The 49,892-nt window shown below is 56.5% G+C and carries 43 protein-coding genes and 1 tRNA gene; 20 read left to right on the forward strand and 24 right to left on the reverse strand.

Going from position 1 to position 49,892, the window contains the following annotated elements:
• Positions 1 to 133 precede the first annotated feature (133 nt).
• The 8 genes from L1249_RS12945 to L1249_RS12980 form a co-directional block, all read right to left on the reverse strand.
• Positions 134 to 1,021, reverse strand: coding sequence for a sensor histidine kinase (locus L1249_RS12945; RefSeq protein WP_228168273.1), 888 nt, complete (start codon positions 1,019 to 1,021; stop codon positions 134 to 136).
• Positions 1,018 to 2,859 carry an AAA family ATPase gene (locus tag L1249_RS12950; RefSeq protein WP_228168274.1) on the reverse strand — a complete coding sequence of 614 codons (1,842 nt, stop codon included), beginning with the start codon at positions 2,857 to 2,859 and terminating at the stop codon, positions 1,018 to 1,020. Before L1249_RS12950 ends, L1249_RS12945 begins: the two co-directional genes overlap by 4 nt.
• A 159-nt stretch (positions 2,860 to 3,018) precedes the next feature.
• Positions 3,019 to 6,210: a type I restriction endonuclease subunit R gene (locus L1249_RS12955; RefSeq protein WP_228168275.1), complete on the reverse strand. Its 3,192-nt coding sequence runs from the start codon at positions 6,208 to 6,210 to the stop codon at positions 3,019 to 3,021.
• A gap of 233 nt (positions 6,211 to 6,443) precedes the next feature.
• A complete protein-coding gene (locus tag L1249_RS12960) occupies positions 6,444 to 7,184 on the reverse strand; it encodes a DUF3800 domain-containing protein (protein WP_228168368.1) in 741 nt (246 codons plus the stop codon).
• Positions 7,185 to 7,204: 20 nt separating this feature from the next.
• Positions 7,205 to 8,134: a GIY-YIG nuclease family protein gene (locus L1249_RS12965; RefSeq protein WP_228168276.1), complete on the reverse strand. Its 930-nt coding sequence runs from the start codon at positions 8,132 to 8,134 to the stop codon at positions 7,205 to 7,207.
• A gap of 15 nt (positions 8,135 to 8,149) precedes the next feature.
• Positions 8,150 to 9,565, reverse strand: coding sequence for a restriction endonuclease subunit S (locus L1249_RS12970; RefSeq protein WP_228168277.1), 1,416 nt, complete (start codon positions 9,563 to 9,565; stop codon positions 8,150 to 8,152).
• Entirely contained in the window at positions 9,562 to 11,541 is a 1,980-nt protein-coding gene (locus L1249_RS12975; RefSeq protein WP_228168278.1) for a type I restriction-modification system subunit M, read from the reverse strand. The genes L1249_RS12970 and L1249_RS12975 overlap by 4 nt, the downstream gene beginning before the upstream one ends.
• Positions 11,542 to 11,669: 128 nt before the next feature.
• The gene (locus L1249_RS12980) at positions 11,670 to 12,014 is read right to left on the reverse strand and encodes a plasmid mobilization protein (protein WP_228168279.1); all 345 of its coding nucleotides are present in this window, start codon (positions 12,012 to 12,014) and stop codon (positions 11,670 to 11,672) included.
• A 458-nt stretch (positions 12,015 to 12,472) separates the two neighbouring features.
• Between L1249_RS12980 and L1249_RS12985 the strand changes: the two genes are divergently transcribed.
• Genes L1249_RS12985 through trbL form a run of 4 tightly spaced genes read left to right on the forward strand, consistent with a single transcriptional unit; the run spans position 12,473 to position 15,168 of the window.
• Positions 12,473 to 12,694 (forward strand): TraK family protein, encoded by a 222-nt coding sequence (locus L1249_RS12985; RefSeq protein ID WP_228168280.1) that lies wholly within the window; start codon positions 12,473 to 12,475, stop codon positions 12,692 to 12,694.
• Complete coding sequence (gene trbJ / locus L1249_RS12990) at positions 12,691 to 13,440, forward strand: P-type conjugative transfer protein TrbJ (RefSeq protein ID WP_228168281.1); 750 nt, start codon at positions 12,691 to 12,693, stop codon at positions 13,438 to 13,440. The genes L1249_RS12985 and trbJ overlap by 4 nt, the downstream gene beginning before the upstream one ends.
• A 10-nt stretch (positions 13,441 to 13,450) precedes the next feature.
• On the forward strand, positions 13,451 to 13,657 hold the full coding sequence (locus tag L1249_RS12995) for a hypothetical protein (protein WP_228168282.1): 207 nt from the start codon (positions 13,451 to 13,453) through the stop codon (positions 13,655 to 13,657).
• Positions 13,654 to 15,168, forward strand: a complete 1,515-nt coding sequence (trbL, locus tag L1249_RS13000) for a P-type conjugative transfer protein TrbL (protein ID WP_228168283.1) — start codon at positions 13,654 to 13,656, stop codon at positions 15,166 to 15,168. The genes L1249_RS12995 and trbL overlap by 4 nt, the downstream gene beginning before the upstream one ends.
• A gap of 708 nt (positions 15,169 to 15,876) precedes the next feature.
• On the opposite strand, the gene L1249_RS13005 is transcribed toward trbL, so the two are convergent.
• From L1249_RS13005 to L1249_RS13015, 3 genes are read right to left on the reverse strand one after another with little or no spacing between them, the layout of a single operon-like run.
• Positions 15,877 to 16,641, reverse strand: coding sequence for an ABC transporter ATPase (locus L1249_RS13005; RefSeq protein ID WP_228168284.1), 765 nt, complete (start codon positions 16,639 to 16,641; stop codon positions 15,877 to 15,879).
• A complete protein-coding gene (locus L1249_RS13010; RefSeq protein ID WP_228168285.1) occupies positions 16,628 to 17,479 on the reverse strand; it encodes a helicase RepA family protein in 852 nt (283 codons plus the stop codon). Before L1249_RS13010 ends, L1249_RS13005 begins: the two co-directional genes overlap by 14 nt.
• Positions 17,480 to 17,482: 3 nt before the next feature.
• Positions 17,483 to 17,731 carry a DNA-binding protein gene (locus tag L1249_RS13015; protein WP_146802649.1) on the reverse strand — a complete coding sequence of 83 codons (249 nt, stop codon included), beginning with the start codon at positions 17,729 to 17,731 and terminating at the stop codon, positions 17,483 to 17,485.
• 54 nt (positions 17,732 to 17,785) lie between these two features.
• Between L1249_RS13015 and L1249_RS13020 the strand changes: the two genes are divergently transcribed.
• The gene (locus L1249_RS13020) at positions 17,786 to 18,688 is read left to right on the forward strand and encodes a sigma factor-like helix-turn-helix DNA-binding protein (protein WP_228168286.1); all 903 of its coding nucleotides are present in this window, start codon (positions 17,786 to 17,788) and stop codon (positions 18,686 to 18,688) included.
• Between the two features lie 105 nt (positions 18,689 to 18,793).
• On the opposite strand, the gene L1249_RS13025 is transcribed toward L1249_RS13020, so the two are convergent.
• A complete protein-coding gene (locus L1249_RS13025; RefSeq protein ID WP_228168287.1) occupies positions 18,794 to 19,858 on the reverse strand; it encodes a site-specific integrase in 1,065 nt (354 codons plus the stop codon).
• A 97-nt stretch (positions 19,859 to 19,955) separates the two neighbouring features.
• A tRNA-Ile gene (locus tag L1249_RS13030) sits at positions 19,956 to 20,032 on the reverse strand.
• 140 nt (positions 20,033 to 20,172) lie between these two features.
• Between L1249_RS13030 and L1249_RS13035 the strand changes: the two genes are divergently transcribed.
• A complete protein-coding gene (locus tag L1249_RS13035) occupies positions 20,173 to 20,748 on the forward strand; it encodes a hypothetical protein (RefSeq protein ID WP_137094793.1) in 576 nt (191 codons plus the stop codon).
• Between the two features lie 25 nt (positions 20,749 to 20,773).
• Here the strand turns inward: L1249_RS13035 and L1249_RS13040 are convergent, their stop codons facing one another.
• From L1249_RS13040 to L1249_RS13060, 5 genes are all read right to left on the reverse strand, one after another.
• Complete coding sequence (locus L1249_RS13040; protein WP_172416755.1) at positions 20,774 to 22,549, reverse strand: ABC transporter ATP-binding protein; 1,776 nt, start codon at positions 22,547 to 22,549, stop codon at positions 20,774 to 20,776.
• 107 nt (positions 22,550 to 22,656) lie between these two features.
• Entirely contained in the window at positions 22,657 to 23,457 is an 801-nt protein-coding gene (locus L1249_RS13045; RefSeq protein ID WP_172416431.1) for an ABC transporter ATP-binding protein, read from the reverse strand.
• Positions 23,454 to 24,584, reverse strand: coding sequence for a FecCD family ABC transporter permease (locus L1249_RS13050; protein WP_172416432.1), 1,131 nt, complete (start codon positions 24,582 to 24,584; stop codon positions 23,454 to 23,456). The genes L1249_RS13045 and L1249_RS13050 overlap by 4 nt, the downstream gene beginning before the upstream one ends.
• A 26-nt stretch (positions 24,585 to 24,610) precedes the next feature.
• Entirely contained in the window at positions 24,611 to 25,579 is a 969-nt protein-coding gene (locus tag L1249_RS13055) for a FecCD family ABC transporter permease (protein ID WP_172416433.1), read from the reverse strand.
• Positions 25,580 to 25,635: 56 nt separating this feature from the next.
• Complete coding sequence (locus L1249_RS13060; protein ID WP_172416434.1) at positions 25,636 to 26,571, reverse strand: ABC transporter substrate-binding protein; 936 nt, start codon at positions 26,569 to 26,571, stop codon at positions 25,636 to 25,638.
• A 290-nt stretch (positions 26,572 to 26,861) separates the two neighbouring features.
• Between L1249_RS13060 and L1249_RS13065 the strand changes: the two genes are divergently transcribed.
• On the forward strand, positions 26,862 to 28,994 hold the full coding sequence (locus L1249_RS13065; RefSeq protein ID WP_172416435.1) for a TonB-dependent receptor domain-containing protein: 2,133 nt from the start codon (positions 26,862 to 26,864) through the stop codon (positions 28,992 to 28,994).
• 200 nt (positions 28,995 to 29,194) lie between these two features.
• Positions 29,195 to 29,542, forward strand: coding sequence for a hypothetical protein (locus L1249_RS13070; RefSeq protein WP_197931356.1), 348 nt, complete (start codon positions 29,195 to 29,197; stop codon positions 29,540 to 29,542).
• Here L1249_RS13070 and L1249_RS13075 read toward each other — a convergent pair.
• Positions 29,539 to 31,497 (reverse strand): ligand-gated channel protein, encoded by a 1,959-nt coding sequence (locus L1249_RS13075; RefSeq protein WP_172416436.1) that lies wholly within the window; start codon positions 31,495 to 31,497, stop codon positions 29,539 to 29,541. The genes L1249_RS13070 and L1249_RS13075 overlap by 4 nt on opposite strands.
• A gap of 190 nt (positions 31,498 to 31,687) precedes the next feature.
• Between L1249_RS13075 and L1249_RS13080 the strand changes: the two genes are divergently transcribed.
• The 5 genes from L1249_RS13080 to L1249_RS13100 all read left to right on the forward strand — a co-directional run bounded on the left by L1249_RS13080 (position 31,688) and on the right by L1249_RS13100 (position 37,717).
• Positions 31,688 to 32,611, forward strand: a complete 924-nt coding sequence (locus L1249_RS13080) for a LysR family transcriptional regulator (RefSeq protein ID WP_172416437.1) — start codon at positions 31,688 to 31,690, stop codon at positions 32,609 to 32,611.
• 68 nt (positions 32,612 to 32,679) lie between these two features.
• Positions 32,680 to 33,555 carry an AEC family transporter gene (locus tag L1249_RS13085; RefSeq protein WP_089675981.1) on the forward strand — a complete coding sequence of 292 codons (876 nt, stop codon included), beginning with the start codon at positions 32,680 to 32,682 and terminating at the stop codon, positions 33,553 to 33,555.
• A gap of 104 nt (positions 33,556 to 33,659) precedes the next feature.
• Positions 33,660 to 34,820, forward strand: a complete 1,161-nt coding sequence (locus tag L1249_RS13090) for a PQQ-dependent sugar dehydrogenase (protein WP_228168369.1) — start codon at positions 33,660 to 33,662, stop codon at positions 34,818 to 34,820.
• A gap of 36 nt (positions 34,821 to 34,856) precedes the next feature.
• Positions 34,857 to 36,302, forward strand: coding sequence for a sensor histidine kinase (locus L1249_RS13095; protein WP_058577514.1), 1,446 nt, complete (start codon positions 34,857 to 34,859; stop codon positions 36,300 to 36,302).
• Positions 36,303 to 36,313: 11 nt separating this feature from the next.
• Complete coding sequence (locus L1249_RS13100) at positions 36,314 to 37,717, forward strand: sigma-54-dependent transcriptional regulator (protein ID WP_228168288.1); 1,404 nt, start codon at positions 36,314 to 36,316, stop codon at positions 37,715 to 37,717.
• 39 nt (positions 37,718 to 37,756) lie between these two features.
• Here the strand turns inward: L1249_RS13100 and L1249_RS13105 are convergent, their stop codons facing one another.
• Together L1249_RS13105 and L1249_RS13110 are read right to left on the reverse strand one after the other, a co-directional pair.
• The gene (locus L1249_RS13105; RefSeq protein WP_137093533.1) at positions 37,757 to 37,975 is read right to left on the reverse strand and encodes a hypothetical protein; all 219 of its coding nucleotides are present in this window, start codon (positions 37,973 to 37,975) and stop codon (positions 37,757 to 37,759) included.
• Positions 37,976 to 38,203: 228 nt separating this feature from the next.
• Positions 38,204 to 38,620 carry a hypothetical protein gene (locus L1249_RS13110; RefSeq protein ID WP_137093535.1) on the reverse strand — a complete coding sequence of 139 codons (417 nt, stop codon included), beginning with the start codon at positions 38,618 to 38,620 and terminating at the stop codon, positions 38,204 to 38,206.
• Positions 38,621 to 39,017: 397 nt separating this feature from the next.
• Between L1249_RS13110 and L1249_RS13115 the strand changes: the two genes are divergently transcribed.
• The 4 genes from L1249_RS13115 (at position 39,018) to L1249_RS13130 (ending at position 43,948) form a co-directional block, all read left to right on the forward strand.
• Positions 39,018 to 40,220, forward strand: coding sequence for a quaternary amine ABC transporter ATP-binding protein (locus L1249_RS13115; RefSeq protein ID WP_213262113.1), 1,203 nt, complete (start codon positions 39,018 to 39,020; stop codon positions 40,218 to 40,220).
• On the forward strand, positions 40,220 to 41,053 hold the full coding sequence (locus tag L1249_RS13120; RefSeq protein ID WP_062362947.1) for an ABC transporter permease: 834 nt from the start codon (positions 40,220 to 40,222) through the stop codon (positions 41,051 to 41,053). The genes L1249_RS13115 and L1249_RS13120 overlap by 1 nt, the downstream gene beginning before the upstream one ends.
• 150 nt (positions 41,054 to 41,203) lie before the next feature.
• Positions 41,204 to 42,076 carry a glycine betaine ABC transporter substrate-binding protein gene (locus L1249_RS13125; RefSeq protein ID WP_044630701.1) on the forward strand — a complete coding sequence of 291 codons (873 nt, stop codon included), beginning with the start codon at positions 41,204 to 41,206 and terminating at the stop codon, positions 42,074 to 42,076.
• Positions 42,077 to 42,307: 231 nt separating this feature from the next.
• A complete protein-coding gene (locus L1249_RS13130; protein ID WP_089675984.1) occupies positions 42,308 to 43,948 on the forward strand; it encodes a BCCT family transporter in 1,641 nt (546 codons plus the stop codon).
• A 78-nt stretch (positions 43,949 to 44,026) separates the two neighbouring features.
• Here L1249_RS13130 and L1249_RS13135 read toward each other — a convergent pair whose 3' ends face one another.
• From L1249_RS13135 to L1249_RS13145, 3 genes are all read right to left on the reverse strand, one after another.
• The gene (locus tag L1249_RS13135; RefSeq protein WP_058577508.1) at positions 44,027 to 44,752 is read right to left on the reverse strand and encodes a 3'-5' exonuclease; all 726 of its coding nucleotides are present in this window, start codon (positions 44,750 to 44,752) and stop codon (positions 44,027 to 44,029) included.
• Position 44,753: 1 nt separating this feature from the next.
• Positions 44,754 to 46,664: a DUF294 nucleotidyltransferase-like domain-containing protein gene (locus tag L1249_RS13140; protein ID WP_228168292.1), complete on the reverse strand. Its 1,911-nt coding sequence runs from the start codon at positions 46,662 to 46,664 to the stop codon at positions 44,754 to 44,756.
• A gap of 255 nt (positions 46,665 to 46,919) precedes the next feature.
• A complete protein-coding gene (locus tag L1249_RS13145) occupies positions 46,920 to 47,309 on the reverse strand; it encodes a DUF4168 domain-containing protein (protein WP_044630697.1) in 390 nt (129 codons plus the stop codon).
• A 146-nt stretch (positions 47,310 to 47,455) separates the two neighbouring features.
• Between L1249_RS13145 and L1249_RS13150 the strand changes: the two genes are divergently transcribed.
• From L1249_RS13150 to iscB, 3 genes are all read left to right on the forward strand, one after another.
• Positions 47,456 to 48,379 (forward strand): DMT family transporter, encoded by a 924-nt coding sequence (locus L1249_RS13150; protein WP_235253626.1) that lies wholly within the window; start codon positions 47,456 to 47,458, stop codon positions 48,377 to 48,379.
• A gap of 40 nt (positions 48,380 to 48,419) precedes the next feature.
• Entirely contained in the window at positions 48,420 to 49,187 is a 768-nt protein-coding gene (locus L1249_RS13155) for an EAL domain-containing protein (RefSeq protein ID WP_442908438.1), read from the forward strand.
• 310 nt (positions 49,188 to 49,497) lie between these two features.
• Positions 49,498 to 49,892, forward strand: a 395-nt coding sequence (gene iscB, locus L1249_RS13160; protein ID WP_235253627.1) for an RNA-guided endonuclease IscB, incomplete at its 3' end; no start/stop codon positions are given.

The following is a 49,892-nucleotide window of genomic DNA, read 5'->3' on the forward strand; positions in this document are numbered from 1 at the left end:
CACCGATCAGCACGGTGGGTTTTGGCAATAACGGGCTTGCGAAAGCCAACTTGCACGGGGCGAATGATCAAAAAGTGCTCGCTGGCGGTGATAGGGAAAGTGTCGGCGCCGGCTTCACGGATTCAGGGCATAGTCATTTTTCCCACCTTGCTTCATAACGAGCCCCACCATTCGCACCTGGCTCTAGTGACACTTCCCCATTGAGGCTTTCCATAGCTTGCCTAGCTATAGCCAGACCAAACCCGCTATGGTTTTTCTTGTTTGTTCTACCAATCTCAAAGGCTGCTTGCATTGGGCCAGAAAGCCCAGGGCCCTCATCAATGACTGAAACCCAGTAGTCGACATCTGTTTCGCCCCAATTGATAGTAACTGGGTGTGCTCTTTCATCACCTAGAGAATTAACAGCCTCAATAGCATTTCTTATCCCATTTGAGACAGCTAACCTAACTAATGTAGGGTCACTCAAAATCATCATAGGCCTAGGTCCGACAAGTGACGGAGCCCCTCCCCCCTTTTTCTCAACCTCTTCTTCAACGACTCCGTTTAGAACTTCGAAAAAATCGAAATTTTGTATTTTTGGCGTGGCACTTGCACTCTTCAGCTGCTCAATAGCCTCAAATATATTTGAAACATTATCGAGATGAGCTTTCGTTGAAGATTCTTTATAGTTATCGATTTCTCTAGCAGCTGATCTTTTTACCAGCCCTATTGGTGATGCTATTTCATGCAACAGCAAACCAGCTATCCATTCTATAGCTTGACTTTTTATCTGTTTTTTAACTTCCTGTGAAACACTAGTCTCGTCACCTTCATTAACCGCCTGCTCGGCTGGCATATTATCCAACTTATCAATCGCAAGGTTAATACCTTTCTTCACATAAGACACAGTCTCTTTTCTTCTTGCTTTTCTTAAAGCTATGATATTCTCTATTTCTGGATTGTCCGCCAAAAATCGAGCTGCCTTGAGTCTTTCATGAGAAGACCCTGTATCTAACAACTTTATCGCTTCTTCTTTAGTCATAAATATTTATGCTTGTTGTAGAACTCAGCACGCTGGCTAAAGGCCTTTTCACCACCTTCCATCACCGTCGTAATAGCATTAACAACTTTGGGATCTTGCAATCCAGAGGATGCAATTAAGAACCCCCGCTTACCATCAGATCCCATCTGCACAACCTGATCAGCATCCCCTAGCACCGGTATGTTTGCATTATGAGTTGAGAATACGATCTGGCTTGCCTTATCTCTGGACAGCACTGACTTTATAAGGGTCTCTGCTATAAAAGCGTTATCAATATGATCTTCTGGTTGATCTACTATTAAAAGCCTATCTGTGTGTTGTAGAACAAGCGGTAGAATCACAGTACAACGCTGACCAGTCGAAAGTTCTAGTATATCTTTGTAATCAGCACCATCTAAAAGCTTAAACTCCACAAAATCCTCAACAGGTGTAACTGAAAGTGCTCCTAGATCAACCTGTCCTAATTGGTTTATAACCCTTCCTGCTCTATCTTTGCTTATCCCTGTCCACTTAGCTAAAGCGTCATAATCATACGCTTCAACCACTTCTAGAAGCTCGCGAGGACTAATACTTTCAGCTAACAGAGGGGCCAAATCATTGTAACGCAAGCCGCTGCCCCTTAAAGCTTCTGAAATCTCGGAATTAAAATCATCATACTGTCCAGCTCTTGTGACATCGATCTTTATCCTTGGGCCAAGCACTTGGTTCAGCTTATGGGCTGCCTCAAGTCTAGCATTGAATCGTTCTTCTCTTGCTTCATCTAACTCATCAAGCTTCTTATTTCTAACTTCCAACAATTTTTTAAGCTGCTGCTTCCGCATCACTGACAGCTCTTTTAAGGACTCTAGTTGAGCTTTTTTCTCCCTCAACTGTTGCCCTTTTCTTGCAACTGCTCCAGCCCCTTCCTGAAGCCTCTCGATCTCTTTCCTAAGCTCTCTTGACTGTCCTTCCAGCTCAATCTTTTCCTGTTCGTGAACCTCAATAAGTTTCTCTACTTCTTTTGTTGCGCTCGCTATTTCTTTGAGAGAGGATTCAATGCCTGCATGAGCTTTCTGTACATGTCTCTTGGCTTTAGCGAGAGGGTCAAATTCCTTATCATCACTCCAATCTTTTTCTTCAGCACTATCCTGATGAGCTTTAACTAAGCTTGACTCCCAAACTTTCAATGCCTTTCTAAATCGCTGAAGACGATCTACTTCTACAGACGCGGCGGCAATCTTTTCTGACAAATTATTGAGTGAACTTTTTTTAACACCCGCTTGCTCTGAAAGAGCTGAAACTTGTTTTTCTTGGGGCGACAGCTCTTCAATTTCTTTTTCTATTATAGGCAAGCTGCTCAGCTTATCGTCAAAACCCTCAATTTCTTTTCTAAGACTATTGGCCTCGAATGTAAGAGACTTAACATACGCGACAATTTCTTTTTCTTTCGAGCTCGTGTTCTTTCTCTGCTGGGCAAAGCTATCTAAAAGCTGCAACCTTCCATTAGGCTTCAATCCCACACTCTCGATTTCAGTCTGTGAAAAAATTATTGGCTTAACATAGGCGGATGAAAATCTTGGCAGCTCATCATCACCCCCCCGAGTCACCTTTATTTCTTCATTTTCATCGCTGAGCGTAACAGTAACTTGCCCCCCACCCAAGACTGAGAGGGCATGCTCCCGGCTTTTCTTACCTGTCTCGTTTGTATAACTTTCTACATCTAAGCAATATCGAATAAGCTCGATAAGAGACGTTTTCCCAGTACCCCTTGCCCCAATAATAACATTGAGACCAGATGAGAAATAAGCGTCAACCCCATCCAAAAAACCCTCATCTATCTGCACTCTTTTTATATACAAATCACTAACTCCTTTTTTAAACAAGAACCTAATTAGAGCAGAAAGCTAAAAAACACGAACCTTCCGAATTATTACAAACACGCCCCAATAACGGAAGCTTCACCAATTTGACGATTAAAGGATCCAGAGAACTCATAGCCACACAGTAAGGCCGATCGATTACCTGCTTGGCTGAACATCCCGCCCCGATCTCCCTGCCAACAGCTTGAGGATCAACAACGCAAACTGCCTTCCCGTTTCCTCGTCCTCCAGCAGCGGCATGCTAAGTTTTTCATGGTCGCTCATGGCGTCGAGCACGGCCTCGGTGACTCGCTTGGGAAAGAGGCCGTGCATCACCTGGCCTTCGCTGTGGTTGCGGACCTGAGCCATCACCGCTTCGTCGCGTTCGATGCGGTCGGCGATGCCGTTGGCGAAGTGTAGCTTGTCGTCGTCGCTGACCTCTGCACCGTATAGGTCGTTGAGCCGATCGATGATCTCGGCCAGGCGCTGCTTCTCGGGATCGTGGGGTTTCCCTGAGCCCACCTCGCTGACCGGGGTGAGGCCGTAGTCGCCCTCGGCCTCTTCCAGGCGCAGGCGTTTCTCCTCGCGCTTGGTGAGGCGATAGTGGGTCAGCTCCAGCTCGCTGACGTCGATGCTCTCCTCTTCCAGCAGGCGATCAGTGCGCAGCAGCGGGTGGAGATGGCGGGCGAAGACGCACAGCTGCTCCAGCTCGGGATCGTCGAAAGTGACAATCTGGCTGAGGAACTCGTAGGTGCGCACGAAACTCTGCAGGTTCTTGCGAAACAGATCGAGCTCGTCGCGGGTGGTGCCAGCCTCCTTGAGCTCCTGCTCGGCACGCTTCAGGCCCTTGTCGTCACCGTTCTGTTCGGCGATCTGGCGGGCCTCTTTCCAGGTCTGCAGCTGCTCCAGAGTCAGCCGGTAGCGCTGCTTGAAGCGATCCTGGGCGGGTCGGCAGTAGTAACTGAGGCTCGATGCCGGCGCCTTGGGGTCGAAAAAGGCCTTGGCGAAGGCTTCTACCTCGGACCAGTGATAGATACCGCTGGCGTCCAGGGTGCGTTGCAGGTCGTAGACCACGTTGGGATCGGAAACATCGGACAGCTCGGCCTTTCGGTAGTAGGGCGCGAAGGCATCGAGGATCTCCTGCTCGTCGTTGTAGAAGTCGAGGATAAAGGTCTGCTTGCCGGGGAACAGCCGGTTGAGCCGTGAGAGGGTCTGCACGCAGTCCACGTCACGCAGCTTCTTGTCCACGTACATGGCGCAGAGCTTGGGCTGGTCGAAGCCGGTCTGGAACTTGTTGGCGGCGATCATCACGTTGTAGTCGTCGGTATCGAACGCCTCGGCAAGGTCCCGGCCCTTGAGCCCAGGGTTTAGCAACTGGCTGGTCTCGGTGACCTCCTCGGGTATCTCCTCATCGGGCGGCACGCTGCCGGAGAAGGCCACCATGGGGTGAACGTCGGCGTAGCCCCGCTCCTCGATGTACCGCCGCATGGCCAGCTGGTAGCGCACCGCCTCCTGGCGGCTGGCCGTGACCACCATGGCCTTGGCCTGGCCATCGAGCAAATGGCGGACATTGTCACGGTAATGCTCGACGATCACTTCCACGCGCTGGGCGATGTTGTAGGGATGCAGGCGCACCCACTTGGCCAGAGTCCGAGAGGCCTTCTTGGAATCGACCTCCTGCTCCTCGCCATCCGAATGCGCGAGCTTCCAGGCGGTGCTATAGGTGACGTAGTTGCGCAGCACGTCGAGGATAAAGCCCTCCTCGATGGCCTGACGCATGGAGTAGAGGTGGAACGGCTCGGGCTTGTTGTCGGCACTGGGGGGCAGGTCGGGATCCGGCGCACGGCCGAACAGCTCCAGGGTCTTGGCCTTGGGGGTGGCAGTGAAGGCGTAGTAGCTGATGCGCTCGCTGGGGCGCCGTGAAGCCACGGCGGCATCTAGCATCATCTCCGCACTGATTTCGTCTTCGTCGCCCTCAGCGGTCTCTCCGGCGGCCGCCAGCAGTGCCTTGAGCTTGCTGGCCGAGCTGCCGGTCTGCGAGGAGTGCGCCTCGTCGGCGATCACCGCGTAGTTGCCCTCGGCCAGCTGGGGGCGCTTGTCCAGGGCGTCGAACAGCGCCGGAAAGGTCTGGATGGTGACGATGATGATGCGAGTGTTGCTAGCGAGTGCCTCGGCGAGCTGCTCCGACTTGCTCTGGTTACCGATGTCGCGGGTGATGGGCCGCACCACGCCGTGGGCGTGCTCGAACTGGTAGATGGTGTCCTGGAGCTGGCTGTCCAAGACGGTGCGGTCGGTGACGACGATCACCGAGTTGAACAGCTTCTTCCCGTCCTCGGCGTAGAGGTTGGCCAGCTGGTGGGCGGCCCAGGCGATGGAGTTGGACTTGCCGGAGCCGGCACTGTGCTGCACCAGGTAACGCTGCCCCGGCCCCTCGGCCAGAGTGGTCTGTACCAGGCGATTGACCACCTCCCACTGGTGATAGCGTGGGAAGATCAGCGTCTCCTTGGTGGTGCGACGGCCGTGGAAGTCTTCGCTGGTCTTCTTCTCCAGATGCAGGAAGCGACCGAGCACCTTCAGCCAGGCGTCCGGCGCGAACACCTCTTCCCAAAGATAACCGGTGGCGTAGCTGGCCTCGTCCGGCGCCGGCGGGTTACCCGCACCGCCCTCCTCCGTGCCGCGGTTGAAGGGCAGAAAGTAGGTGTCCTTGCCGGCCAGCTTGGTGGTCATGGCCACCTCGTCCTGGCTCACCGCGAAGTGGACCAGCGCACCGCGCTTGAAGGTCAGCAGCGGCTCCGGCTTGCGGGAGACGGGATCCTTGATTGGGCGGTCCTGGCGATACTGGCGCTTGGCGTTCTCCACCGTCTGCTTGAACTGGCTCTTGAGCTCCAGCGTCGCGGTGGGGATGCCGTTGACGAACAGAACCAGGTCGAGGCGAGGGTTGTATTGCCCTTCCCGGGCGTGGGGCGAGTAGGAGACCTCGGGCACCACCCGCAGGCGATTGGCGCGGTAACGGGCCAGCGAAACCGGGTTCATGCCGTGGTCGGGCTGGAAGCTGCAGAGGTCGAACTTCACCCCCGGCACCTTGAAGCCGTGGCGCAGCACCTCCAGGGTGCCGGCCCGCTCCAGCTCGCGGACCACCTTCTGCACGAATACCTGCTCCGGTGCCTGGGGGTTCGCCTTGCAGAACTTCTCCCAGCGCTCGGGCCAGGCCTCGCGCACGTAGCCGAGCAGATCCTCAGTGTAGAGCGCCGAGGCGCGCTCAAAACCGCTGGCCGGGCCGGTCTTCCAGCCGTGGGCCGTCATGGCCTCGATGATGTCCTGCTGGAAGCGGGCTTCCCTACTGTCCGCCATAAACTCCCCTGTGCATTTGTCTTTACTTGCCTTAGCCTACGCCGTCAGCGACACCTGCACAAAAACTACCCCCCCCCAAGGTGCGCTTCCGTGAGAGGCGTGGGGGGCGTTGTTGCCGGGTAGCGGTAGCCGCAGTGGTTGCCAAGATCGGCCTGACTGCCTATTATATGACTATGGATTGGGAATGCCCGATCGGCAAGGGGCCTCGGCGAATGCGTCGGGGCCTTTTGTTTTCAAGGATATACCTTCAGCCCCCACCCCTTGATACGGCCCGCCCGGCTACGCCGGAATTTGCTATTCAGAATGTCGTAGGCTCGATTGGATTGACCAGGATTCAATAGGTGCCGGCCTATGGGACGTGCCACCATGTCGGCCAGCTGTAAGCCAGCCGAGTTCACTTTCTTGCTGGCCATGACGATATCCAGCGTTTCTTCCAGTCCTTCCATCCGTGATCGATCTTTGATGCGTCGAAACTCAAGCTCCAGAGCTTGATCCTCTTGTAGCCCTCTCTGCTCAAAAATCACATGGGTTAGCTGGCCACGTTGTCCGCGACTTTGCAGTTCCATGAAGACGCGCTCCAGGCCAAATTCCATCGCAACATGATAAGGATTTCCATCAACACCATGCTTCTTTGAAAACTCTTCTTTCATGATGCAGCTAGCCACCAGTGTGAAAGGAGAGTTCTCTATAATAGTAGATAGGTCTCCCATGAAGTAACGCCTGATATTAGGATTGAGAAGGATATCAAATGGCTTTCTTGACTTGCGTATCTCGGCCTCATGAAGAACTACCATGTCATGGCCAAAATAGCGGAACTTCAGCTCCTGTATTTTAGGCACAATCTGAGTGAGATAATCTTGCTTGTGGATGATACAGAAGGCCAATACGAAAACGGGGTAATCAGGGTTAATATTCTTGAGGCCATGATCACCGCTTTCATCCACGTAAACGATATACTCTCCAAAATCACCCATCCCCACCCTCTACTCTTTTTCTATTCACTTGCTTCATTAACCACCGCACTCACCTGCTGGTCCTGCCACTCGCTGTAGACCTGTCCGCTGCCCTCGACCTTCCAGGTGGTGCGGCCATTGACGTTGTAGCCGGCGACGATGGCGCCGGCGGCACTGGGGCTGGAGAAGGCGAACTCCCTGGTGAAGCGGCGCACCTTGCCCTCCGGTTCGGAGAGCACACCCTCCTCGCAAAGCTGGGCAAACAGCGCGCTGTAACCCCCTGGTTTCGCGCCCCATTCATCTCGCGTCGTGGATCCCTTCATGACGATGAATTCGCCCTCGTACTCCTGGGCGCTGGCCTGGATACCCTGCTTGGGTATCTGCATATAGAGCCGCGGAGAGTCGGCGCTGGTATCGTCGCTGGGCTCGGCCTTCGCCTTGTTGCCGTAGGTCTCGCGCAGGAAGTCGAGGCCCAGCACCGGCAGCACGGTACGGATCTGCTCCGTGAAAAACGCCATATCGGCGCGGTCCGACTCGGGCAGGTTGATGTACTCGTGGGCGGTGCCGTTGATCAGCTTGCAGCGGCCGACTTGGCCGGCGTTCTGGATCAGCAGGCTCTCCAGGTACTTCACGTGGGCCTTGGTGAGGTTCTGGTCCTTGCTGGTGACTAGACAGACCTTCTCCCAGAAGTCCTTGCCGCCCTTGTCCTCGGGGCGGTTATGCTGCTTGAGGCGGGTGCCGACGTCGTCGCTCTCGCCGATATAGACCAGCGGGCGCAGGCTGTTATCGGGATCGGGGCCGACCAGGAAGTAGATCCCGGTGCGGCCACACTCCGGGCGCTGAACCAGCTCGCTGAGCTTGCTGCGTGGCCCTGTGAGCACGTGGCCGGTCCAGTTCATGATCTCGGCAGTGAGCAGGCCGTTGGGCGTGCCGTCCACCAGAAAGAGCCGGATGCTGCGTCCCTGGGTCATATGGGGCTCCTTGCCTTAGCCATAGGTGGCCCGCGCTTCGGCGGCCATCAACCCCTCAGGCTGCTCGAGTTGTTGATCGGCCTGCCAGCCGCGCACGTCGATCTTGCCGGTCACGGCAGCGGAAATCAGGGCAGAACGGCGTTCCTCCAGCCTTTTTTTCAACTCTAGAGCTTCCCCTGCCAAGTTGAGTAAGCTCCACGTCTGCTTAATGACTTCGTCGCGGATTTTTGCCTGCTCTTCAAGCGGAGGGCATGGGAAGGGCATCTCAAGCACGGTGCTTTGTCCAATATTCAGCATTGAGCTACTAGCTCCGGTTGCCTCCAACTCAATTTGCTGTCTAGTTTGGGAAGCTCCTATGAAAAAAGCTAAAAACCTTGGATCTGCAACCGTCTCGTGGAGACGCAGACGAAATAGCTTATCCGACAACATCAAGTTGGGGTAGGAAATCGTAGGGACTGCACAACTACCGACCAGCTCTCTTGTATTGGCACGAGATATCAAGACATCACCAGCCTTGATGGATAAGTCCAGTCTCGGAGAAAGCGCGGCAGGAAGTTTCTTGTTCTCTTGACTGTCAAACCTACCATGGTTGACGCACCCCACTTTAAGCACACCCCACTCGCTCTCACTTTCGACCGGATTATTTTCACACTGAGGGCTCCAGCCTTGCTCGACAGTGCGGACAATATGCTTTACTCGAGTGATTTCCCAATGCGCCGGCACTTCTCCCAGCCACTCCACCCCAGAGTCCTTCATGGGCACGTTGGGGTCCAGCCCCTTGGTGACGGCATGGGAGATCATCGCCTGCCGCTTCTCCTTGAGCAGCTCGATCAAACGCTGCTGCTCTTCCACCAAGGCGTCGATGCGGGCGGTTTCGTGGTCGAGGAAGGTGGCGATGGTTTCTTGCTCGCCCCGCGGCGGGACAGGAAGCTGGGTCGAGTTGACGAGCTCAGAATCCAAACTTTCCACCGTAGCCCCCTGCTTTGACCATTCGGGAAGGAGCTCACGATTCAAACCTTGTGTCAGTCTCAGGAAGAAATCAGGCAAGAGGCGAGGCCGAACGTTATACGCCCTAACATCTTGATTCACTGTAACCGGAACTTGATTGATGGCCGCAGGAATCCGGTGCCGCAATATCCCGGACCTGAACACGATCAAGACATGCCCTGGCTCAATCATGCTGACAGGTGAGCCGTGCAGCGCGGCCTCGGATAGCGTGTCAATAGTGGAGGTTATCCACTGCTGCTTCATATCCTTAGGAGTAACCCAAGGGATGTTTCCATTCCAATACTGAAGATCATCTTTCGGTGGGGTCCCACCACCCTGTGAGATGGCGAGGTACCCCAGCTTTACTACCTCCCAATGCGCCGGCACCTCCCCCAGCCACTCGACGCCGGAGTCCTTATATTCGGGATACTTCGGAAACGTCATGCCGACAGCTCCTCGATCATCTGCTTGATCCGCTCGGTGCAGGCCTTGAGGTCGGCGTCGATCTCCTCCAGCGGGCGCGGCGGGGTGAACTGGTAGAAGTGCCGGTTAAAGGGGATCTCGAAGCCGACGATGCCGATGCGGCCATCCAGCGGGTCGCGCTTCTCCTCGTCGATCCAGGCGTCGGGCACATGGGGCTTCACCTCGCGCTCGAAGTAGTCGAACACCGACTCGTCCAGCGGCACGTTCTCGTTATCGCGCAGGCCGGTGTCGGGCTCGGGGTTGCCCTTCTTGTCCCGGCAGATATCGGCGTCCGGGTCGCGCTCGGAGAGAGCGCCCAGGATCGCCTTCTGCACCGGGGCACCGACCTTGAGGCCCGCCGCTTTGATCGCGACCTTTAGCGCCTTGGTGAAGTCGTCGCGATTGGTGAACACCTGCGCCGGGTCCAGGGTGGCGCAGGCGGCCTTGATCGCCTCGCGTTCGCCCTCCGCGAGCTTCTGGAGCGGCTTCTCGTCATCGAGCCGGGCCAGGCGCTCGGGGCTGGCCTGGAAGTTGAGGCGCAGCGGACGCTCCACGGTGATGCGCCGGTAGCCGAAGGCCTCCACCGGGAACAGCTTGCTCTCCTCGCTCTCCTGGCAGGCGCCGTAGAGGCGCACGATCTCCTCGATGTCGCGGTCGGCGACGAACTGGCGCTTGCTGCCCAGCGACTTGCGCATCTTGCTGGCCCGACCGGTGGCGTTGATCAGCTGCACCTGCCCGCGGCGCTCGGCGGGCTTGTGGTTGGAGAGGATCCACACGTAGGTTGCGATGCCGGTGTTGTAGAACATGTCGGTGGGCAGGCCGACGATGGCCTCCACCAGGTCGTGCTGCAGCAGGTAGCGGCGGATCTCGGACTCGCCGCTGCCGGCGCCACCGGTGAACAGCGGCGAGCCGTTGAGGATGATGCCGATGCGCGAGCCGCCCTCCTGGCGGGGGCGCATCTTGCTCACCAGGTGCATCAGGAACAGCAGCGAGCCGTCCGAGACCCGCGGTAGGCCAGGGCCGAACCGGCCCTGATACCCTTTCTGGTTGTGCTCGTCGGTGATCGCCTTTTGCACCTTCTTCCACTCCACGCCGAAGGGCGGGTTGGAGAGCATGAAGTCGAAGCGCTCGGTCGGCAGCTGGTCGTCGGAGAGGGTGTTGCCGAGCTTGATCTGCTCCACCGCCTGGCCCTTGATCAGCATGTCGGCCTTGCAGATGGCGTAGGACTCAGGGTTGAGCTCCTGGCCATGCAGCGAGACTGTGACGTCGCGGCTGACCTGCTGGATGTACTCGTCGCTCTCGGAGAGGAAGCCACCGGTGCCCGCGGTGGGGTCGTAGACGGTGACGATGCCGTGGGGGCGCAGCTTCTGCTCCTGACCGGTGAGCACCAACGAGGTGGTCAGGTGGACGATATCACGCGGGGTGAAGTGCTCCCCCGCCGTCTCGTTGGAGCTCTCGGCGAACTTGCGAATCAGCTCCTCGAACACCAGGCCCATGCCGTAGTTGGTGAGCCGCTGGGGGCTCATGTCGATGGAGGCGAAGCGCTGCACCACCTGGTAGAGCAGGTTGCTGGCCGAAAGCTGCTGGACGAAGCTCTCGAACTCGAAGTGCTCGAAGATCTCCCGAGCGTCCTGGCTGAACGACTGCACATAGCTCATCAGGTCGTCGGCGGTCTGGGTATCGGAGAGCGTACCCAGAGCCAGCGGAGAGGCGTTGAAGAAGGGCTGCTCCGCCGCGCGCAGCAGCAGCTTCTCGCGCACCGCCTCGGGCTTGGCCTGGTGGGCGCGGGCGGCGTCGAGCACCGCGGCCTTGGTGGGCTCCAGCACGCACTCCAGGCGCCGCAGCAGGGTGAAGGGCAGGATGATGCGGCCGTACTGGGACTGCTTGAAATCGCCGCGCAGCAGATCCGCCACGGACCAGATGAAGGCCGCCAGCTGAGAGTGACTCTCCGTGTTCACGATGCCCCCTTATGAATAGGCAAATACCAAGACTGCGACGATCATACATCCATGGGAGAGCTGCTGCAGCAAGAGGACAAGCGACCTACCAATATCAAGACCGGCCTGAAAAGCCTTAGGGTCTTTATTCAATACATGCCTTTGGCCACTTCTCTAATCTCTTGCTGAAGTTCGCCTATTCTATTAACTAACTCTGGGACCCCGAGATGATTTCCGTAGGCAGACCGGGACCCATCAGACAGCCACATTTTCAAAAGACCACCCATGCGGCCTAAATCACCATAAAGCTTTGCCAACTGTTCAAACGCCTGTGCATCAACGGTACTTTTTGGTGCATAGCCTAGTCCTAACTCACGCAAATAAGTGGGGACCTTCAAATCACACTTGGCTGCCGCCTGTGCAATCGCTTCTTTTTCATCAGGACTAACCCGGACCATGATATGCGTGGTTCTCTTCCTGGTTTCGTTACCCATTCTCTTTATCCTTTGCTGATGCGGCGGTAGCCGCTGGCTGCGACAGCAGCACCCTCGGAGAGCAGGATACGTCGAGCCGGCAGGTGAGTAAGTTGTGGGTACTTGCTAGATCGACGCTTGCGGCGGTATAGCAAATACACATCCTGCCCGCCTCCCTCGCTGCAACACAGCTACAACGATGCTCACTATGTCCATATCGAAACGCATAATCAATGCATTGCATAACCCTTGCGCCATATTCCATTGATCGTGAATCAAAATATTCACACTGAGTAGGCGACACTATTTTAGTGCGCCAAAATATCTAATTTATGAATCATAATACACACAAAATGCGGCAAACTTCGCCAAACTTCTCTTCAAATAAAGCTACCCTTGACAACGACACATAAACCAATCAAAAAACATATCTAGGCAAACCAAAACCACACCATACCTGCAGTACAGGAATAGCCGACATGGACTTAATTGAAGGCTTAAAGAAGAGACGAGAGGAAAAATCTAAAACGCATGGACGGTATGCTTTTCTCAAACACAAGGAGGAAATCAAGGAAGCACTAAACAATGGATACAACGCCATAGACATCTGGGAGCATCTTCATAAAAAAGGTGAGATGCCAATTAAATACAATCAATTCACTGTTTACATTAGAAAACTAATCGGGAGTCGTGAGCCATGAAAAAACTCACCACCGCACTAATTTTCATATTCCTCACCGCTCAATCCAGCCAAGTAGTATCAGGAGGAGGCGGATTTACCGGGGCGACTGAACCCACTCAACTTCTCAACAATGCGGAGCTAATTGATGTTGCCATCAGCGAAGCTGAGAGTCTTGCATATACCATCCGCCAATATGAAATCATGTACGAAAACTTTCTCAGTCTTCCGGAGCATATCAAGCAACAGGCGCTTTCCGACCTTCAAGACCTTGCTGACATCGTCGCCACCGGACGAGCCATTGCCTATAGCTCAGGCCAGGTAGATGAAGACTACCAGCGAGGATATAGAGATTTCGACTATTACGCCCAAAGCAATAAAGGGAGCCATAAGGACTATGCGGTTCGTTATCGGGAGTGGTCACAAACAAACCACGATAGCGTGCGGGGTGCTCTTCGAGCGGCTGGCCTGCAGGCCGCACAATTTTCGCGTGAGGACTCCGCATTAAGAGCGATTGAACACCAAATAGAAAGCGCTAGAGGCGAAAGGCAATTACTGGAAGCCGGTGGTGCTATCGCAGCCCTGCAAGTGGAGCAACTTCAGAAACTTCGGCAACTTCAGATGGCGCAAATTCAGCTACAGGCCTCGCATGTAGGCGGTCAGGTGGATCGTCAGGCGGAAGACGACTCGGCCTGGCATCGCGCCACTGAACCACGAGACAACGACCCCGACAGTCAAAAGCCTATCCATGCGGACGATCTATTTTGAGGAGTGAGTAATGAGCTTCAGTACCAAGACTCTGATTGTCATTGCTGTCCTAGTAGCGAGCATTGCCACCGCCGCAGCTTTATGGAAACTCGACAAGGCCGAAGAGGATGCCGCCTGGGAGCGCGCCACTATACCGCGTGACAACGCCCCTTCCGCTCAAAGACCAATCACTGAAGATGACCTATTCGGCTCAGGAGATGGGAGTAACAAGCGATGAAACCTTGGTTGCATCTAGTCATTCCTGCTGCTCTGCTACTGCTCTGTGGGCCAGTTGCTGCCGCCGATGGGGACATAATCCGTGAGCTTCAGCAAGGATTCCGAGACTCAGTGGCACTGTGGTATGCCCCTTTGCAGCAAGTGGCGACCTGGTTGCTGCTTTCTCTTGCCGTAATTTCCTATACCTGGTCGGCAAGCCAGATGGTACTGCGAAATGCTGACTTGGGTGAATTCGTGGCGGAGTTCGTCCGGCTAGTGATCTTCACCGGATTCTTCCTGTTCCTGATACAAGGAGGTCAACAGTTGGCCGAGACCATGATCAGGGGCTGGATCTGGATAGGTGGCCAGGCTACCAGCACCAATCTGAGCCTGAGTGTTCCGGAGATCCTGGAGCGCGGGTTTACCCTTGGGGGCGATGTTATTTCGGCAGGCAGTGGCCTAAGCCGGATTGCTTACACCATCCTGGCGCTCCCCGTTGTGATCCTGTACACGCTGATTGCCGCCTATGCTTTCTTCGTGCTGGCTGAAATGTACGTGGTTACGGCAGCGGGGATCGTGCTTCTTGGTTTTGGCGGTTCGCAGTGGACGGTGGATTACGCCAAAAAGTACATCACCTACACCATCAGCATCGGTGCCAAGCTCTATGTCATGTTCCTGGTCATCGGCGCGGGTGAACAATTCATTCACCAGTGGGCAGTGAATCAGGATCACGAGTCGTTCCGGGCCATTCTCGCCATTATCGGTGTGCTGTTGATGATGGCTATTCTGGTAAAGATGATTCCAGATGCGGTGCAGGGAATCATCAACGGGGCTTCTCTCGGTAGTGCAACGCCGACAGTAGGTGGCATGGCAAGGGCTGCCGGGTCTGTAGCGGTAGGTGCTGCTGTAGGCGCTGCGGGCGGCGCTATGGCCGTGCGTGAAGCCTCCAAGCTGGCCGGTGAACAGCTCGGTGGCGGTGGAGCGCTCGCCTCGGCGGCAACTCCAGGTGGTAGGTCGTCCGGTGGCAGTTCCTTCCTGGGCGTTCCAGCAGGTGGTTCGCCAGGCGGTGGTAGCTCGCCAAGTGGTGGAACAGGGCCGCTTCCCATGCCGGGCACCGCCTCGCCATCGGGCGGTGCCGCTTTGGGTGCTGGGCGCATGGCTCACGCTGGACAGACCATGAAGAACCTGACGAAGGCAGCAGGTGAAACCATGGGTGGCAAGATCATGGGTGACTACAATGCCAGTCACGGCTCCTTCGGCGGTTCCATGACGCAGAAGCTCCGGGCTGAACGTCTCGGTATGGCGGAAGGCGGCAGCGAGTCTGACCATACGGGTGGCCAGCAGAGCAGCGGCCAGTCCGATGGCCTGAAGGGGACTATCCGTGGGGCACCGACTACTAACGAAAACGACACGCAAAATCAGCCCCCCCAGGCTACGCATAATCGGACCCCCTCCGCGCCGGCAGCCAGCGCGGCTGTCGGCGCGGAGGTACCTTATCGATCACCCGCTGGGAGCCATAACGATGAACAATGAACGTCCGCAAGCCCCTCTCTGGTATCTCGCAGCTTGGCTGGCAGTCGCATTGTTGCTGGTCGGGCTCGCTGTTAGCGGTTCCTGGGTGGCCTGGCTATCGTTGCCCGTGTGTTACCCCATCATCATGAAAGCCGTCTCATGGCGACCAGTGCCCCAGGATAAGCGCAGTCACCTCGACGCCTGAACGCAACGAGTGAATCATTCCGTCATCGTGGGAGGGTACGCATAATCGGACCCCCCTACGCATAACCGGACCCCCTACGCATAATCGGCCCCCCGCCTGTACGGGGGCTCTCTCTGACGGGCGCTGCCCGGCGTTAAACGCCAAAATGGGAACATTCTCGCCTTGGCGTCGGAATCAGGCCGGCTCCAACCCGCCAATAATAAGAATAATAATATTCTTATTATTCTTATGGCTGCCAGCGCACTTACCCGTGTCACACTCCTAGGCTGTTGGATAAAACAAGCATCGGGATTATGCACAGGCCAAGGTGCGTCCTTCTTTTTTGGCGTTCAACCATCGGCCGTAGGCCGAACGATAAAGCCTTCAGGATTTATCGCCAAAGGTGTAATCACCCGCATCCAGCGGGTGGTTACACCGCCTGGATATCCTGGATATCCTGAATATCCTGCTGAAAACCCGAAAATTCGGGCCGCTGTGGCACGCTATCGGGCCGGTGTGACACGCTATCGGGCCGATGTGGCACGCTATCGGGCCGCTGTGACACGCCTTACCCTACTCGTGGCATCTATCTCGATGCCGATTTCGGTCAACCCGCCAGCATCCTCTTTTACTCTCCGCCGATAGTTGCGCACCTTCATGCTGCTCACAGCAATACCGCATACTGCCCGAATCAGCGTGTCCAGATACCAGCCGCCCACTGGGTTATTCTTGTGGGTGAGTACATGCCGAGCAACCGCCTGGCTTATTCCATATTGCAACCTGGCAATCGGTGCTGGCGGGTAGTACAGGGACAGGTCTCTCTCCATTAGCATGACCAGGGCGATGCCCAGCCGGACACGCCACAAATGCCGCTCACCGCCCGTGAGGGGGTCGCGGCGGGTCATGGATGACGGAATAACGTGATCGATCAGACCGCCGATGATGCTGTCACCACTCTGCTCCAGTTCTGGCGTCACGACTTCTACCGTGGCAGATCGCAAATCTCTGAGCAGCTTCTTGATGCGATCGTAGCTGTACTGGCGGTCTGATAGTGTCCGGCGCAGCTTCGCCGGATCAACCAGCAGCTCAACGCCACCATCTGAGATTTCACGCCGCCGTTCGGCAACATAGAGCAAGGACTCCACGATATCGGCGTGCCGTTGCCCAAGCCTGCCGGTGACTCGGCATCGACCAAAATCGGTTTCCATCCACTGTCCCGCTCGTTCCTGGGGACGCTGGCTAGGCTGATAGATCATTACTCTAGCCTGCAATGCCGTGCTGGTCGGGGCAACGCGGTTACCAGTCATCATCGCCGCCCCTTGCTACGGCCTTGAGCTTCGTAGGCGCGGGACGTTTTTGTCGCTCAAGTACAGCAGGTTTGAGAATGCCGCCTTCATGCCGCCTGAACCAACGCTCCTGGAAAGGCGCGCCATAGTTCGCCTTGCTGACGCCATAGCGAACGAAGTACCCACGCTGACCTCCATTAACGCCCCATTCATTGGCCTCGACCTGGGTCATACCGGACAGGTAAGATTGCCACCGGATGTTATCGACCAGCACCGATGAACCACGGCTCGCCTGCTGCTGGTCACCGGTGCCCATCATTGCTGCGCCCTTATTGGAATGATGCAAAAACACTATGGAACAGCCAGTATCGGCGGCTATGGCCTCCATGCGGCCAATGACCTGGGCCATGGGACCGCTGGCGTTCTCATCCTCGATATGGAAACGGCGCAGAGTATCCAAGACCATCAGACGACGTCCCTCAGCCACCCGCTGGAGGCCATCGAACCAGTCAAAAGCCATGATGTTGGGGCATTTCCCGATCAGTGGCTCGATCAGCAGGTGATCAGCCACAGCCTGCCTCTGCGCGGGTGTAAGCTGCGCACCAAGGGCATGTAACCGGTGATGGATAGCCGCGGGTGGATCTTCGGCGGGCAAATAGATTACCGGCCCCGTGGGCAACTCACCCACTTCCAGTAGATCAGGGCCGCCGGCAATCTGTGCACTCAGCTGAAGGATTAGCATGGATTTACCGGCTCCACCAGGCGAGACAAGCGCACCTACGGTTCCTGCAACCATGTTAGGAAGGACGTAATCAACCGGCGGTGGCGGTTCAGTGAAGGCCTCAATGAGGTCAATAGCCATTTGTCACCCCCGATCACCGCAGAGCCGATCACTATTCAACAGCTCGGCTATCTGTGAAGCCCGGAAATAGACACGGCGGCCTATCTTCAGCTTTGCTTTATTGATTTCCTCCGTATAAGGCTGCCGTGATTGTAGAGCGATCCTTAGCCCATCGGGGCTTCGGTGCAGAAGGTCGGCCAGCTGAGGCATCGTCAAAAGCGGGCCATACTTGTTCAGAAGCGACTCTTCCAGGCTAAGCTTCGTATCTTTCATATTACGCACCCCTTCTTTCGGTAGACATCCTCAGCCTAATGTGGGATCGTGCGCATGACAGATCTATTTTATGACAAAAAGGTTGATAGTCGTATGACTACCTTCAGATCGCCGATTCACCAGTCTCTAGAGGTTGAGGGCTGCTCTCCAAAGATGGCCAACGCCATAGAGTCATTCTACGCTTCAGTCACCCCCTCATATACGCTGCGCTCAAGGCGCTACAGCTTAGTATCTTTAGTTGCCAAGCACCTCGATGACGCAGCAGAATCCTCAATGAGTCGTTTATCATCTCGCTTGAGTCCAAATTTTTCTTTTTCACAACACTTGAAGTACACCGGCTGTGATAACCTAATTAAAATCCTGAAATTTTTATCCCATCAAAACCGAATGACGCCGGAACTAATAACCGATATTGACAATCTCAGAAAAGTCTTAATATTTATAAAAAATCGGAACGCATCATATTCCACAGCAAAAAAAACACATCTACTAGAAAACCCGTTTTGTCAGCTTTGTTGGCGTTACACCATTGCTTATGAACGCTACTTAAACAGTGGGGAAACCGAGGCAAGTAACGCTAAATATTGCAAAGAGCATAGCCCAAGCCTCAACCCTTCAATATATCGCAACGATCACCGGTACCGAGAAGCCTTTGAAGAATGGATTGTTACGCTTGGCGGAGAAAAGGAGTTTAGTTTAACTTCTGATTTAGAAAAACAGAAGGCCATACGAAAGAAAGCTTTTTCGTTTTCACACGCCAAGCTTAATGAGAGAAGAAAAAAGATACTAAAGCTTTATGCAGCCGGGCTTTCACAAAGAAAAATAGCAGAACAGCTTGGTATTACTCCTCAGGCTGTATCCAAGTCACTATTCAAGCTTCGAGGCTATTTTAGCACTTGGGCACAAGTTGCTTTAGATCAAGACCTTGCAAACATGAGCAACAAAAAAAACCAATAACTTTTTAAAACCCAACAATTCTGGGCATACTATTTCGAGCGCCCATGACTCATGGCACAGTAGTAATAGTAATAATATTACTATTACTACTGTGCTAGGCCAACATTATGAAAAATGCTGGAGTTTATCCAGTTTGGTAACCAAATCTTCGGCCCGAAGGTGGGTATAGCGCCTCAGCATTTGCATGGACTTATGCCCACTGATCGCAGCAACTTCTTGGTCGGATAAGCCTGCTTCTACCAACCGGCTGACAGCCTCATGGCGTAGATCATGAAAACGAAAGTCATCAAGCCCCGCTTTTTTCTTGGCTTGGTTCCAAACCTTTGTATAAACATATGGGCCCCGCTTGCCTTCTTTGCCGGGTTCGCCGAAAAAAACCAGGTTGCAGTCGAGTGGGCGCACTGGGTTATTCAGGGCCTGCTTGAACACCTCTGTCGCGGCTTGAGTTAGCGGTACAAGACGGGCTTCGTTGTTTTTGGTGTCTGTGAGGCGCACCAGGCGGCGCTTAACGTCTACCTGGCTGCGAGTGAGGGTCAAGATCTCAGACGAGCGCATACCCGTCTCCAGAGCGATTCTGGCGATCCACGCAAGCATAGGGTTGCTGTGCTGACGTAACACGGCGAACAGCCGCCTCTCTTCCTCGGAATCAAGACGCCTACTCCGGCCCTCGCCTGGGCTAGGTTTGCGGATATTCTGAACTGGGTTATAGGTCAGGCCCAGCCCCCACTCTTGGATGGCCACAGTAAAGAGGTGACCAAGTAAAGCCAGCTCTAGGCGCACTGTATTGGGGCTGATTAGCTCCCCTCGGCGTCCCAAACTGTTTAAACGCTTGTCACGGTAGTTGGCGACCAGTTCTGGCGTAAGGGCTGCTAAAGAGTATTTACCCAAATGCTCGATCAGCGTATTGGCCTTGAGGCGCTCGCTTTTTTGGCTGCTGGGTTTCTTGGTAGGAGTGATATCGGCCAGGTAGCGCTTTAGCGCTGCTTCAAGCGTCATTCGCTCTGAGGCACTACGCTGGATATAAACGCCGCGCACCATTTCATCTTCAGTGCGTCGTGCCCAATCTTGGGCGTCGCGTTTGGTACGGAAGGTCTTTGCGGTGGTTGGCCAACCCGACTTGCGTATGACGGCTTTCCAGGTTGCAGAGGGAGTCTTGACGATGGTGGCCACAAAAAATCTCCGGGGTCTGAAAGATCGGCACTGTACCGAAACTGTACCCTTGGAGCAGGGGACTCACCAGAGAAAACTGCTAAGCTACTGATTTTAATGGTGGGCCCAGTAGGACTTGAACCTACGACCAAGGGATTATGAGTCCCCTGCTCTAACCAACTGAGCTATAGGCCCGAAAAGCGTGCATATAATAGCGAATGCGGGGGGGCGAGGCTACCCCTTGGTGCGCTATCTTAACGGCGTGATCGGCATTTTTTTCGGCACTAATGACCGGCGCTGGGGTCTGGTGGTGAATGCTTCTATGGAGAATCACTTTGAAAGCTTTGATGGCTCTTTTCCCGCTGCTGTTAGCGCTGCCGGTGCAGGCGGATTGGCAGCTTGATCCTGGCCAATCCCAGGTGCGGGCGTCGATTACCCAACTGGATGGTGAGGCCCCGCAAACCCATCACCATCAGGTGAATAATTTGCAGGGCGATATTGCTGCCGATGGCACGCTGCGCCTGCCGCTGCGCTTGAGCCAAACCGATCTGCTCAATCGCTTTGGGGAACTGCCGCCGTGGGTGGGCTTGCTGGCGAACACCACGCTGGTGACGCTGGTGGCGCAAATGCCGCCGGAGCGGTTAGACGGCTTGGATATTGGCGAGTCGATGGTGGAAACCCTCACCTTTCGGGTGCAAACTGACCTGATTAACCAGGAAGAGGCGGTGCCGCTGCGCTTTACCCGCGAAGGGTTAAACGAGGTGCGCGTGACCCACGCCGAACCCATGGCGCTGGATGGCAACGCGCTGATGGCCAACAGCACGGTACGCACCGTACTGTCGATGTTGGGCTACCAGCAGATTGATGAGCATGTGCCCGTCACGCTAAATGCGCTGCTGGTGAACCGTTAACGTTAGCTTAGCCATTTATGAGTATTTAGTGGCTAAGCGCTTCAACATCGCCTGCTTGGGCGGCACCGGTTTGTACCCGCCATTGGGCGGCATAATGGCCGTCAGCGTCTAGCAGGCTGGCGTGGGTGCCGCGCTCGGCCACTTGGCCTTTTTCGATCACCACAATCTCATCGGCGTGCACAATGGTGGAAAGCCGGTGGGCAATCATAATCACCGTGCGGCCGTGGGCGATGCGTTTTAGCGAGCGCTGAATAGCCGCTTCGGTTTCGTTATCCACCGCGCTGGTGGCTTCATCCAGCACCAGAATCGGCGGGTCTTTTAACAGCGCCCGCGCCAGTGACAGCCGCTGGCGTTGGCCGCCAGAAAGTCGCACGCCCCGCTCCCCCACCGGCGTATCCAGCCCTTGGGGCAGCGTTTCGATAAAGCTCCAGGCTTCGGCGGTTTTGGCGGCGTCGATAATCGCGGCATCGTCGGCCTCCGGCTGGCCGTAGGCGATGTTGTCGCGAATGCTGCCTTCAAACAGATACACATCCTGGCTGACTAAGCCAATCGCTTGGCGAAGTGAGTGCATACTTACGTCGGTGATCGGCTGGCCATCTACCAACACACGGCCACTGGCAGGGTCGTAAAAACGCAGCAGCAGTTTGATCAGCGTTGATTTACCGGAGCCGGTGGCCCCCACTAGCGCCAGCGTATTGCCAGCGGGAACGTGTAGATCAACGCCGTTCACGCCTACTTGGCTAGCCTCATATTGGAAACTCACCGCTTCGAAACGCACGTCGCCTTTTACCGGGGCAGCCAAGGGCGTGGTGCTGTCGTCCTTTACGGTAATCGGCACTTCGAGCAAATCCAGAATCCGTTTGGTGCTGGCCATGGCGCGCTCGAACAGGTCAATCACCTGGGCAAGGCCGGTGAGCGGCCACAGCAGGCGCTGGGTCAGAAACACCAGCACGCCGTAAGCGCCCACGTTGAGGCTGCCGTTCAGCGCCATCATGCCACCAACAGTAAAGGTGGCGAGAAAGCCCGCCAAAATCGCCATGCGGATAACCGGAATAAACGCAGAACTGACTTTAATCGCGCGGCGGTTGGCTTCTACATAGGCTTCGCTAGCATCCCGCAGCCGCTCGGCTTCCCGCGCTTCGCTGGTGAAGCTTTTAATCGTGGCGATGCCGCTGAGGTTGTTGGAGAGACGGCTGGCAAGATCGCCCACTTTTTCGCGCACGTCGCTATACAGCGGCCCCGCTTTGCGCTGGAAGAAGAACGCGCCCCAAACGATCAACGGAATGGGCGTGAATGCCAGCAGCGCGATGAGCGGAGAAAGCACGAAGAACACCGCGCCCACGGCTACCACCGTGACCACCACTTGAATCAGCGCGTTGGCACCGCCATCCAGAAAGCGCTCCAGCTGGTTGACGTCATCGTTCATGGTGGCCACCAGCTGGCCGGAGCTTTTCGATTCGAAAAACGCCATATCAAGCCGCTGGGCGTGCTCATAGGTATCTTGGCGCATATCCGCTTGCAGCCGCTGGGCCAGATTGCGCCAGAGAATCTGAAACAGGTACTCGAACAGCGACTCCCCCGCCCAAATAAAGAAAGTGAGCACCGCCAAAATGGTGATCTGCTCCTGGGGAGATTCAAACCCCAACCGCGCCACAAAGCTGCTTTCCTGGTTCACCACCACATCGATCGCCACGCCAATCAGAATTTCCGGGGCGATATCGAACAGCTTGTTGATGATCGAGCACATCGTGGCGGTGATAATCTGCCGCCGATAGCCTTTGGCGTAGCGCAGCAGGCGCATTAAGGCGTGAAAGCTTTGATTGACGGACGCTTTGTCAGCGCGGGTCGGGGAAGAAGCCACATCAATTCCTTTTACGTTGTTATCTAGGGTGGTTACCCGTCGACACGTTATGCGGGTTGGCTCGCCCGCCGCACGTTGGCAAGCAAAGGGCTGCCGGTATCGGGGTCGAGCAGCAGCGTGCACTCTACCTGATACAGCTCCCGCACCAGCGCAGGCGTCACCACCTCAGCGGGCGCGCCCTGGGCAACAATCTGCCCGTCGCGCATGGCAATCAGGTGGTCGGCGTAGCGGCAGGCGCTGGCGAGGTCGTGCAGCACCATCACCACGGTGCGACCTTGGCAGGCCAGGTCGCGCACCAGCTCGAATACTTCGATTTGGTGGCCTAAGTCTAACGCGGAGGTGGGCTCGTCGAGTAGTAAAAGCGGCGTTTGCTGTGCGATGGTCATAGCGATCCAGGCGCGCTGGCGCTGGCCGCCGGAAAGCGCCTCCAGCGGCCGGTCGGCCAGCGCTTCCAACCCGGCAGCGGCCAGCGCATGGTGCACCACCTGCTGATCTTCCGCCGACCACTGGCGCAGCCAGCCTTGGTGGGGCTGGCGGCCAAAACGAATCAACTCGGTGACGGTTAACCCTTCCGGCGCAACCGCCTCTTGGGGCAGTAGCGCTAGCTTAGTAGCCAATTTGCGGGCGGGCATCTGGGCGATGTCGTGGCCGTTGAGCAGCACGGCACCGCAGTCGGGTTTATGCAGGCGGGCAAGCCCAGAGAGCAGCGTGGATTTACCACAGCCGTTGGGGCCAACAATGGCGGTTACCTGCCCGCTGGGCAAGCTAACGCCGAGTTCGTGAATCACTTGGCGCTGGCCGTAGCTCATGCTGAGCGCATCGGTGGAAAGCGTGGGTAATGAAGTCATGGGCGGCTCCGTTGCGGGCGCATTAGTATCCAGAGTAGCCAGGGGCCACCCACTACGGCGGTAACAATCCCCACGGGGATCTCAATGGGAGCAAACAGCGTGCGGCCCGCTAAATCGGCCAGCACCATCACCAGCGCCCCCGCCAGCGTGGCGGCTAAAATGGGCACATGGCGGGCACTGGAGAGCGAACGGGCGATTTCAGGGCCAATCAGCGCCACCAAGCCCACCGGCCCCGCCACGGCAACCGCTAGCGCAGTGAGCACCACTGACAGTAACAGCACCTGCAGCCGCCGCGCTTTCACAGCGGTGCCCAAGCCACTGGCGATGGCATCCTTAAAGCGCAGCAGCGTGAGCGAGCGGGCCAGCGCCAGCGCGGCCACCAGCCCAAGCGCCAAGCCAATACCCAATAGCTTTACCGCGCTTGCCGGGCGGGCATTGAGGGAACCGACGGTCCAGGGGTAGGCGGCGTTGGCGGTATCGATCGCTACCCGCGCCAGCATCAGCTGCGTGACCGCACCAAATACCGCGCCCACGCCGATGCCCGCCACGATAAAGCGGTAGCCCTGGGTGCCGCTGCCTGCGGCCAAGCCAAAAGTGAGCACGGCGGCGGTGGTCGCCCCCGCCAGCGCCATGGCGGGCGGGGCAATCCCTACTCCTAACCCAACAATCGAGGCCACCGCAAAGGCGGTGGCACCGTTATCGATGCCGATGATGCCAGGGGTCGCCAAGCGGTTACGGGCCAGGGTTTGCATTAATACCCCGGCCAGCGCAAACGCAGCTCCAGTGAAACAGGCGGCGATCAGGCGCGGCAGGCGCAGCTGCTGCACCATAAACGCGGTCATGCTATCGCCCTGCCCCACCAAGGAAGCCACCACCGCATTGGGGGAAAGCGTCACGCTGCCCAGGCTTAAATAGAGCACGCAGGCGGCCAGCAGCGCGGCGCTAAGCCCTATATTTACTGCCACGGCACGTTTTTCCAGCAGCACGCTCACCCCATAACGAGGCAGCGCGGCGCGCCAGTAGCCCTGCGGAGCCGCGACCGCTTGGGCACTCACCTCTTCTTGATAAGCGGTGGATGTGCGGGGCAGTACCACACCGCTCATCGACTGTTTTGCCGTCATTTTCATAGCATCAGATAACCAAAGAGAGTGCGTTAGAGCATCGGCAGGCGCTTGGCCCGCACCACCGCAATCAGCACCGGCGCACCGCATAGCGCGGTGAGTACGCCCAAGGGCAGCTCGGAGGGAGCAACGACGACACGGGAGATAATATCGGCGGTAAGCACGATCAGTGGGCCAATGGGCAGACAGAACCAGAGCGTGCGGCGAATATCCGGCCCGGCGATGGCCCGCGCCACAAAAGGCACCACCAGCCCCACAAACGCAATCGGCCCGGCAATAGCGGTGGCCGCGCCGACTAATAGCGCCACGCAGCCCACCGCCAGCCAGCGAATCAGCCCAGGGTGGTGCCCTAAACCGCTGGCGGCCCGCTCCCCTAGCGCCAGCGCGGCCAGCGGCCGGGCAATCAATACAACGCCCGCTCCTGCTATCAACAGGCTTGGCAGCACGGCCCATAAATCGTCCAGTCGCCTTCCTGCCAAGCTGCCCACCACCCAAAAACGGATCTCGTCGGCGGCGCGCTGGTCGTAAAGCAGCATCAGGGCGCTGAGCGAACCAAGTAGCCCCGAAAACGCGGCACCGGCCAGCACCAAGCGCACCGGGTCATTCCCCACACCGCGCAGCCGCGCCACGCCGAGCACGCACACGCAGCCGATCAGCGCGCCTAGCTGGGCCACGGGAATGCGTAAAGTGGCCGCGCTGGCCCCTAATACCAGCGCCAGGGAAACAGCAAACGCAGCGCCAGCGCTCACGCCCAACAAGCCCGGCTCGGCCAGCGGGTTGCGTGAAACCGCTTGCAGCAGCGCACCCGCCACGCCTAGCGCCACGCCAACGACAATGCCAATGAGCGTGCGGGGGACGCGCAGCTCCCAGACGATAAAACGCGCTTCCGCGTGATCACTACCGCTTAGCAGCCCTAACACTTGCCGGGGGCCAACGCTGCCTGCGCCTATCAATAAACTAACGACGCTCACCGCCACAAGGGCGGTGAGTAGAATCAGCATCCAGTGTCGGGATGAACAGCGCCACCTGGCGCTACTCCCTGCCTTGGTAAGTAGCATCACGGCAACAAGGCATTCTCGATGTCATCCAGAATCGCCTGGGCCGCCAGCGGGCCGTTGGCGCTGCTCCAGAGCTGGCCGTTTACCGGCACCACTCGTTCGTTCTGTACCACGTTCAAGCGGTTGAAGGCGGGGCTCTGTTTGGCGCTATCTAACGCGGCTTGGCCGTCATCATTTAGCGTGGCCAAAAACAGCCAGTCGCCGTCTACTTGAGAGAGGTTTTCTAGGCTTAATACGTCGCTGTGAACGCCCCGTTCACCGATCAGCTCGCCGCCTTGAACGTCCAGGCCGACGCGCTCCAACAGGCCAGTGGCAATCAGTTTTTCCGACATCACCATGGGGCCGCCGGGCATCCAACGCACCAGGTAGGCGTTGTCGCCTACGTCGGCGTCAGCCACCGCCTCTGCCATCGTGTCGACCCGCTGATCGACGGCGCTGATCGCTTCGTCAATGGCCTCTTCCTGGTTCAAGGCCTGGCCGAACAGGCGCGCTTCGGCTTCCCAGTTGTCGGCCGCCAGTGGTTGCGTGTGGGGCACCACGGTAGGGGCAATTTGCGATAGCAGTTGGTACTGCTCCTCCGGAAGCTGTGCTGCGGCTAGAATCAGGTCCGGCTGCTGGGCCAGCACTGCTTCAATATTGATTTCCCGCACGACGCCCACAATCTCAGGGTGTTCTAGCTCGTTCGCGCTGAGGTAGTCGGTTACGTATTCCGCCACGTTGTCGCCGCCACGGGTGGTTACCGCCCCTACTGGGGTCACGCCCGCCGCCAGCGCGGCATCCAGCGCGCCTTCATGCAACGTGACGACACGCTCCGGGTTATCAGCAACCTCCACGTCGCCGTAAGCCGTCTCCAGCGTGTGCGCTTGGGCGGTGCCCACCAGCAAGCCGCCCATCACCATCCCTAGTAAACCGCGCTGCAGTAACGTGTGTCGCATGTGAGCCTCTCCTGATTAACCGTTAATTCAATAGTAACGATTCTCAAAAACACTTGCACTCCTATTACATCGAATGCGGTGTTGCAGTTACTGCAACGTTAGGCTGCCCATATTAGTTAGCGGTCTAGCAAACTTTTATAGGCAAGCGCTCCCTACCCGTCACTGTTCCATTAATAGCAACACTATGTTCGATCAAACCATCTCGCAAGTGGGAACTTTTCTTCTTAGAATCCGCAACTCATTTGATAATCAGTTTCATTAGCAAACAAGACTCATATCAGGGGATCGCCATGCCACGCTTTACTCGCACCGCCCTCGCCAGTGCCATCGCGCTTAGCGTTACTGCCTCGGTGGCTAATGCGCAAGAATCAGCGCAACTGGATAACATTGTTGTCTCTGCCAGTGGGTTTGAGCAGGCAATGGTGGATGCTCCGGCGAGTATCTCGGTTATTTCCAGAGAAGAGCTTCAGCGCGAACGCATTACCAGCGTGGCTGATGCACTGCGTAATGTAGAAGGGGTAGATGTCGGCGGTTCGGTGGGCAAAACCGGCGGCAGCAATATCAGCATTCGCGGTATGCCCAGCGACTACACGCTAATCCTGATTGATGGCCGCCGCCAAAATGCGGCTGGAAGCGTCACGCCTAACGGTTTTGGCGAAACCTCGACTAGCTTCTTCCCGCCGGTTTCCAGCATTGAGCGTATTGAGGTGATTCGCGGGCCGATGTCCACCCTATACGGTTCAGATGCCATGGGCGGCGTGATCAACATTATTACCCGCCGAGTAGACCGCGAATGGGTTGGCTCGGTCGGCATCGAGAGTACCTTTAATGAAGATCGTGACTTTGGCGACCGCCGTGAAATTAACCTCTACACCAGCGGCCCGCTGGTAGAGGACACGCTGGGCGTTCAACTGCGCGGGCGTTTGTATGAGCGTGACGCATCAGAGCTTGTCTACACCGACGCTAACGGCAACCCGGTTGAGGTGAGCCAGCGTGGCCCTAGCCCGGTAGAGGGCGATGTGTACAACCTGGGCGGCAAACTAACCTGGACGCCTAACGACAGCCACGACCTTTGGCTGGACGGGGAAGTGAACCGCCAGCGCTACAACAACGACGAGTGCCAACTCGGCACGTTGGACGGCCGTACCCGCAGCTGTGCGCCCAACCCTGGCGTGGCAAACGGCTATGCCGACGAGCTGCGTTTTGAGCGGGAACAGGTGGCTATCGGCCATACTGGACGCTTTGCCACAGGCACGCTGGAATCGAGCCTAATGCGTAACACCACGGAAACCACTGGCCGTACGATTCCCGGTGAAGAGGGTGTTGCCTATGAGGGCTTCCCCAGCATTATTGGCGGTGCCCCGCGTAAGCTGGAAACCACCAATACGGTACTGGATAGCAAGTTTATTATGCCGCTGGGTAACCACATGACCACCGTTGGCCTACAGTGGTGGGATGCTGAGTTGGATGATGGCTTGGCCAATGAGACTTTCGAGCAAACCACCTGGTCGCTCTTTGCGGAAGACGAGTGGATGCTGCGTGATGATCTCGCGCTGACGCTGGGCGGCCGCTACGACCATCACGATGCGTTTGGCAGCCAGTTCAGCCCCCGTAGCTATTTAGTCTGGAACACCACGCCGAACTGGACGCTAAAAGGCGGTGTGAGCCGTGGCTACAAGACCCCGACCCTGAATGACCTTCACTCGGGTATTAACGGGGTGACCGGCCAAGGCACGATCCTGACGATCGGCAACCCGGACCTTGAGCCGGAAACCAGCACCAGCAGCGAAATCGGCGCGCACTACGATAGCCAAACAGGCTTTACCGCCAGCGCGACGCTGTTCTACAACCAGTTCGACGATAAAATTGCCAGCGGCAACGATATCCTGATTGAAAACGACCCGCTTATCCCGGATGGCGTGTATAGCCAGGACGTGAATATCGATGAAGCGGTGACTCAGGGGGTCGAGCTCTCCACCAGCTATCAATTCACCCCCGATTGGCGCTTATCCGCTAATTACACCTACACCGATAGCGAGCAGAAAAGCGGCAATAATCGTGGCGAACCGCTGACCGATACGCCCGAACACGCACTGAACGCCACGCTGCGTTGGCAGGCGACACCGAAGCTAGATACTTGGCTCTCTGCCGAGTACCGCAGCGAGCGTTATCGCAACCGTGAACGTGTTAGGGGCGCGCCCTCCTTCGCTGACCTGGGGGATTTCAAAGCCTACTCGCTGTTTCACCTAGGCGGCAGTTACGCGTTTACCGACCAATTTAACGTCAGCGCCACCCTCTACAACCTATTTGACAAAGACTTTGTCGACTACCGCGCCTACGGCGATGGCACCAGCTTCGGCAACGTTTACGCCAACAGCGAAGAGGGTCGCCGCTTGTGGCTCTCTGCTCGCTATGAGTTCTAAACAGACGCCCATGTAGTTTCTGCTTACTGTTTCCATGCTCACTTACTGCCCTGGCTAAGCGCCGGGGCTTTTTTATGACGTGCTGTTTGTGACGTGCTTTGCGTGAAGCGCCACTACAGTAGCTTTCCTCTATGGCGATCATTCATGGTTTTAATCTATGTCAACGCATGCGCTTGGGTAGTATGGGCAAGGAACGTGACTTGCTCGCCTACACCTTGACCGCCCTTCACCTAAGTGAGGATACGACCTGTTATGACGGTGCCTTTACTTGCCCGCCCGCCTCCCTTAGCTCGCTTAGTGCTGCTACTGGCTTTTCACTCGTTGCTGGCGATGCCCTGGCCCAATCGGCCCCATGGGTGGAACTGGCCAGCGTCAACCGGGAGCCGATTTATCAAGAGATTAACCTGGTCGGCACGGCGAACTCCCTGGAGGATGCGCTGCTCTCCTCGCCGGTGGCGGGGCTGGTCGCGGGCACAAAAAACGCGGCCACCCATCGGTGGCCGCGTCTATCGCCTAATAACAGTATGTTTAGAAAGCAACGTTTTTAGAAAGCAACGTTCAGGCCAAGCCACACCCGGCGGCCGTCATCCACATAGCCGTATTCGTCGTAGGTGATGCGCTCATCAAACAGGTTGTAGATTCCGGCGTTCACCGTGGTGCTATCGTTGAGCTGATAGCCAATACCCGCATCCACAAAGGTGTAAGACGGTGCGACAATCGAGCTTTGCGACGGCCCGGTGGTGGGCTGGCTCTCCTCGCCCCGGTAGCTCACTTTGGTCCACTGACTAAGCCGTGCGTTCACATCCCAATCTAGCGTGGCCGACACTTGGTGGCGGGGCAGCTGGGTCAGCGGCTCGCCGGCGTACTCACCGCTTTTCTGTTCGGAATCGGTGAAGGTGTAGCTGGCGGTAAGCGCCAGCGTATCGCTCAACGGTGCGCTCAGACTGGCCTCGACCCCTTGCGTCACTGCATCGTCGATATTGACCCGGTACGTGGGGTCACTGCCGAACTGGTTCGGGCCTGCATTGCAAATATTGATCGGGCAGGCGATACGGGTGATTTTGTCCTCGAAATCGTTATGGAACAGCGTCAGGCTGCCGTTCAGGCCTGCGTCGCTGCCGTACAGCAGGGCAATCTCTTTATTGAGCGAGGTTTCCGGCTCAAGGTCAGGGTTGCCATAAACATTACCGCCACGGCTGATCTGCCCCCAGTCCGGGGTAATTTCCCGCAGGTTGGGGGAACGGTAGCCGGTGGATACGCCGCCTTTCAGCGTCCATTCCGGCGTCATCTTCCATACGCTGTAAAGGCGCGGGCTCAGATGGCTGCCGTAGTTGTCGTCATCGTCCAAGCGCAACCCGCCTGTCAGTGCCCAGGCGTCTGTCAGCATCCACTCATCTTCCATAAACAGCGCCCACTGGCTGTTTTCAACCGCCGTACGGTCGGAGATTTGGTTGGTGGTGCCATCCTCCAGCGACTCCTCTTCCCAGCTCGCGCCGACGGTGAGCATGTGCATACCCAAGGGAATCACTGCGCTGGTTTTCGCGGTGGTGTTGGTAATCTCGATATCCCGCGATTGGTTTTCGCTGCGCTCACGCTGTACGAAGGTTTCGCTGGTGCCCCACTCGAAGCGGCCGCTATGGGTCAGCGCTACATGGCTATTGGTGTATTCACCAATACTATCGGTGCAGCCGCCACGGCACCCTTCCGCAGGCGCCGAGCGCCCAACCAGCGAGCGGCGGTCCTGCTCGGTGATCCCCGCTTCTGCAGTAAAGTCGTGGTTATCGCTGGCGGCCAGGCTTAGCCGTGCGGTCAGGCTTTGCAAGCTCTTCTCTTCGTAGCCGTTTTCAATATCGTCTTCGTCGCGTTCTGAGGTGCGGCCATACAGCTGCAGGCCTAAACGATCCGCCACCAGCGGCCCGCTTAGGTAGAAGTTGGCTTGGCGGCTGTCGCCGGAGGCGCTGTCTTCCTGCAGCACGGTATCGAGCTGGATATTGCCGTGCCAGGTATCCGCTACCTTGCGGGTAATCACGTTGATCACCCCGCCGATGGCATCGGAGCCGTATAGCGTTGACATCGGCCCGCGCACCACCTCGATACGCTCGATGGCTTGCAGCGGCGGCAGCCAATCCTGTTCGAAGCCTGCGCTGCCGTTGGGGCGTGATTCGCGGGAGTTTTGTGGGCGGCCATCCACCAGAATCAGCGTGTATTGGGAAGGCATACCGCGAATGGAGATGTCATTGCCGTTATCGCCTGCCCCGCCTCCAGTCACTACCACGCCGGGGACATCCCGCAGCGCATCGGTGACGTTTTGATAGTGACCACGCTCCAGCTCTTCGCGGGAGATGACGCTGATTGAGGCGGGCGCACTGCTAATTTGCTGCTCAAAGCCAGAAGCGGTGACCACGATATCGTTGAGCTGAGGCGTTTCTTGAGCCGCAACTGCCCCGCAGGCGAGAGATGAGATAGCGCTGGCCAGCAGCGTACGGCGCAAACGTAAAGACATAGCGGGTTCCTTTGAATTGAAAGAGCACTTATAGTTAAATACGAATTATTAGCATTTGTATTTTTGCATACTCTTTGCACAAAGAGGCGGGACGGTGCGTTCAACCAACCGGAACACAAATGGCAATTATTTTCATTCAAACAATTAAGTGGCACAATGGCGTGACCTCGTTCCCCCAGTGGCCCCGACTATGTACGATTTTGATGAACTCGCCGCTTTTGCCGATGTGATGACCACCGGCAGCCTGACGCGCAGCGCACAGAAGCTCGGGCTTGCTAAATCCACGTTAAGCCGGCGCATTAGTCAGCTAGAAGCCCGGCTGAACCAGCCGCTGCTGCGTCGCCAGGCGAACCGTTTGATTCCCACCGAAGCGGGCCTGCTGTTTCATCAGTACTGCACCGAGCTGCTGGCCATGGCCGCCCACAGCCAAGAGGCGCTGGCAGAACTTCGCGAGGAGATCAGCGGTAAAGTGACGCTGGAGGTACACGGTGCGCTGGCCCGAGGCTGGATGGCGGGCGTCGTGGATGCGTTTCTGACCCGCTACCCCAAGGTCGAGCTGACCTTGCACACCCGGGAAACGCCGCCTAGTAAAATGCACAGCAATAGCGTGCATATCTGGCTAGGCGCTACCCATGAGTGTGGGCTGAATCAAGAGCGCTTGGGCCACCTCACCCGCGGCCTCTACGCCAACCCACACTATCTGGCCCACGCGGGAACACCGCAACACCCCCAAGAGCTGGATGCGCATGCCTGGATCGACTTGTTGGATACTGCCTCTAGCGGCCTGCTGCTGCATCACCCCGAACACGCCGACTACCTGTTCAACGCGCCCCGCTCGCGGCTCCGGGTAGATCTCACGGCGTTGCACATCGATGCCATTGCCTATGGCCAAGGGATCGGCCTGCTGCCCCACTGGGTGGTCGAGAAACGCGAACGCCACCACCCTGGGGATCTGGTCAACTGCCTGCCCGGCTGGGAGCCCGCCCCCTTACCCGTGACGCTGCTGTATGCCTATGGGCATCACTCCCGCCGGGTCAATGCGCTGCTAGACTTTCTGCGTGACCAGGTGCCTAACGAGTGGCAAACCCACGCAAACGCCGTTTACGCCCATTAGCAATTCGCCTTGCCAGTTAGCCGCCTAATTACCCACAATAGGCGACCGATGATCGTCAAGGAACGTTAATGCTCGCTGAACTCTTCGCCGTCATGGCACCAGTGCTGGCCGGTGCCGGGCTGGGTTTTTTATGGGTTCGCCTTGGGCAACCCTACCCCGTCGATTTTATTACGCGTTTGGTATTCAACATTGGTACCCCTGCGCTGGTACTGGCGTCGCTCTCTGGTGCCAACATTGATGCCGGCACCTTTGGGCAGATGATGTTAGCCACCGCGCTGGTCATTATCAGCATGGGGGCAGCCAGCTTTGCCGTGGCCAAACTGCTGCGTCGAGATTGGCGGGTACTGATCGCGCCGATGATGTATCCCAACACGGGTAATATGGGGCTGCCTGTCGTGCTTTACGCTTTCGGCAGCGCAGGTTTTGCTTACGGTATTACGGTGATGGTGACGGTATCGCTGTTTCAGTTCACCTTAGGAGCCGTGCTCAGCAGTAGCGGAAACCCGATTAAAACGCTGATTAAAACCCCCACGGTTTATGCCATCTTAATTTCCATGACCCTGCTGTTGACCGACACGCCGCTCCCGCTATGGATGGCCAACACCGTTGATTTAATGTCTGGGTTCACAGTACCGCTGATGCTCATCACCCTCGGTGTATCGCTCGCTAGTATTCAGGTGGAAAACTTACGCTCAGGGGTTGGCTTTAGCTTGATCCGTATCCCTCTGGCCGCCGCTGCCGCTTGGTTTATTTCTGGTTGGCTTGGCTTACCGCCGCTGGCGCAGAGCATTTTGGTGGTGCAAATGTGCATGCCCGTGGCGGTATTCAACTATCTGTTTGCCCAGCGCGCCCGGCGCGACCCCGCTTATGTGGCCAGTTTAGTCTTCTGCTCAACGCTCATGGCGCTGATCTATTTACCGATACTGTTGGCACTGTTGATGTAGCGCCGGGGAACCCCCGGCCGCTTACGGCAGTCACTGCTAGACTTAGACTCTGATCCAGCGCTAACAGAGGACACTCGATGCCAACTCGATACGCTACGCCGTTGATGACCCCACACCGCTCGCTACGTTTACAGGCTAAACGCTGGGTGGCTCCTTCCCTGGTGGGGCTGATGCTTGCCAGCACTGCCCAGGCAGAGGTGGTTCATGATGCCCTGGAAACCGACCACTTCGCTATTACCATTGAGCGCGTGGCCAATGGCTTTGCGAACCCCTGGGCAGTGGCGTTTCTTCCCGATGGTCGCTACTTGGTGAGCGAGCGCAGCGGTGAGTTAAATCTCGTTGACTCTGACGGGCAAACGCAAGTGCTTGAAGGCATGCCCCGCGTCAGCCAAAACGGCCAGGGAGGCCTGCTCGATGTGGCCCTGCACCCTGAGTTTGGCGATGGCGAGCACGATTGGATCTACTTTACTTGGAGCAAGCCTGAGGGCGATAACAGCCGTTCAGCGCTCTCCCGCGTTAAGTGGAAAGGGGATTCGTTAGGCGACGTTGAGCACCTTTTCGAGCAGGATCGCGCCTCCTCTCCCGGCCGACACTACGGCTCCCGTTTGGCATGGCTCAAAGATGGCACGCTGCTGATGAGCATCGGAGACCGCGGCGTAGACCCTTCTCGCGCTCAGGCCAGCGATGACCACGCAGGCTCTACCCTTCGGCTCACCGAGACCGGAGAGGCCCCTGGCGATAATCCCTTTGTGGATGACGACGATACACTGGATGAAATTTACACCATGGGCAATCGCAATATTCAGGGCATGACCGTTCTCAGCAATGGTGAACCTTGGGCCACCGAGCACGGCCCGCGAACGGGTGATGAGCTGAATCAGATTGTGCCTGGCAATAACTACGGCTGGCCGGAGGTGAGTTTAGGCAATGACTATAGTACCAACGAGCCGATAGGCGTTGAATCTAAGCCTGGCATGGTTGACCCGGTGTATCGCTTTGATGGGCGCTTTGCCCCCTCAGGTCTTGCCGAGGTGACTAGCGATGCCTTTGAGCCCTGGCAAGGAAGCCTGCTGGCGGGTGGTCTGGGCAGCCAAAAGCTGCTGCGCCTTACCCTTGAAGAGGGCCAAGTGGCCGGTGAAGAGCTGATTTTAGAAGGTGAGATCGGCCGTATTCGCGATGTGCGCCAAGGGCCAGATGAAGCGATGTATTTGCTAACCGACGGCGGCCAAGGCAGCCTTTATCGCTTGACGCCCACACAGCGCTAACCTTGTTCGACTCCCGAGACACCACCAGGAAGCACGATGCGATTACGTAACCTCATCATCTTAACGGTCATCGTGCCGCTCTTCGTGATCCTGGTGGTGTTTAGTCTGGTGGCGATCAAATCGCTGGAAGACAACGTTCGCTCCAAGCTGCAAACCGAAGTCGAGATCATTACTCGCGCGCTGAGCACGTCGTTGAGCTATGCGGTGGCTCGAGACAGCGCCACGCCGCTAGAAGAGGCGCTGCAGTCGGCGTTTTCGTTTCACCGCATCTACGGGGCCTACGTATTCGATACCCAAGGCCGTGAGGTATACGGCCTTGGGCTGGGTAAAGATCTGTTCACACCGGAAGAGATTCAGCAGGTCATCGAGCGCGACGACCTGCACAGCAGCTACCGACAACAGGAAGGTTGGACCTACTACTCTGCTCTCACGCCACTACGCACCCAAGATGGCACTGTGCAAGGGGTGCTGCAGGTCAACCGACTCAATACCGGCATTGAGAATTACACCGGGTTTATCAGCATTGTGGCCGTGCTGGTCTTCGTGATTGGCGCGGCGGGCATCGTGTTCAGCATTTGGTGGGGGTTTCGTCACTACATCGAGCGGCCGCTCAACCGTCTGTTGCGCGTCATGCTGCTAGTGGAAGATGGCGACCGCAGCCAACGGGCCACAGTAGACGGCCCGACGGAGTATCGCCGTTTAGCGTCGGGCTTGAACGGCATGCTGGACGCTATGGCCGAAAAAGATCGTGATATCGATGCTCGCCAACGGAGAGAAATCGAGCTGGAAAAACGCCTGCGCAAATCCAAAAAGCTGGCAGAGCTTGGCGTGTTGGCCGCCGGGGTGGCCCACGAAATTGGCGCACCGCTGACAGTCATCAACGGCCAGGCCCAGCGGTTGGCCCGCAGGGATACGATTGGCGACGACGAGCGTGCTAGGCTTGGCCGGATTCGCGGCGAGGTAGAGCGAATCGTCGAAATTGTTCGCCAACTGATGGAATTAGGTCGACAACATAACGTGGAGAAAGGACACCAAGCCCTTAACCAGCTTATCATTAGTGCCAGCGAGCTAGTCGAGGAGGAGCTGGAACCACGAAATATCTATCTGGATATTGATCTTCCGTCCCCTCCCCCCCATTTATTAGTTAACGGTCAACAAATTGTGCAGGTGCTGACCAACTTATTACGCAACGCCGCCCAAGCCCCGGACGTTAGCCATATTCGTGTTCGCGCCCAGTCGCACAGCGACGAGCTTACGGTATGGGTCGAAGATAACGGGTCAGGCATACCGACTTCGCATCATCATCAAGTGTTCGACCCCTTTTTCACCACCAAGCCGGTGGGCCAGGGCAGCGGCTTGGGACTATCGATGGTGCACCGCATTATTAACGACCACGGTGGGACGATTGGCGTATTTGACAGCGCGCTTGGCGGTGCTGGCTTTGAAATTACGCTTCCCCTTAGTGAAACCGCATCCGCTTGAGGACGACGTTTGTGACCCATCAGGAACACCTTTTACCGTTATTGGTGGTGGAAGATGACGCCGCTATCCGTGAGTTATTAGAGGAAGAGCTCAACGACGCGGGCTATGACACACTGGGTGTCCCCAGCGCTGAAGAGGCCATTGCCCTGCTTAGCCACACGCCAGTGGCCATGATGATTACCGATGTACGGCTCCCCGGCATGACGGGCATTCAACTGCTGCAGCAGCTACGCCAGAGTGGCAGCGAGCTAGGCATTATTGTCATTACCGCGTTTGGCACGATTGACCAGGCGGTAGAAGCCTTAAAGCTTGGCGCAGATGATTTTTTAACTAAGCCACTTGATTTAGATGCTATCCGCGAAGCCGTATTTCGCGTACTGGAGCGACAGCGTTTGTCCCTTACCCACGATACGGAACTCAGTCACTTCCACGGTATTGTGGGTAAAAGCCAAGCCATGCAGTCACTGTTCCACGATGCGTCTCGATTAGCCAAAAGCGATGCACCTATTTTGATCCTGGGTGAAAGCGGCACGGGTAAAGAGCTGCTGGCCCGAGCGATTCATCAAGAAAGTAGCCGCCACGAAGCGCCTTTCGTTCCCGTTAACTGTGCCAGCATTCCCGCCGACTTGATGGAGAGCGAGTTTTTTGGTCATGTGAAAGGTGCCTTTACCGGTGCTAACGAGGCCAGAAAAGGACTGTTTCATAGCGCCCAGGGCGGCAGCCTGTTTCTCGATGAGATTGGCGAAATGCCGATCAATCTGCAGGCCAAGCTACTACGCGCCCTGCAAGAGAAAACCGTTCGCCCCGTGGGCGGCGAGCGTGAGGAACCAGTAGATGTGCGCATCATTGCCGCTACGCACCGCCACTTGGAAAAAGAGATTGAGCAGGAGAACTTTCGCAGTGACTTGTTCTACCGCTTAGAGACATTCTCACTGCGCATTCCACCGCTACGCGAGCGCGGCACGGATATCGAACACTTGGTGTTCGCACTGATTGATAAGCACGCAGAAGCCCAAGGCAAACAGATCGAACAGATCGAGCCAGAGGCCCTCAATAGCCTATTGAACTACTCCTATCCCGGCAACGTGCGCGAGTTGGAGAACGCGATCATGCGCGCGGTAACGCTCAGCGAAGCGGGCGTACTGCAGCATCAGGATCTCCCCGAGCGCTTGCGCGAGCAGTCCAGCCAGCAAAAGAGCAGTACCGACACGACGCCCACTCTAAGCGGGGAGGTACTGCCAGGCACGCAAATTCCGGCACCCGCGCCTGCCCGTTGGCCAAGTTTGGAAGAGGTGGAAAAGCGCTATATTCGCAAAGTGTTGGAAGCGACAGGGGGAAATAAACGGCGGACGGCCGAAGTATTAGGCATCGCCCGCCGCACTCTTTATCGGCGTTTGGAAGATAGCGAGGAGTAAGTCCAAGCCGGTCGCACTCGCCGACCGGCTTTTTCATGCTTACTCCGGGTCACTCACGCCATCGCCGGTCGACTCACGTGTCGCTTGCCCATCATTCGCCATGGGGCCGGTATCCATGGGTTCTTGAGGTTCGTCGGTCGGTACTTTCGAATCGGTGGTCGGTGCTTCGGAATCACCGCAGCCTGTCAGCACGCCCGCCATGAGCAGTGCGCTCAACAGTAGCGCCGTCCCACGCGCATTGCGTAATCGTGACATCATGTCCATTCTCCTTCCTTGTTCATGGGCTAGCAGCCGCCAAAGCAGCGTCTGCTCCCCCTAACCTTAGCGGCTGACTGGTAACTTGCAACCGCCCAAACTCACCGTCATACGCTTTAAACAAGCAAAAAAGCCCCCGCGGGCGCGGGGGCGAAAGGATGATAAACCGTGTGGAGCAGCCGCAGGGAACAGACAGCTGGGCCGGCTTACCATCGTAGGGAGCGTTGACGGCTATTGGCCGTTAGTCATGTCGTCTTCATCATCGGTACTGTTAACGTCGTCGGTAGTGGTCTCGCTAGCACCGGGCATGGGATCGGTGCCTTCACCGAAACCAGGATTCTCTTCAGGATCGTTGACAGCGCCCGTTTGCGTATTCTCACCCGGCATTGGCTCTTGCGTCGCCGCGGGATCTTCGCCCAAGCCTGGGTCTTCATTCATCAGCTCGTCTGCCATGGTAGGCTCGTTCCCGGTAGCCGGAGCCGTCGTGGTCGTCGCATCCTGCTCCATGGTGTCAGGTTGCTGCGCCGGGGGCATTTCATCTTCGCCGTTGCCACACCCCGCCAGGGCCAAGGTGCTGACGGTTGCGGCTAACATGCACAGTATCAGCACACGTGGACGCTTGCGCGATTGGCTCACTTGTTTATCCATAAAGATTGCCTCCTTTTTCGACTAACGTGCTTGCGTCACTTGCCAAGCTTTTCTAAAAAGGTACATTCACACTTCATGCCAACATTAAAAAAATACATTTATATTTAAAAAAAAACAATAGCTTATTGAAAAATCACAGCCACCGTTCGCTGTCACGACAGGGTCATGGACGGGGGTTCAAAATGGCACATGTGGCGTAATATGGCCTGGCTGGCGGGCGCGTTGTGACACATCCCGTCCATTTATGTATAATAATTTTTAATAATTCATTAAACATAACCCAACCTTCTACTTATGAACCGTTTTGTGTCGCTGCTTGCAGGGAGCACGTAAATGCCGCAGGTAAGCGCATCGAGTAACGACACAAGGCTGCTCATTCAATCAAAAGGCACCGCTGATGGACGAGACACGCCCTGTCAAAATTCAGGTACGCGGCTTGAGCAAGGTCTTTGGCAAACAGCCCAAAAAAGCCCTCGAGTTACGCGACCAGGGCCTCAAACGCCCTGAGATTCTCGAAAAAACCGGCCAAACCCTCGGCCTTTCCGATATCTCCTTCGACGTCTACGAAGGTGAACTACTAGTCATCATGGGCCTGTCTGGCTCGGGTAAATCCACGCTGATTCGCTGTTTGAATCGCCTGATCGATACTACCGAAGGCGAGATCATCATCGACGGAGAGAACATCCCCACGTTGGGTGAAAAAGCGCTGCTGGAGTGCCGCCGCCGTCATTTCTCGATGGTCTTTCAAAACTTCGCGCTTTTCCCCCATCGCACAGTTCAACAGAATGCCGAGTTCGGCCTGGAAATTCGCGGCGTCGAAAAATCGGAGCGCCAGTCGATTGCTCATAACGCGCTGAAGCAGGTGGGCTTAGAAGGCTGGGAAGACGCCTACCCCAATCAACTATCAGGTGGTATGCAGCAACGCGTTGGGCTTGCTCGCGCCCTGGCGAACGATGCCAGCGTGCTCTTAATGGACGAGGCGTTCTCGGCCCTCGACCCGCTGATCCGTAAGGATATGCAGCAAGAGCTACTGCAGCTGCAAAGCAAAATGCAGAAGACCACCGTCTTCATCACCCACGACCTCGATGAAGCGCTCAATATCGGCGACCGCATCGTGCTGCTGAAAGATGGTGAAGTCGTACAAATTGGCACGCCAGAAGAGATTCTGACCAAGCCCGCCGATGACTACGTCCGCCGCTTTATTGAAGGGGTGGACCGCTCGCGCATTCTGACCGCCGAGAGCGCCATGCGCCCGGTACGCACCACCGCACGCGACAGCGATGGCCCACGTACAGCGCTGCATAGGATGCGGGATCACAGCATTGACTCCATCTACGTCACAGACCGTGACCGTCAGTTGTTAGGCCTGCTGGAAGCGGACGCTGCCAGCCGCGCCATTGAGGCAAAAGCCGAGACCATTACCGGCCATCTGACTCAAGATTTCCGCAAAGTGCCGCCAGACGAGCCGCTGCAAAACCTCTTCGCCATGTTTAGCGAAAAGAGTTACCCGATTGCCGTGGTGGATGAGCAGCAACGCCTGCTGGGCGTTGTAGTGAAAGGCGCAGTCCTGGATGAACTGGCACGAGCAGGAGAACAGTAATGGAGATAACACGCATTCCTTTAGGTAGCTGGATCGAAAGCGGCCTGACGTGGCTGACAAGTGAATATTCGGTGGTTACCCGCGGCATTTCCCGCGTGACACAGACGGGGATCAACAGCCTCAACGATGGCCTAATGTGGCTGCCCGAGTGGGCGCTACTGGCGATTATTGCACTGCTGTGCTGGAAACTCGCCAGCACTCGCCTGGCCATTGGTGCGGTTGCCGGGCTGGCTTTGATCTGGAACCTAGGGCTTTGGAACCCCATGATCGAGACGCTGACGCTGGTGGTGATTGCCACACTGGTGGCGGTGGTCATCGCGCTGCCCGTAGGCATCGCCGCGGCGCTTTCCGAGCGACTCTACCGGCTGATCATGCCCGTGCTGGACTTCATGCAGACCATGCCCGCGTTCGTGTACCTGATCCCTGCCATCCCGTTTTTCGGCATTGGCTCGGTGTCGGCGATTTTTGCCACGGTCATCTTCTCCATGCCGCCCGCCATTCGCTTTACCACACTGGGCATCCGCCAAGTGCCGACCGAACTCATCGAAGCTGCCGACGCCTACGGTGCCACGCGAGGCCAAAAACTGTTCAAAGTGCAGTTGCCGCTGTCGCTGCCCACGGTGATGGCGGGCATCAACCAAACCATCATGCTGGCACTGTCGATGGTGGTCATTGCCGCCATGATCGGCGCCGATGGTTTGGGTAGCGAAGTCTGGCGAGCCATTCAGCGTTTGCGTCCAGGGGATGGCTTCGAAGCCGGGATTGCCGTGGTCATTCTAGCCATGCTGCTGGATCGTCTGACGCAGTCGCTGCGCAAATCGCGCCGCTCATAGCCGATCTTGGCGCTGCGTTGGCCATGGCATTTGATCCCTCCGTGATGATTGACCATGCTGAAAGCACCAAAAGGTAATTTACGTTAAACCACAACACACTATTTATACTGCAGTGGCGAGCGCCACTGCCCAACAACAGGGAGCAAGTGAATGAAAACTCGTACGTTGAATCACCGCATCCGTCTCGCCTCATTAGCCCTCTTCGCTGGCACAGGTCTCGCTGCCGGTAGCATGGCCCACGCCCAAGATCAAGGCACGGTCAACTTGGCCTATGTCGAGTGGTCCTCTGAAGTCGCTTCCACTAACGTTATTGCTGCGGTTCTCGAGCAGGCAGGGTTCGAGGTGGAACTGACCTCGCTGTCCGCAGCGGCCATGTTCCAAGCCCTCTCCACGGGTGATGCCGATGCCATCGTCGCCGCCTGGCTGCCCACCACTCACGCAGACTACATGGAGCGTGTCAGTGACAATACCGAAGACTTAGGCCCCAATCTGGATGGCACCAAACTCGGCTTGGTCGTACCTGAGTACACCGACGTGGACTCCATCGCCGATCTGAACGACAACGCCGACAGCTTCAACGGCGAGATCATCGGTATTGACCCCGGTGCCGGCCTGATGGCACTCACCGAAGAGGTCGTGGATACCTATGACCTCGGGCTGAACCTGCGCAGCGGCAGCGGCGCCACCATGACGGCTGCTTTGGCCAGCGCCATCCAAAACGAAGAAGATGTGGTCGTCACTGGCTGGACGCCGCATTGGATGTTTGCTCGGTTCGATCTGAAATACCTCGAAGACCCAGAAAACGTCTACGGCGGTGCCGAGCAGATCCATACCGTCGTACGTAGCGGTCTGGAAGAAGACATGCCAGAAGCCTACGCCATTCTGGATGCCTTCGAGTGGACGCCCGAGCAGATGGGCGAGGTGATGCTGATGAACCAAGAAGATGGCAGCGACCCCTACGAAAATGCCAAGCAGTGGGTAGAAGAGAATCAAGACGTGGTCGAGCAGTGGCTCAACGGCTAGTCATACTCTGCCCCGAGCGTTAAATGACAGAGGGCTTCGGCCCTCTGTCGTCGTTGTAAATGTGACGTTTTTTCGTGCTAATGTGCCCGCGCGTTGAACAAAGATTAAGCAACGTTTGCTACTGTTACTGATGTAATACACGCCTGCTAACGCATTGGTGATTGGCCAGAAGGTAACTGCTGGTCCATCCAGGTGCGTTTGGCGGTTTCTGTCCGACATGGAGAGGCTCCCGTGGATAATCCTGACTCTAAGCATCCCGCTGATGAGCCGGTATCAGAAGGCATCCCCGCCCCTGATGGTCCGGCTAACCTGATCGATACCGATTATGTGATCGGCCAAGACAACATTACGACGAGTGCAATGGGCTTCAACCTTGACCTACACGGCAAGGTATTCACCATTTCGTCACTCGTGGTACTGCTGTTCGTCATACTCACCTTGGCACTGCAAGATACGATTTCGCCGATCTACGACGCCGTTTTTGGCTTCCTGACCGGCAATCTGGCTTGGTTCTTCATTTTGGCCGCCAATATCTTCGTCCTGCTTTGCCTGGGCCTGATCGTATCGCCGTTGGGCAAGATTCGCATCGGCGGAGCGGACGCCAAGCCTGATTTCACTTATACCGGCTGGTTTTCCATGCTGTTTGCGGCGGGTATGGGCATCGGGCTGATGTTCTTTGGCGTCAATGAGCCGCTGACCCACTTCGGCACCTCTTTGGAGGGTGGCGACTGGGCACCGTTGGCTGGCGCTGAGGGCGATACGGCAGGCGCAGCGGCGCTGGGCATGGCGGCAACGATCTTCCACTGGGGTCTGCATCCGTGGGCGATTTATGCCGTGGTGGCTCTGTCATTGGCGCTATTCTCGTTCAACAAAGGCTTGCCGCTCTCCATGCGCTCGGTGTTCTACCCGCTACTGGGTGAACGCGTTTGGGGTTGGCCGGGCCACTTGATCGACATTCTGGCGGTGTTTGCCACACTGTTTGGTCTGGCCACGTCACTGGGGCTGGGCGCTACCCAGGCCGCTGCTGGCTTGACCTATCTGTTTGGCGCGCCGGAAAGTGATATCACGATGATTCTGCTCATCATCGGTATCACGATAATAGCGACTGGCTCGATCGTTGCCGGTGTCGACAAGGGCGTACAGCTGCTGTCGAAAATCAACATCGCCATGGCTGCCGCGCTGCTGTTCTTCGTGATCGGTGTCGGCCCGACGCTGCTGATTGCGACTGGTTTCTTCGAGAACCTGGTGAACTATGTGGTTCATCTGCCAGCGCTGTCGAACCCGTTTGGCCGTGAAGACGCGAACTTCAGCCAAGGCTGGACGGCCTTCTACTGGGCGTGGTGGATCTCCTGGTCACCCTACGTCGGCATGTTCATCGCGCGGGTTTCCCGTGGCCGTACCGTTCGTGAATTCCTGATCTCGGTGCTGCTGGTGCCTTCGGTCGTCTCGGTACTGTGGATGACGACCTTCGGTGGCACTGCCATCGACCAGTACGTGAGCCAGGGTATCGAAGCCGTGCGTGACGCCGGTGTGGACCTGCAGCTGTTCGTGATGCTGGAGCAGTTGCCGCTGTCGCAGATCACCTCGTTCATTGCGATTCTGCTGGTCATCATCTTCTTCGTGACCTCATCGGATTCTGGCTCGCTGGTCATCGACTCCATTACCGCAGGTGGCAAGGTCGATGCACCGAAACCGCAGCGTGTGTTCTGGGCGATCATCGAAGGCGCGATTGCCATTGCACTGCTGCTGGGGGGCGGTTTGACGGCCCTGCAAACCATGGCCGTGTCGACCGGGTTCCCGTTCACCATCATTCTACTGGTGGCCTGCTACGCCATCATCAAAGGCTTGATGAGCGAACCCAAAGCAGTGTAAGTAACAGCTTCAACTCGGCAAGACGTCAACGGGCAGCCCAAGGGCTGCCCGTTTTATTATGCAAAGAAGGTGCGAGCGCTAACACCACAGCGCTTTTAAAGGCGTCTCAGGGCTATAGCGATTGGCGATTTGCGCCTGCAAAAGCTCGGCAGTGGCAAGAGCATCAATGAGCGCATGGTGGCCTTGGTAAACGGGTAAGCCGTAGCGCTCGCGGCTGGCGTTGAGGCGAATCGATACCGGCGGACGCCCCAGCCAGCGGCGAAAGCGCGCCCACAGTGTTTGTCGATGCCACCGCGCTTCCAACGACATGGTATCGATCATGGGAAACAACACCCCCTCACCACGGCGCGCCTTCACCGCCGCATCGAGAAAAGGTCGCTCGATATTACGAAAGTGAACCACTACGACCCGCCCGGCCAACACCGCCAACAGCTCGTCTAGCACGCTATCCAAGTCTGGCGCATCGGCAATCTCCGAGTGCGTGATGTGGTGATACGCTATCGATTCCTCATCTAACGGACGGGGCGGTTTCACTACCCAGTAACGGCGCTGAGCCATGGATATACGCCCTAACGTAAACGGCACGACGCCAATGCTGACGATCGCATGGCGTCGCTCATCGAGTCCGGTGGTTTCCATATCCAGCGCCACCATGGGCACTTCTGACAAGGGCGTATCAGGATCAGGCATGGGCGTGTTGAAAAAGCGCTTCAACATCTCATCTTGAGCTCGCTCAGCGCGGGCTTCCATATAACTCGCCCAGTCAGCCTGAGTAACTTTTTGGCGCGGTCGTATGCCGTGCATATCAGCGCCCCTGCCGTTGGGTGGGAACGGGATAGCGGAACTTCAAAAACTTCTGGGCATTGCTCAGCACCTGAAAAGCGTCTTTCAGGGTATGGCGTTCGCTATCTTCCACGTTTTCGGGCTCGATGTTGTTATCCGGCTCACGTTCCTCCTGCAGGTCGATCATTTGATGGCGTATCCGCGACATGCACAAAAACTCGAACGCATAGTTCAGCTTGTCGCTGACACCGGTCGCCAGCAACTGGGTTTTGCTGATGTCGTCCAAGCGCTGGAAGGAGTTTTGCGCTTTGGAACCGCAGGCCAATGCATGCACGCGAATCAAATCCACCATCGGTGCCGTTCCGCGCCGCTTTAGGTTGATGGAGTTATTGTGCTTGCCATCTTTTTCCATCACAAACGTGCGAAAAAAGCCTAATGGCGGCGTGCGGTTGAGCGCATTACGTGCCATAGCGGCTAAGAACAACGGCGACTTGGGAGCCGTTTGGGCAATCAAATCCTGCAACGTTTCAACGAACAGGTCTTCCCCATAGATGCTATCCAGATCAAAAAAGATCGAGCTGTGCAGCAGTTTCTCGGGCGTTGGGTTCGCCATCCAGTCCTGGAAGTAGCGCTTCCATACTCGCAATGGCTGTCGCCACTGGCGATTGGTCGCCATCACATCGCCCTTGCAATAGGTGTAGCCACAGGCGGCCAAGCCGTCGCTGACGAACGCCGCCAGGGCATGGAAGTACTCGTCGTGCTCTTCGGGGACGAAGTCATCAGAGAGAATCAGCGCATTATCCTGGTCGGTGACAATGCTCTGCTCATTACGCGCCATGGAGCCATTGACCATATAGCAATAAGGCACTGGCGGCGGCCCAAGGGTATCTTCTGCCAGTTCTAACAACCGTCGAGTAAAGCTACGCCCAATAGTGGAAAGCGCACTGCCCACCATTTGTGAGTTGGCCCCCTCCTGTACCATCCGCACAAAGGCGGCGCGTACGTCTGGCGCTAGCTTGGCAAGCCCCTGGGCGCTGGACTGGTTGAAGATATTGCTCACCAGATAAAGACCGCTCTGGGTTTCATAGCGAATAATATCGGAAAGGTGCACGACCCCCACCGGGCGCTGGCGGTAAAGCACCGGCAGGTGATGCACGTTGTTACGCAGCATAGTCAGCATTGCTTCATATATTGAAGCATCAGACTGCACGGTAATTAGCCGTTCCGACACGACCTCGCCAATAGGCGTGCTGGACGATAACCCTTCAGCCACCACGCGGGTACGGAAATCGCTGTCAGTCAGAATACCGCACATCTGCCAGGTTTTGCCTTCGCTGTCCTGGAAGCTGTAACGGGGGTTATCGCTACCTTCATTAATCACCAGCACCGCAGAGGCCTGGGCATCGCTAATCTGCTTGGCCGCCTGTTGTACGCTGGTGGTGGATTCGACCATCACCGGGTAACGGGTGACCAGCTTACGAATACGGGTCACCATCATGTCGTTAGACTTCTTCTGCTGCTCGGCGGCGGTCTCTAATCGAGGACGCTCCAACTCGACGAAGTCAGCGAAGTCATCATCCTCTTCGCATAGCCGTTGAAATACCTCATTGGGAATAAAGTAAATCAAGGTATCTTCAATAGCTTTGGCGGGAAAACGCACCTTGTGGTTACGCAGCAGGCTAAAGTGGCCAAAAATATCCCCCTCGCCTAGGCGGTTATAAAGCTCCCCTTGGCGGCGATAGACTTCAACTGCGCCGCTGCGAATGTAGCAAAGCTCGTCGAGGGTATCGTTGAGCGCCAGAATATCGCTGCCCGTTTTGAAGTAGCTTACCTCTACCTGCTCGGCAATCGCGTCCAGCAGTTCATCCGACAAACCATCAAACGGGGGAAACTGCCCCATGTGCTGGCGTATTTCTAATAACTCGACGTCCATACGCTCTCCTGCTGGGCGCTTTGTCTCTTTAGCTGGCTATCCGGCAACCAATCCTGGGCTAAGTTTGTCTTGAACAACCAATATCGACAACCCTTGGGGAATGAAAACGTAGTGATAAATAATGGTGACTAATAAAAAAGCCCAACGCATGTACGTTGGGCTTTGGTCGGCTTGCGGCGTGACAGTTACTTCGCACGTTAAGGAAAATCTGTCACTATCGGCATAGCCTTAGATGAATCACTTAAGAAATGGCGCTTATGGCTGGTTAGCCATCTCTTGAACGCGCTGCATCATTTCTGGATCTTGCTGAATGGACTGACCGATTGCATTGAACGTATCGACATCCAAGCCGCTATCTTCGACGACTTCGATCATGCGGTCGTTAGCTTCAGCGCGAACTTCCTGTTGTGTGGCTTCGTCTTCTGCTTCCTGCAGACGCTGGGTGTACTCTTGCGAGATCACGGCGATTTCTTGAGAAGCATCGGCGAACTGCTGTAGCTGCTGATCAGAAAAATCCTGAGTCGGGGCTTGTTGAGTAGCCATTGGGTCTTGCGCTTGACCGTCGGCTTGTTGGGCGTGAGCGGTGCCCGCCATCAGACCCGTCGCAAGAAGTGCAGCAGAGAACAGAGCAGTCATACGTTGCATGGTAAGAAACCTCATTGACGCGTTATGAATGTGCCCAGTGTGACGCGTCGTTTGGGCGCTGGTTCAATCTTTTATGTAAAACTCAGTAACAAAAAGAACAAAGCGTAAGTCATCCAACTCACGAATCATGCTACTTCAGGAAGATTATGTCTATTAATTTCAGAAAGTTAACAGATAAGGACGCCGCCTCTCTTGGTTTGACTGCCATGCCAGGCCTGTTCGTTCTGTTGTGGAGTACTGGCTTTATTGGCGCAAAATTTGGCCTCCCCTACGCCGAGCCATTCACCTTCTTATTTATCCGTTTTGTACTCACGCTAATGCTACTGATTCCACTGACGTGGCTGATGCGTATTTCCTGGCCTTCATCACCCAGGTTATGGAAACACATTGCGGTATCGGGTTTGCTGGTCCATGGCACCTATTTAGGGGGTGTGTTTTACGGCATTTATTTGGGCATGCCAGCGGGCTTGGCTGCTCTGCTCGTCGGCCTTCAGCCGCTATTAACGGCCACCTGTGCTGGCCCACTGCTAGGCGAACGGCTCACTAAACAGCAGTGGCTAGGCCTATTATTGGGCTTAATCGGCATTAGCTTGGTATTAGGCAGTAAATTGGAGCTGGGCAGTACCCTGTTTAGCGGTTTTGGTGCAGGGGCACTGATTAGCGTGATGGCAGCGCTGGCAGGTATTTCCCTCGGCACGCTGTATCAAAAGCGCTACTGCACCAGTATGCCCTTGCTGTCCGGCGCGGTGATTCAGTACATAGCAGCTGGTGTGCTCTTAGGGTTTGGCGCACTGCTGTTTGAAAGCCGGGAAGTTGAGTGGAGTATGACGTTTATTCTAACGCTTGGCTGGCTCGTGCTGATTCTATCAATTGCCGCTATCCTGCTATTAATGGCCTTGATAAAGAAGGGGGAGGCTTCTCGTGTAGCGAGTCTCTTTTATCTGGTGCCTCCAGTCACGGCACTTCAGGCGTGGTGGCTATTCGATGAACGTTTGCCGCTGCTGGGATTGGCAGGCATGGTCATTGCCATTATCGGCGTGGTCATGGTGGTACGCCCCTCGACGACATAATTCGATACGAAAAAAACGAATCTTCCAGGGCTTGGAAAAAATGACTGCACAACCTCACTGCGCCAGGGCCGACGGCGTTTGCAACCGATGCGATACCCCAGTTCCCTTTTCGTTTACGATGGCCTTTCAACCGATAGTAGATGTGACTCAGCGGCAGGTGGTTTATTACGAAGCATTAGTGCGTGGCATAAACGGAGAGTCGGCCTTTTCGATCCTCAGTCAAGTGACCGATGAGCTAATGTACCGCTTTGATCAAGCTTGCCGGGTAAAGGCAATCGAACTTGCCAGCGAGCTGGGCATGACTGAACGGCTTTCGATTAACTTTCTGCCTAATGCTGTGTACGAGCCGGAAGCCTGCATTCAATCGACGCTAGAGACATCACGCCGGGTCGGCTGGCCAACTGAGCGGCTCAATTTTGAAATTACTGAAACCGAGCGCGTAGTGGATCGTGCCCATATGCGCTCAATTATCGACAGCTATCGCCGTATGGGCTTTACTACGTCGCTGGATGATTTCGGCAACGGCTACGCGAACTTGGACCTACTGACGGACCTTCACCCCGATACGCTAAAAATCGACCGCGAACTGGTGATGGAGTGCGATAGCAATAGCCGCCGCCAAGCCATTCTGAAAAGCATGGTGGCACTGGCCCGCACCCTGGGCACCCAGCTAGTGGCGGAGGGTGTCGAGACCCGTGAAGAGTCGCGCTGCCTGTTGGCGCTGGGTATTGCCGTGCAGCAAGGCTATTACTTTGCCCGCCCAGAGGTGGGCAAACTGCCCACCGTGGCGCTGGAAAAGTATGACTAGAAAAACCTGTCAATTACCTCCGGCTGAAGCCGGAGGCTTGTGAAAGCAAGCCTAGTTGACCAGGGTAAGCGGGCGGTACAGCCGCTACGTTGGTAACAGGTCGCCAAGACTCACCCACGGATGCTTCCTCAGTCCGTGGCTCTGAAAGGTCAAGATCATGCTGCGGTACGCCGCCCGGGCGAAAGGTAAAACGCCGAAGGTCTTGACCGCTGCCACAAGGCAGGAGCCGGTTATCGACATTCCCGAGGGGAGACGGGGCGCAAGCCCTGCGACACAAGGCCCGTAAGGGCATTGATTAGGAGGAAATCGCATGGCGATTTTCGTACTGGACAAAAAGAAGCAACCGCTGATGCCGTGCAGTGAAAAACGCGCTCGGTTGCTGCTGGCGCGTGGTCGTGCCGTGGTGCATAAGCGTTACCCGTTCACGATTCGGCTCAAGGATCGCGTCGGTGGCGAGACGCAACCGCTTCGCCTGGGCATCGACCCTGGCAGCAAAACGACCGGGCTGGCGCTGATGCGCGAACCGGACAGTCAGCAGCGGCATATGCTGTGCCTGTTTGAACTGGTCCATCGCGGCCTTCAGATCAAAAAGGCATTACAGCAACGAGCGGCTTTTCGGCGTCGCCGCCGCAGTGCCAACCTGCGCTACCGCGCCCCGCGCTTCAATAATCGCACCAAACCTAAGGGCTGGCTGGCACCGTCGCT

Source organism: Halomonas sp. Cn5-12, from assembly GCF_021532545.1.
GTDB classification, from domain to species: Bacteria; Pseudomonadota; Gammaproteobacteria; order Pseudomonadales; family Halomonadaceae; genus Vreelandella; species Vreelandella aquamarina.

What these genes read in the sequence shown, in the direction of transcription:
- L1249_RS13145 (WP_044630697.1), bottom strand. Translation starts at nt 47,309, where the DNA reads ATGCAACGTATGACTGCTCTGTTCTCTGCTGCACTTCTTGCGACGGGT.
- L1249_RS13135 (WP_058577508.1), bottom strand. Translation starts at nt 44,752, where the DNA reads ATGCACGGCATACGACCGCGCCAAAAAGTTACTCAGGCTGACTGGGCG.
- L1249_RS12980 (WP_228168279.1), bottom strand. Translation starts at nt 12,014, where the DNA reads ATGGGTAACGAAACCAGGAAGAGAACCACGCATATCATGGTCCGGGTT.
- trbJ (WP_228168281.1), top strand. Translation starts at nt 12,691, where the DNA reads ATGAAAAAACTCACCACCGCACTAATTTTCATATTCCTCACCGCTCAA.
- L1249_RS13045 (WP_172416431.1), bottom strand. Translation starts at nt 23,457, where the DNA reads ATGACTTCATTACCCACGCTTTCCACCGATGCGCTCAGCATGAGCTAC.
- L1249_RS13055 (WP_172416433.1), bottom strand. Translation starts at nt 25,579, where the DNA reads ATGCTGATTCTACTCACCGCCCTTGTGGCGGTGAGCGTCGTTAGTTTA.
- L1249_RS12955 (WP_228168275.1), bottom strand. Translation starts at nt 6,210, where the DNA reads ATGGCGGACAGTAGGGAAGCCCGCTTCCAGCAGGACATCATCGAGGCC.
- L1249_RS13085 (WP_089675981.1), top strand. Translation starts at nt 32,680, where the DNA reads ATGCTCGCTGAACTCTTCGCCGTCATGGCACCAGTGCTGGCCGGTGCC.
- L1249_RS13065 (WP_172416435.1), top strand. Translation starts at nt 26,862, where the DNA reads ATGCCACGCTTTACTCGCACCGCCCTCGCCAGTGCCATCGCGCTTAGC.
- L1249_RS12970 (WP_228168277.1), bottom strand. Translation starts at nt 9,565, where the DNA reads ATGACGTTTCCGAAGTATCCCGAATATAAGGACTCCGGCGTCGAGTGG.
- trbL (WP_228168283.1), top strand. Translation starts at nt 13,654, where the DNA reads ATGAAACCTTGGTTGCATCTAGTCATTCCTGCTGCTCTGCTACTGCTC.
- L1249_RS13110 (WP_137093535.1), bottom strand. Translation starts at nt 38,620, where the DNA reads ATGGATAAACAAGTGAGCCAATCGCGCAAGCGTCCACGTGTGCTGATA.
- L1249_RS13105 (WP_137093533.1), bottom strand. Translation starts at nt 37,975, where the DNA reads ATGATGTCACGATTACGCAATGCGCGTGGGACGGCGCTACTGTTGAGC.
- L1249_RS13020 (WP_228168286.1), top strand. Translation starts at nt 17,786, where the DNA reads ATGACAGATCTATTTTATGACAAAAAGGTTGATAGTCGTATGACTACC.
- L1249_RS12985 (WP_228168280.1), top strand. Translation starts at nt 12,473, where the DNA reads ATGGACTTAATTGAAGGCTTAAAGAAGAGACGAGAGGAAAAATCTAAA.
- L1249_RS13155 (WP_442908438.1), top strand. Translation starts at nt 48,420, where the DNA reads ATGACTGCACAACCTCACTGCGCCAGGGCCGACGGCGTTTGCAACCGA.
- L1249_RS13040 (WP_172416755.1), bottom strand. Translation starts at nt 22,549, where the DNA reads ATGCGCCTGCTGCGCTACGCCAAAGGCTATCGGCGGCAGATTATCACC.
- L1249_RS13120 (WP_062362947.1), top strand. Translation starts at nt 40,220, where the DNA reads ATGGAGATAACACGCATTCCTTTAGGTAGCTGGATCGAAAGCGGCCTG.
- L1249_RS12960 (WP_228168368.1), bottom strand. Translation starts at nt 7,184, where the DNA reads ATGGGTGATTTTGGAGAGTATATCGTTTACGTGGATGAAAGCGGTGAT.
- L1249_RS13005 (WP_228168284.1), bottom strand. Translation starts at nt 16,641, where the DNA reads ATGATGACTGGTAACCGCGTTGCCCCGACCAGCACGGCATTGCAGGCT.
- L1249_RS13075 (WP_172416436.1), bottom strand. Translation starts at nt 31,497, where the DNA reads ATGTCTTTACGTTTGCGCCGTACGCTGCTGGCCAGCGCTATCTCATCT.
- L1249_RS13140 (WP_228168292.1), bottom strand. Translation starts at nt 46,664, where the DNA reads ATGGACGTCGAGTTATTAGAAATACGCCAGCACATGGGGCAGTTTCCC.
- L1249_RS13015 (WP_146802649.1), bottom strand. Translation starts at nt 17,731, where the DNA reads ATGAAAGATACGAAGCTTAGCCTGGAAGAGTCGCTTCTGAACAAGTAT.
- L1249_RS13050 (WP_172416432.1), bottom strand. Translation starts at nt 24,584, where the DNA reads ATGAAAATGACGGCAAAACAGTCGATGAGCGGTGTGGTACTGCCCCGC.
- L1249_RS12995 (WP_228168282.1), top strand. Translation starts at nt 13,451, where the DNA reads ATGAGCTTCAGTACCAAGACTCTGATTGTCATTGCTGTCCTAGTAGCG.
- L1249_RS13060 (WP_172416434.1), bottom strand. Translation starts at nt 26,571, where the DNA reads ATGCGACACACGTTACTGCAGCGCGGTTTACTAGGGATGGTGATGGGC.
- L1249_RS13125 (WP_044630701.1), top strand. Translation starts at nt 41,204, where the DNA reads ATGAAAACTCGTACGTTGAATCACCGCATCCGTCTCGCCTCATTAGCC.
- L1249_RS13090 (WP_228168369.1), top strand. Translation starts at nt 33,660, where the DNA reads ATGACCCCACACCGCTCGCTACGTTTACAGGCTAAACGCTGGGTGGCT.
- L1249_RS13010 (WP_228168285.1), bottom strand. Translation starts at nt 17,479, where the DNA reads ATGGCTATTGACCTCATTGAGGCCTTCACTGAACCGCCACCGCCGGTT.
- L1249_RS13080 (WP_172416437.1), top strand. Translation starts at nt 31,688, where the DNA reads ATGTACGATTTTGATGAACTCGCCGCTTTTGCCGATGTGATGACCACC.
- L1249_RS13150 (WP_235253626.1), top strand. Translation starts at nt 47,456, where the DNA reads ATGTCTATTAATTTCAGAAAGTTAACAGATAAGGACGCCGCCTCTCTT.
- L1249_RS12965 (WP_228168276.1), bottom strand. Translation starts at nt 8,134, where the DNA reads ATGACCCAGGGACGCAGCATCCGGCTCTTTCTGGTGGACGGCACGCCC.
- L1249_RS12945 (WP_228168273.1), bottom strand. Translation starts at nt 1,021, where the DNA reads ATGACTAAAGAAGAAGCGATAAAGTTGTTAGATACAGGGTCTTCTCAT.
- L1249_RS13115 (WP_213262113.1), top strand. Translation starts at nt 39,018, where the DNA reads ATGGACGAGACACGCCCTGTCAAAATTCAGGTACGCGGCTTGAGCAAG.
- L1249_RS13095 (WP_058577514.1), top strand. Translation starts at nt 34,857, where the DNA reads ATGCGATTACGTAACCTCATCATCTTAACGGTCATCGTGCCGCTCTTC.